Origin of the sequence: Arundinibacter roseus (assembly GCF_004348825.1) — a bacterium.
Lineage (GTDB): Bacteria > Bacteroidota > Bacteroidia > Cytophagales > Spirosomataceae > Arundinibacter > Arundinibacter roseus.
In genome coordinates this window covers 1-57,671 of sequence record NZ_SMJU01000015.1, presented here as the reverse complement: position 1 = coordinate 57,671, position 57,671 = coordinate 1, and the positions used below count along the sequence as shown (strand labels likewise).

The following is a 57,671-nucleotide window of genomic DNA, read 5'->3' as shown; positions in this document are numbered from 1 at the left end:
TTGATTAAAGGTAAAACCCTGCTGCGCGAAGGAAAAACCCGGGAAGGCATTGATTATCTGAACAAAGCTATTGATAAAGACCTAAAAAACGCCGAGGCTTTCAACACCCGCGGGGTGGCCTATTTTGAGCTAAAAGAATATCCAAATGCTTTGCTCGACTATGCACAGGCGATTCAGCTCAAACCCGATTTTTATCAGCCTTATTTTAACCGTGCGCTGCTTTATACTACCCAAAATCAATTGGATTCTGCTCTTATCGACTACAATCGGGTGGCCCAACTCGCTCCTGACACGGCCGATGTGTACCTCAATCGCGGTCAGGTTTTGGCCCTGATGGAACAAATCCCGCAGGCAATTCAGGATTTTGAAAAAGCCACACAGCTCGACGAAGACAATGTACAGGCCTGGTATAATTTGGGCAATACGTATTTCCGTGAAAAATCGTACGAAAAAGCAGTCGTAGCTTTCAAAAAAGCAACCCGCTACGATCCGTCTTTTGGGAAGGCGTACTACGGGTTGGGGTTGGCTCAGCTGGAAAGTGGCGAGCAGGATTTGGCATGTTTGAGTTTGAAGCAGGCACAGAAATTAGGATTTGCCGAAGCCAAAATTGCCATTGATCAGTATTGCGCCGCGCAGCGGGCTCAATAATCCGATTGATAACTTTTTTGAACAATATGGATAAAAATAGTGGCTTATCCACCTTACCCTGTGTATATTTGGTACGTAGCTTTTTTCGGAAAACTACCGGTCTTTGTCCTTTAAGTCAATGACTCACTTTTTGAACCAATCGAACTATGAAAAAAACTACGCTACTCTTATCCCTTGCCCTGGCTACTTTTACTTATTGCGCTCAGGCTCAGGACTCTTGCCCTACAACCGTCACACTCACCGCGCCGCTGTCAGGCGGGACACTTGTGGAGCAGGCAAGCGAGCACCTGACAGCCTCCAACGTGATTCAGTCGGGCAATGTAGCCTATCGGGCCGGAGAGTCCGTAACGCTTAGTGCAGGGTTTGAAGTAAAGCCCGGTACCGTTTTTGACGCTTCCATTGCGGCATGTGCGCCCGTAGAGTTGTCTCTGATTACCTGGGAAGAAAATGTTTTCAGCCTGGGAGCCTATCCAAATCCATTTGCTCAAAATACCTTAATCGAATATACAATTCCCGAAACGGCTTCGGTAAGTATTAGTATTCTGGACCTGCGCGGAACGGTCATTTCACGACTGCTGACCAACGAGCCGCAAAGCGGTGGAACGCACAAAATCACTTTTGAGTCTGAAACACTCCCCAATGGAGTGTATCTGTGTACGTTGGACACGCCAAATGGTCGTAAAACGCACAAGATTGTGAAGCAAAATTGATTAGATAACAGGTCCATAAAAAAACAGGGAGCAAAAGATTCAATTTCTTTGCTCCCTGTTTTTTGTAGCCGCTATCAGTAATTTGGCCCTGGAATTTTCTTTGTTCTGCAAAAGTTTTACCTGTTAAGCCTTGTAATTTTTACTGCAAATGAAATTTGTATCGCTACTTTTCGGACTACTCTTCCTGCTTTTCTCCTACTTTCAGTTCAATGATCCTGACCCCGAAATCTGGATATCCATCTATTCGGCAGCTGCACTTGCCTGCTACATGGCCCACAAACGGCTGTGGCCTTACTGGATATTTTATGGTTTGGCTGTGGCTTTTCTGATTGGTACTTTTCTTGTTTGGCCACCCGAATTTGAAGGAATCTTTTTTGGTGATTTAGGGATGCGAAGTCTCAATATTGAATTGGCACGCGAGTCGCTTGGGTTGGGTATTTGTGCAGTGGCGATGGGCTTGCTGGGATGGCTTAGCTCTCGTCCAGAGTAAATTTCCATTCAATCTCCTTGATGTCAAACTCCCGAATCGCTCCCTCTTCTGTCAGAACCTGTAACTGTCCATACGGCGTAATTCCTACGACTGTTCCGGAAAAAAGAATACCGTTGGCAGCAAAAGTTCGCTTCTGACCAAAACCCAGCAGTCGCGTTTTGTACCGCTCACGAATAACCTCAAAATGGCCATTTCTGAGTTGTAAATACGATTGTTCCAAATGTTGTAGCAACAAGGGCAGCTCGGTTTTCAAGTCAAAAAATTGCCTGGTTTCCCGAAAAAGAGACGTAGCCCGTGGGACAGAAAATTGGCGTTGGTTGATATTCAGGCCAATTCCCGCGATTGCGTGTGACAGGCGCGCGCCCTGGATCGAATTTTCAATTAAAATACCTCCGACTTTCGAATCCTGAATGTATAAATCATTGGGCCATTTGATCTGGGCATGGGCACATTTGTCAGACAGAAAACCCAAAACACCTAATGCAACCGCCTGACTAAGAAGAAATTGTTGATCTATGGCCAAAAAAGCAGGACAGAATACTACCGAAAACGTAAAATTTGCGCCCTGCTCGGTAATCCATCGGGAACCACGTTGTCCACGCCCGGCAGTTTGCTCGCTGGTGATGACAACGGAACCCTCCGGCAACTTTTCAGCACGCACTAATTCAGCCGCTATGTCGTTGGTAGAATGACAAGATGGCAGATAAACAATCTTTTTACCTATAAACAAGGTTTTAGCGCAAGAGTCGTACACTTTTTTTGATTTATTTTTTACTTTTATCAATGCCAAACTGTGCCATGAACAGTTTGGACTTTCACCGGTAAACAAAACGCATGAAACAACGCAAAAATAAAGAAGTATCTTCACAAGACCTCTGCCAGCTTGTAACGAAAGGAATGATCGAAAAGAAAGGGCAGGAAATTGCAATTCTTGACCTTCGCAAAGTAAAAAATGCCGTAGCGGACTACTTCATCATCTGTTCGGGTACATCAGATACCCAAATCGACGCTATCGCTGATTCCATTGAACATGAGGTACACAAGGCAATTCAGGAAAACCCCTGGCATAAAGAAGGAAAAACGAACCGCGAATGGATTTTAATTGACTATGTCGACGTTGTAGTCCATGTATTCAAAAAAGATCGTCGCAAATACTATGACCTGGAAGAGCTCTGGGGAGATGCAGAACTGACTTTAATTGAAGAGTCGGTTGCTTAAAATATTCCTGTGAACATTACTCACGCGGAATATGTTTTTATAACAAATTTCTACTAATGCCCTATTATAATGTCTGATAACGATAACAAAAGAAATCCATTGAATCCCAAAAGCCCGCAACGTGGCTATCAGGGCTGGATCATCGCTGCCTTGATCGCCACGATACTGGGAATTACATACCTCAATCGGTCTTCTACACTTCGGGAGACTACCCAAAAGCGATTTGAGAAAATGGTAACCGACAGCGAAGTGGCACGGGTTACGATTGTGAACGACAAATCGGTGGAGGTAACACTGAAACCGGAGGCCCTTAAAAAAGATAAGTATCAGGTTTTATCCAAAGACAATAATTATTTCAGCGGAGAAGCAGGACCACACTATCAGTTTCAGGTAACATCTGCCGAAACCTTCAAGAAAGATCTTGAACAAATGCAGGAGGGAGTCGCCGATGGAGATAAAATTGAATATAAAATTGACACCCGAAACGACTGGACGGGCTTTATCGGCACGTGGGGCTTTTTCATAGTCATGATTCTGGTGATGTACTTCCTGCTGGGCCGAATGTCAGGAGGTGTAGGGCCCGGTGGGCAAATCTTCAACATTGGCCGTTCGAGAGCTACGCTGTTTGATGCCGAAAATAAGGTAAAAATTACCTTTAACGACGTTGCCGGACTCGATGAAGCCAAAGAGGAGATTAAGGAAATTGTGGATTATCTTAAAAGTCCCGATAAGTTTAAAAAATTAGGTGCAAAAATCCCCAAAGGAGCTTTGCTGGTAGGCCCTCCCGGTACGGGTAAAACCCTGCTGGCCAAGGCCGTAGCGGGCGAAGCAGGCGTACCGTTTTTCTCTTTGTCAGGTTCTGATTTTGTAGAAATGTTTGTAGGCGTAGGCGCAGCCCGGGTTCGTGACCTTTTCAAGCAAGCCAAAGAAAAAGCTCCCTGTATCATCTTTATTGATGAAATTGACGCCGTAGGTCGTTCACGTGGACGTGGCGGTATGCCCGGCTCAAACGACGAGCGTGAGAATACGTTAAACTCGCTGCTTGTTGAAATGGATGGCTTTGCTACGGACTCAGGTATTATTATCGTAGCCGCAACTAACCGTCCGGATGTACTGGATTCGGCGTTGCTTCGTCCCGGCCGTTTTGACCGTCAGATTTCTGTTGATAAGCCGGACGTAATTGGCCGTGAAGCGATTTTCAAAGTACACCTGAAACCCATCAAGATCTCTCAGGACGTAGATATTCAGAAATTAGCTGCCCAAACGCCTGGTTTTGCCGGTGCCGAAATTGCCAACGTTTGCAACGAAGCAGCGCTTATCGCTGCCCGTCGCGACCGTGACGAGGTGACAATGCAGGATTTTCAGGATGCGATGGATCGGGTAATTGGTGGTTTGGAAAAGAAAAACAAACTGATTTCGCCCGAAGAAAAGCAGATTGTAGCCTACCACGAAGCCGGCCACGCCGTAGCCGGATGGTACCTCGAACACGCAGATCCGTTGGTAAAAGTAACGATTGTACCTCGTGGAGTGGCAGCATTGGGTTATGCGCAGTATTTGCCGCGTGAGCAGTATCTCTACCGTACCGAGCAGCTTTTCGACGAAATGTGTATGACGTTGGGTGGACGGGCTGCCGAAGATGTAGTGTTTGGCAAAATCTCTACCGGAGCTCTTAGCGACCTCGAACGAGTTACCAAACTGGCATACAGCATGGTGACGATGTACGGAATGAATGATAAAATTGGAAACATTTCGTTTTATGATTCCAAGCAATCGGATTATTCATTTACCAAACCTTACTCTGACGCAACTGCCGAGAAAATTGACCACGAAGTTCGATTGTTAGTCGATAAAGCGTATCAGCATGTGATGACACTTCTCCGCGACAAGCGGACTGAGTTGGAAACGATTGCGCAGGAGTTATTGGAAAAAGAGATTTTATTCCAAAGTGACCTGGATCGTTTGATTGGAAAAAGACCTTACGAGAAGGAAACGAACTATCAGGCATACGTAAACCGCCGCTCGCGGGAAGAAGCCGCAATTCATGAAGAAGTAGTGAAGCAGGCATTGGAAGAAAAAGCCAAAGCAAGCGATGTAATTACCGAAGCAGAAAGCCCGGCAGAAGAATCAAAGGCCTGATTTTCAGGAATTAATTAATAAAAACGGACGGTACATATAAAATGTATCGTCCGTTTTGTTTTTTGGCAGAATATACTTTTGCGAAACAGGAAACTTTGCCTACGATTTACCTGCGTACCAGCGTGATTTATGCAGCAGAAGTTTCAGCTCACTCATATACCGAAGATGAGCTTTGGCAACCTCCCATTGATCAGCTGTATGTTCACGAATCGTTATGGCTTGTTTCAGGTACATCCAGGTAGAATTTTTAGGATCGGGGGGCATTTCCTCCCAATTTTTCAAAATGGTAGCTTTCAGCGAAACTGCCTCAACCTCAGGCCATGCGTCACTCCACGGCATGCCAAGCGCTTTTAAAAGGCCCAAACTTTGCCGTACCAGTTTCCAAAGGCCTTTTTTCTCCGCCAATCGTTTCACAAGCGGCCAATTGGTTGCAGCACCGTAACGCTTCATATAGGCAGCCAAATCGGCCACGTATTTTAGTTTTGCCCAATTCTCTTTTCCCCCATGATGCATGATAAGCAGCAACAGTTGATACTCGTTGGTGAAACAGCGTACGGACTCGCTCTGAATCATCATTTGTACTTTATACTCACTCCATTCTTTGGATGGAAACGAAAAACACAAACGAGGATAAGCCACCTGCCAATGGACTTCCAGCATCATACTTGATGCCGCCCCTACCCTTTTTTCCATGGGAATGTGGTAGTCCGTTCGAAAAAAAGCGTCCCGAATCGACGTTTGATTAGTTAAAAGATATTCCCGATACGGGTCGGGCGCATACCCCACCGATCGAAATAAGTCGAGGCAACGGTTTACATCATCTTTTGCTACCAGCAAATCTATATCCCCAAATTCACGTCGACTTTGTTGGCCATAGAGCCACTCGGCCCACACGCAGCCTTTATAGGCATAGGCCGAAATCTGATTTTTTTTAAGAATAGTCAGTAAACTGAGTGTTTCACGCGTATTGACCAAATTGGATAGTGTAAGCTGAAAGACCTCTTGTTTTAACTCACCAACCCACGAAGCAGAAAAATGCTGAACAGCCGCAAAAACCTGCGGACGCACCTGATGCCAGCGTGCCAGCGCCAAAAGCCGTTCTCCCCGAACGTCCGTCCAGGTTTCTTCTGCCAGTGGTACCCCCAAACAGGCCGATTGAATCAGCGCTAGTTCTGCGGAAGGCAATGCAGGGTGGATAAATGTTTCCATCAGGATATTTGAATACAGCTTTCAGCCCAATTTTGGAGCGCTTTAAAATCTGCCGGACGACGTTTTCGCCAAATAGAAGCCGCCGCTGCGCACCACATACTTTGCAAAAAATGTTGGTGCAAAACTTTCCCTTCCAGCAAATGTGTAGCCAACGGAAAATGCCGAACCAGTTCAATCGGTACTTCGGTGGGTTTGACTTGCTGTAAAGCAGGTTTATTGCGGGCTTTATGAATAAAATAAACCTGCGCCAACGGAACAGGTTGGGTCGGAAAATTGTGTTGAGGATTAAATGAAAACTTATTAATTCCTTCGCTTACCGGCTGCAAATCCGTTTTTTCAAAAGAAAGGCCTTCCACCGTATTTTCCCAGATTTTCAACTGAGGATAGGCCGGAAGAATAAAGGGTTCTTTCTTTTCATTAAACCATATAGCCGTTAAATCATCACTTAACAGCGGCGCTCCGGCCTGCACAAAAGCCGTTGCCGTGGTTGATTTTCCCGCACCCGGCACCCCCATAAAACAGTAAGCACCCGCTCCTACCTGCACCGCACTTGCATGCAGCAGCAACAATCCGCGTTGCAAGAGAATACACCCCAAAGCTTCACTAACCGTAAACAGGCTAAGGACGGACGCATCTTCGGTGTAGCTATCTACAAAAAGTGTATGACCGCCAACGGCTTTGTATGCGGCAATACCTTTCCAGGACATGAAAATTGTATCACTGCCCGCGGAGCCACTCCGAGCCCTTACGCCACGCCGGTGAATGGGCGTTTGCTTTAAGGTCGGTAACGTAAGACTTGTCAGGCAAATTCGAATGTCTTCCGGCTGTCCGGTTTCGGTAGCCGGATTCAGTTCGGGCAAACTGATGTCGGATCGGATGAGGAGGTTGAAGGCGAAGTATAGCGGCATGAATCCTGATTTTCAAGCAAATATAAAGTTGGGCTGTATTTAATTATTTAATGGTTTGTCCGGGACGAAGAATTTTCAAGTGGAAAAGAATTGTCAAATACTCTTTTTTAAACTCTACTCCCAGCGCATTGAGGGTTTGATCAACTGCATCAACCGTATATTTTGTGTCGAGTTTTGTTAAAAAATGATAGACCAACCCCGGCACAACGAAAGTACCCTGAGTGGTTTTGAGTTCTACTTCACCAATAGCCAATTTTTCGATCGTTACTTCGTCACTCAGAACCAGCCAATCGGGAATTTCGGGAGTCAAAAACTGTTGCTGACGAGCCAGCAACTGCTGCCATCGAACGGCGCCTTTAACCCCTAGCAAACCACTCAGCTGCGTTTGATCCAGATCACGAACAAGTTCGAATGCTTTTACATAAAATACTTCTTCTTTACCTGCCCAACTTCCCCACAACCGCTTATACTCCACAGCATTTACCTCACCAACGGCGCTGTCGAGTCCTAAATTTTGAGTACTCAAACGTTCGGCTGAAATGGTATCTGCCGGAAAATTCATGAACACTAGTACATAACGTGCCAGGGCATCTTCAATATCCGTTAGATACACCGACAAAGAATTCCAGAAAGCCGTGCCGGTTTCGCCGCCAACGGATTTACAGAAAGACGTTGAGCAGCCGTGTTCGCGGTAGTCCCACACGGTGCAGGCTCCCTGATCGTAAAATGGACACCGCAGCGTATCTACCTCCGCTTTGGTCCATTCGTTTCCTTTGGCCGGCGACTTATCAGTACGAATTGCGGTATTCAGCAGGTCGTAGCGCAGCGGTGTCACCAAACCTGTGGGTGTAACGCCGTGCCCCGCCTGAATCAGCGCTCGCAGACGTTGTTTGCCTTCCTGCAATTCCGGGCGGGAATCACTTAATATACCACCAATAAAATAGTTAGGAAGCTGAGGATAATAGGTACAGCACTTGGTATCAAGAAACGGGCTGTCGGGTTTTTGACAAAGCACACAGTTTTCGCAGGTAGCAAAGCTTTCGGTTGGAGCTTCCAGCGAAGCTAGTTCTGGAAATAGCGTATGATAGAGCGAAGGAAGCTTACTGTGCAGCGAAGGCATGTAGTGGGTTTCTAAAATGTATAAAGTAAAGTGTCCGACAGGTAGGTTTTATTGCCAAACCCAAATGGGTTTATACGTTGTATTTTCTGGCCACTCTCCAATGATAATTTTGCCGTTTTTCTCAACCCACGCATGTGCTTCAAAACCAGCAGAAGCCTGAATTTGCACGCCGATGTGTAAAGGTAGTTGGTCCTCTTTTCTAAGCAAAAATTTGAGGCTAAGCGCCTGTGGCAAACAGAGTAACGAAAACGGCAGCCAATGTGCCGCTGTTCGTACGGCCCAAATCCGGTCCGAAATATACGCCTGCGTGTACTGTTGTTTGTGGGCAGGATTGGTCAATTTTCCATAGATACGCCTGAATGTTCGGAAAGGAAGTATCACCAAAAATAATTTAATACCTATTAGTACGCTCGCCGCCTGCATGAGCGCAAGGTAGCGGGCGAGCGGCAAACTTCCTGCCTTTTTGATATGTAAAACCCAGGGTATCAAATCAGAATTAAACGACTTCAATTAGTTTTTCTTCCATAAGCTCAGCAAGTAGAGCTTCCATATCAGCCTCACAGGTTTCCTGATCTACCTCATATTCAGCCATTACCAGGGTGCACAACTCCTCAAACGAATGTGAGGTATTTTCCAGGGCACTCCACACGAGCGCACCTACCTCTCCCAATCCATAGTAAACCCCTTTGTCATGATTCAGAATCACTACTTCACCCCCCAGATTAGACGATACCTGATCGGAGGTTAACCTGTACTGCGTTTGTTTGGCTTCGCTATTCATATGTAATAAAGATTACGTATCCGGTGTAGTCAATTTTTTTTAACTACTGCAAAAATAAGAAATATACCTGCGTTTTTGCTACCCGGATACGCTTTAAAGGAAAATGGCTTGCCTAAATATCAAATGTAATGCCCTGCGCCAGCGGTAGCGTTCGGCCATAGTTGAGCGTGTTGGTTTGGCGACGCATGTAGGCTTTCCAGGCATCGGAGCCAGACTCGCGCCCTCCGCCGGTTTCTTTTTCGCCACCAAAAGCGCCTCCGATTTCGGCGCCGGAAGTACCGATGTTCACATTCGCAATGCCGCAATCGCTGCCCGCCGCCGATAAAAATTGCTCGGCCTCGCGCATGTTTAAGGTAAAAATAGCCGAAGAAAGTCCTTGTGGAACGCCATTTTGAAGGTCAATAGCTTCTTCCAGCGTTTCGTAGCGGATCAGGTATAAAATCGGTGCAAAGGTTTCGCGCTGCACGATCTCCCACTGATTTTCGGCTTCGGCAATGCAAGGCCGCACATAACAGCCTGACTCATAGTCCGCTCCTGAAAGCACCTCCGGCTCTACTACAAAACTACCTCCCTGCTTACGAATCGCTTCTACGCTTGCCAGATAACCGCCCACAGCATCCTGATCAATGAGTGGCCCCACGTGTACGCCAGTTTCGAGCGGATTGCCAATTCGGAGCTGAGCATAGGCTTTTTGCAGTCGCTCCTTCATTTCATCATACATTGCGGTGTGGACAATCAGTCGGCGGGTACTTGTGCAGCGTTGTCCGGCAGTACCTACGGCACCAAAAACTATGGCCGGAATGGCAACGGCCAAATCGGCTTCCGGTGTTATGATAATAGCGTTGTTTCCTCCTAATTCAAGAAGACTGCGTCCCAATCGGCGCCCAACGGCTTCGGCCACGGCTTTGCCCATGCGGGTACTTCCCGTTGCCGATAGCAGATCAACGCGAGGGTCGTTTGCCATCCATTCTCCCACGCTGCGCCCGCCGCTAATCAGGCAGGAAACGCCTTCGGGTACCTCGTTCCTGGCAAAAACCGCTTGTATCAGTTGCTGACAGGCAATACCCGTCAGAGGAGTTTTTTCGGAAGGTTTCCACACGCACACATCGCCGCACACCCAGGCAATCATCGCGTTCCAGGACCAAACTGCTACCGGAAAATTAAAGGCCGAAATAATGCCAACGACTCCAAGCGGATGCCACTGCTCGTACATGCGATGCGCCGGGCGCTCGCTGTGCATCGTCAGGCCGTACAGCTGCCGGGACAGTCCCACCGCAAAATCACAGATGTCGATCATTTCCTGAACTTCACCCAGCCCTTCGGGCAGGCTTTTGCCCATTTCGTAACTGACCAGTTGGCCCAATTCCTGTTTGCCTTCCCGGAGCGCATCGCCAATCTGCCGGACAATTTCGCCCCGTCGGGGTGCGGGCACAAGCCGCCATTCCCGAAAGGCAAGCCGGGCGGTTTCGAGTACCTGATCATAATCTTTGCGGGTAGTTTCTGTGGTAGTGCCAATAGATTTTCCATCCACCGGAGAAAAAGATTCGATCTCCTCGCCGGTACTAGTCCACTGCTGCTGACCGGTACTAACACCAGCATTTTTAGGTTTTATAGAAAGCTTTTGTAAGAACGTTTGCATGTTTTGAATAAATGGGTTTTACCAATAATCTATTAATTACCAGTATTTTAAATAAATATAATCTTGAATAAATTTTAAAAAAACTACACAGTCTCGTCAAAGAACGCTCCATTTGTCGTGTTCAGAAAAGCATCAAGCGCAATGTCTTCCTGCCGGACAAACCCTTTTTGTGGCAGCGTCCCATCCGCTACCATTTCGACCACTGCGGCAATTGACGCAGCGGTCGTCCAGGAGATAGCCCGCCAATGCTGACCGTCGATAGTAATCGGATGATAGGCCCGGTAAAACTCTTCACGTTCCAGTATTTCTCCTTTCCAGCCTTCAACTACGGCATATACGTACACCACATCTTCCTGTACCGGAGGTTTTGCCTCCGTCAGAATGCGTTCGATTAGCTCCCGATCATTTTTCAGGATTAATTCATAAAGCATAAAACGCATCAGTTTGGCATGACCGGGGTAGCGTATCGTCTTGTAGTTGAGCGTATCAACTCGTCCATCATAGGTTTCGCACATCGTGCCCAGGCCGCCGGAAGTAGTAAACGCTTCAAATTCCTGTCCTTCAATATTGATCACCTCAATGCCATCAAGCGAAGAAACCGTTTTACGTACTCCGTTATGAATAACCTCGGCATCGTTGATGTATTCATTAATGACGCCCGCCGGGGACCAGGTAAACGAGTAGCCCAACAGGCCGTTTGGATAGCGTGGCAAGGCACCCACCCGCAGTTCAATATCGCGTAGGCGGGTAAAGTTCTTCGCCAGATCGGCCCCGACAATCCCGATAAATCCCGGTGCCAGTCCACATTGCGGAGCCATTACGCCCCGACTATCTTTCGCCATTTCACGAATCGCAACCGTCGTGGGGACGTCCTCGGTAAGGTCAAAGTAATGTATGCCCAACTCATAGGCCGTTTGGGCAATAGGTAAGTTCAAATTATAAGGCATGCAGGACACCACTGCGTCAAAGCCCGTCAGATGAGTTTTTAAATCGGCGTGATTAGTAACATCCGCTTTTTTACATAGAAAAGGCAGTTCTACGGCCGGAGCAGCTTTGTCGAGGCCGACAACTTCAAAGCGGTTGCTGAGCAGAGTTCCTACCAAAGAACCTACTTTACCCATGCCAATGACCAGGATTTTCTTTATTTCGTTAGTTTTCATAGGGAATTGCCGAATTAGAAAAATATATGGATTAAACGAAGCAAATGCCTCATTAAACAATTAAAAAATAAGTATACGCACAAGCCAGGTTTATATCTTAAAAAGACAAAACCACGGAAACACGCACTAAGAAAAAGAAGTGGAAAACTAAGGCGCTACATGCCCGGCACATGGGAAGACATGCTGCGCAGAAAGGCAAATCGGGCCCGCTGTATGTTGAGCAAGGGGTTCAACTAGAAGTCTGAACTGTTGATTTACACAAATATAAACCCCCTGTCGGCCAAATGCAAGGACGTGTGTACAAAGCCTTCGTTATGATTTTATGAACCAATTAAATCAAAATCTCTTTGTAAAGAAGAAATATTGCAGGGTGCGGCCTCGTACCTTTGCGTGAATAAACTTACTTTTTCATGACCAAGCCCCTTGTTTCCCTGTTCATTACGCCGCCTTTCACCCAGCTCAACACGCCCTACCCGGCTACGGCTTACCTGAAAGGTTTTTTGAATACGGTTGGTATTGCATCGCATCAGGCAGATCTTGGCATTGAAGTCATCCTGCGGCTATTTTCAAAGGCTGGTTTACAGCAGCTTTTTGAGGAACTGGAAGCGTCGGACTGTGAGCTTTCGGACAATAGCTTTCGGATTTATAGTTTGAAAGAAGAGTACATTAGGACGATTGACCCGGTTATTTCATTTTTACAAAATAGAAATCCAACGCTTGCGCACAGCATTTGCGACCGCAGCTATTTGCCCGAAGCCGCCCGTTTTCAGACACTCGAAGAACTGGATTGGGCGTTTGGAACGATGGGTATTCATGATAAAGCACGGCATTTGTGTACGTTGTATCTCGAAGACATCGGCGATTTAATTCAGGAGGCTGTCGATCCGCATTTTGGGTTTAGCCGCTACGCCGAGCGGTTGGGCCGCACCGCCACACATTTTGACGAATTGTATCAGGAACTTCATGCGCCCGAAACTCTGCTTTCACGGTATTTATTGGATATTCTGGATGAAAAAATCAGGCATTTGGAACCTACATTGGTGGGACTTTCGGTGCCTTTTCCGGGAAATTTGTACGGAGCTCTGAAATGCGGGCAATTTATAAAAAAACACTATCCGCATATTGCAGTGGTGATGGGCGGCGGTTTTGCCAATACCGAACTTCGGAGCCTGAAAGACCCACGGGTTTTTGAATTTCTCGATTATATCTGCCTGGACGACGGCGAAGCTCCGCTGCTTTCGCTACTCGACTACCTGCGGGGTACCCGGGAACGTAGTCAGTTGAAACGTACCTATTGCCTTGTAAATGGGGAGGTTGTATATATTAACGGCGCCAAAGAACGCGACGTCGCTCAACGTGATGTAGGAACGCCCGACTACCGCGAACTCCGGCTACACGACTACCTTTCGGTGATTGAAATCGTGAATCCGATGCATCGGTTGTGGAGCGACGGCCGCTGGAACAAGCTCACGCTCGCCCACGGTTGCTATTGGGGAAAATGTTCGTTTTGTGACATTTCGCTGGACTACATCAAGCGCTACGAACCCGTGACAGCGGCGTTGATTTGTGATCGGATTGAAGAAATCATTCAGCAAACGGGGCAGAATGGTTTTCATTTTGTCGATGAAGCCGCGCCGCCCGCGCTCATGCGTGACGTGGCACTGGAAATACTGCGGCGGCGGCTGACGGTGGTTTGGTGGACCAACATTCGGTTTGAAAAAAACTTTACGCCCGACTTATGCCTTTTGCTCAAAGCCTCCGGCTGTATTGCCGTATCAGGCGGGCTGGAAGTAGCCTCCGACCGCCTGCTCGAACGTATGAAAAAAGGCGTGACCGTGGCGCAGGTGGCGCGTGTGGCCGATGCTTTCACACAGGCCGGCATCATGGTTCATGCGTACCTGATGTACGGTTTTCCTACTCAAACCGCGCAGGAAACGATTGATTCGCTGGAAATGGTGCGGCAATTGTTTGAACTTGGCATCGTGCAGTCGGGCTTTTGGCATCGCTTTGCCATGACGGCCCACAGCCCGGTGGGTCTTTTACCCGCCGAGTTTGACGTGCAGCGCATCGGCCCGGTAGCTGGAGCTTTTGCCGACAACGACCTTTTTCATGACGATCCGCTCGGAACAGACCACGATCAGTTTGCAGAAGGCTTGCGCAAATCGCTCTTCAATTACATGCATGGCGTGTGTTTTGAATTTCCGCTTTCCCAATGGTTTGAGCATAAAGTTCCGGCCACGTCGATTCCCCCGCACTACATAGAGAAAGCGCTCGCCGAACCCACGCCTGCCCCACGGCCAAATGCGCAGGTCGTGTGGTTGGGAAATATGCCAACCATTGATTTTTTTGAAGAAAAACAGGGAAAGAAAACGCAGGCTATGGCCGAGCTCGTCTTTTACAGCAAGAAGGACGAATGGGCCATTCATACGTCCGTCACTTTGGGAACATGGCTGGCAGAAATTCTTCCCCGCCTGCATGTGTCCACCTCGGAAATTTTCCCGCTGGAAACAATGAAAACAGCCTACAATGCCGCCGATTTGGGTAGTTTTGAAGCATTTGCTACTTCTGATATCTGGAAAACCTTGCAGAATCACGGTTTGCTTATCGTCTGAGAAAAGCCGTTTTCCTGAACTATTGATTGACAGAAGGCTTCAACCGATGACACATTTTTGGGCTACATATAAAAGCACCTTACTGTATGCATTTTTGCTGTCAGTTTTACTTTTTGTGTTAAAATGGCTGGAATTTCGTCTGCTAATCATTCATCACGCCACGGAGCTTTACATGGGAGTTGTGGCGTTGTTTTTCACAGCTTTGGGTATTTGGCTGGCTCTGAAACTAACCTTACCAAAACAGCATTCTGCACGTACCGAAGCAACGACTACAATACCAAATTTTCATGAAACTGAAACGACTCATTCGCTCAGCAAACGCGAACTGGAAGTACTCAATTTAATGGCCGAAGGACTGAGCAATCAGGAAATTGCAGCGCGCTTGTTTGTCTCCCTCAACACGATCAAAACCCACTCGTCCCGTGTCTTTGAAAAACTGGACGTAAAACGCCGAACGCAGGCAATTGAAAAGGCCCGCCGGCTGAGAATCATCTCTTAGCGGCTTGTCATTCTTTGGTATGAATGTAGGTTTTTCATACAAAATCACCTGAAAGTATGACTCATTTCAGACGATTTCCTTCCACTTTTGCCCACAGTTTTATCAATAAAAAAACACTACACTGTATGAAACGAATCATTTTGATTTTTGGGACAATTGCCGGGTTACTCGTGAGCGCTTTTATGGTTTGGTCCATTTCTACCTGCTACCAAAGCGACAATTTTGAGGGAAACGTTTTTCTGGGCTACGCCTCCATGATTCTGGCTTTTGCCTTTATTTTTGTCGGCGTAAAAAACTACCGGGATTCTATCAGCGACGGCACGCTCTCTTTCAAAAAAGCCTTTCTGATTGGCCTGTACATCACACTCGTTGCGTCTACAATTTATGTAGTAATCTGGCTTGTTGATTACTATTTTTTTATCCCTGATTTTATGGATCGCTACACGGATTATGTGCTCAAAGAAGCAGGCACAAGCGGTGCAACTGCTACGGAATTGGCCAAACAGAAAGCCGACATGGAAACGTACAAAAGCATGTACCAAAACCCCCTGTTTGTTATTTTATTCACCTATGCCGAAATACTCCCCGTTGGCCTCATTGTTTCCCTGATTAGTGCTTTGATTCTAAAAAGGAAAACGGTTCCTGTTGGCTGATGGAATGCGTTTTTACTAGAAATTTGGGGCAAACTTCTACCGTAGTTGGTAGAAAACACCAACTACGGTAGCAAAACAACATAAGTAAAATTACCCAAATTAGAGAGCCAAAAGAGAATCTAAATGATTACCAGTCACTAATTCCGACGGACGTTTGGCGTTTGAATTAATTATTTTTCCATTTTTATCGATCAGAATATATCTGGGAATTCCACTAAATTTATACAGATTGGTGATCATACTTGAATCTGCTACAAACTCAGAATTTTGGATACCGTGCAGGCCTTTAATTTGTAATTCTTCTTTCAAAAATTTCTTCCATTTCTCTGTGTCTTCGTCTATTGATACGTAAAGAAATTTCAAACCCGATTGATTTGAATATTTTTTCGATAACTTTTTAGAATATTCCAATTCATCCAAACATGGTCCACACCACGTTGCCCATACATCAATGTACACAAGATTCCCTTTAAGGCTGGAAACATTGAATGCTTTTCCACTTGGATCATGCATTTCTATGTCCTTCATTGGCATCCCGCTTTTTAACTGAAAGAGTTCAGGAAGTATATAAGTCAAATCATTTAAGTATTTTGATTCGGGATAATCTTTCTGAAACGAACTGGTAAGCTTTGAACCCAACTCATAAGCTATGTCATCATCATGCAACATTTTCGATACAAGCATAGCTAGTAGTATTTCCCGATAATCGTTCAATTTTGGATCTTTAAATATCGCTTTTTTAATGTATTCATACTCTTCCATTTTTATACCATTCTCGTAGTGATAGGACAGAATATTAAATAATAATGGTCGTAACCTCATGTTCATGTACCACAAATAATTTGGATACTTTACATACTTAGATTGTATGCTAAAATTTTCAAATGCATTAGATAAAGTTGAGTCTAAAACCACAATCTTCTCCTCGTTGTTTATCTTATTGAGATCGACTTTCGTATTAAAATCCATGCGTTGAGTGATTTCAAAAAGGGCAAAATAGTCAATTAGCATTTGCCTATAATGGTCTGAAATAGAATTGTCTCTTTCGATCTGCTTTTTTAATTCTATGCCAATGATTGCAAGGCTATCCAGATACACCTGTTGTTTTAAAGGAGATGCAGATATATATTTCGCATAATTTGAGTTTACATATTCCTGTCCCTCTATTGCATTTAAATTAATTTTATGATAGTATGAATTAATGATTTTCAAATCACCATCATACTGAGGAAGTCCATTCGCAATCGTAAGATCAATAGATGACCCGGGTTCCAGGTATAGGGTTGTGAAGAATTCATATTCGCCAACTACCAATAATGCATGAAGGGTATCCTTATGGAAAAATTCAATTCTTGCACGCCCCAGGGAATCCAGCAGAGTCGTATGAATTTCTTTGGGGCTAAGAGGCAAACCTCGTGTTATTTTTAAAGATACCTCCATTCCAGGATATTCACGGGAAGAGATATTTATTTGAGTTTTATCCTCTTCCAAGGAAGAAACGCAACCTGAAACAAAAAGAATAGAAATGATTGAGCAGAAAATTGAAAGGAGTGATTTCATATGCTTTTTACTTGAAAATATGGAATTAGTCTAGTGGGATTTCTTTTAATTATCACTCTCATCTGCCGTCTGCCTCAGTTGGTGAACCATCAACAACGGCAGTATTCCTACTTACAGCTTAGTAATTAATCATATAAAATACTTGAATTAATGAAATAGTCAAACATAGATTCAGATCTTAAAATTGTTAACCTTAGATCACTTTTAAAAATAGCATTATCAATTTTAAATTTTTTGTACATGCAGGCATCATGTAAATCAGAAGTTGATATGTTATTGATAGAAACCACTTGATCATCTAACCTAATCCCCATTTCTTCAACCTTGCTTCCTACCACCAAGCTGGTAACTTTAACTGATCCATTCTTCCATCCTAACGTAACATTAGGTATTTTGTAAAGCTTACTTATTTCTGTCTTGTTTTTAGACACATATAATTTATTATTAGACACATCAATAATTACCTCTTCAAATCCTGACAAAAAACCGCTTCCAATTAAAGTTTTATTATTAGAAAATACAAAAACCTCACGATCCAGCATTTGTTCGCCTGCTTTCAAATTATGAGGCCTATAAAAATGTAGAGTATCCGAAACAGAAGAGCTTAGCCCCCCTGTGAACAATAACTTGCTTTTCAAAAAACTATCTATCTCGAATTTATTTTTCAAGGAATTGTTTAAAGCTACATAGTCAGGAAATCCGGTGTCAAAAAGGGCATTTATTGTTTTATTATTTGACTTCAATTCTATAAAATTATATTTCTTCCAATCGTTTGCAATTTTTATTTGATCAAAGTTGCTAATGGAGGCATTTAGAGTGGAAGATATTGATAGTAGCTTACTCTTAAAATTTATCCGAAATACTGCATCTCTCATTAAGTTGAGTCCAAACAGACCTTTTATTTCATTGCAACCAAAAATATCTGATTTTGAGGAGATTGCTCCAACATTAAAAAATGTTCTTTCTCCAATCTTCAATTTATTAATTGAAGTTAGCACGGCTTTACTCTCAGAAGAATTCACGTCTACTGCTGTCAAATCCCTTAATATTGGCAGGTTCAAATTCCTTGCCAGATCAAGGTCAATGGTAGTCATGGCCCCTGTATCAAAAATGAATTTGTAATGGGTAGTATCTTTTTCATTAATTTGTAATTTCAAAACAATCCAACCATCAATTATTTCGAATGGGATGGTAGTAGTTTCGTCCCCGGAGGTGTTCAAGAAAAACCATTCTTTATAATAGTGTTTCGATATAATCTTAGATACTAAGCTTTGCTCTGTTTTGCAAGATGCTATTAAGAATATACTTAAAGCTATTAAATATAGGACTTTTGGTTTTTGACATGTAAGAGTCCCATGACTTTTTTGCATTTTTAGTCGTTAAAGCTGAAATGAAAAATAATCCGTGAAAATCTAAAATAAAACTTTCACGGATTGCTACAATAAGATTGTCCACTTGTATAGATTTATTTCTGCCGTTGTTGAAGAAACAACAACGACAGAAAACTCGACCAACAACACGTCCACTTCCAATAGCCCTAAGGCAGCAGCACGACTTGCCCGGTTCGTACGGACTCATCGCAGGCAAAAGCTACGCGCAGGCTGTTGACTGCATCCTGCAAATGATCCGTCAGGTCCAAATCTTCCTGAATTGACCGAAGAAAATAGCGTTGCTCCCGATTGCATAGCTCCTGATGATCAGGCTCGTCGGTTAGATTAATCCATTCATCCTGATACACAAACTCATCATTTTCATTCAAATCGGCCTTATGCACCCGCAACGATTCGGTTTTGGTGTGCGAGTCAACGTTATCTGACTTCCCGGCTCCACCGGCTTCTTTGGCAACGATAGACACACAGCCTTTGGGGCCAATCACGTCTTTTACAAAAAAGGCTGTTTCGCTCATCATCGGTCCCCAACCTGCCTCATACCAACCGACCGAGCCGTCTTCAAAGCGAATTTGCAATTGTCCGTAATTATAGTTCGTCGCCGGAATATCGTCCGTTAGCCGTGCGCCAATCGCCGAAACCTGCACGGGCTTTGAGCGAGTCATTTGGCACATCACGTCAATGTAATGCACGCCACAATCCACAATCGGGCTCAGGCTTTTCATCAGGTTCCGGTGCACGGTCCACATTTGGCCGTGGCTCTGCTGATTGAGATTCATCCGCATCACGAGCGGCTTGCCCATGTCCTGCGCAATCTCCACAAACTTTTCCCACGAAGGATGATGCCGCAAAATGTAGCCCACAACCACTTTTTTACCCGCTATTCGGGCAGCTTCTACCACACGCTCGGATCCTTCAACGGTATCAGCCAATGGTTTTTCGATAAATACATGACAGCCTTGTTCGAGGGCCATGATGGCGAAGGTTTCGTGGGTATCAGGGTAGGTTGAAATGCAGACGGCATCCGGCTGCGTGACGGCAAGGGCCTCGGCGTAATCGGAGAAAAGCGCATAACCTCCGCCTAATTTTTCATTGAGTACTTCCTTGCTTTTTCCAGTGGATACAATCCCGCAAATTTCAAATCCTTCCAGCATTTGATAGGCCTGCGCATGCGAAGCGCCCATATTTCCACAACCTACAACCAGTACTTTTACATTTGTTGTCAATGGGTTCATTATTTTGGGTTTAAGAATTTAAGTAATTGATTATTAATTTATTCATGTGTTGTTGGTAAAAAAACCAACAACGGCACCAAATTAACTATAAAATTTCAGGATTATGAATTATGCAGCAACAGGAAACAAGATACGCTTGCCATATGTATTTGGCAATAGCCACCGGGATTTTGGGTAATTGAAAAGACCGAAAAAAATCAAAAAAAGGCTGATCCCGTCTCTCAATTTGAGACAACAGATCAGCCTTTTTTACTCACAAATTTATTATCTCTGATATAAAAGCGATACGGAAGTTCAGCACCCTGTGTGATGCCAATGCGGGTGGTAGTTACGGTGTCAAACGTTGAAATTACCGGAGTAGTAATGTAAATCGCAGGCTCTTCCAGCGAAAGCCCGTTGTGCTCGGGCCGTATGCCCATGGCTTGCACGAGCTTGCCAGGGCCGCTGCACAAATCGCGCTCACCAAAGAATTTCTGGGCTCCCGGCAGTAACGATTTTGGATGCAGCGTTCGTCGCAAAGCCATCAGATCCTGCCCGCGGGTCGGCTGCAAAGCCCGAATTAAAACCGCCTCGCCCTGATCTTCCGGCCCGCCAACGACGTTTACACAATAGTATAATCCATAAATCAAATAGACGTACAGCGTTCCCGGCGGGCCAAACATTGCGGCATTTCGGGCGGTTTTTTTGCGGTAGGCATGGCAGGCCGGATCGCCCCAGAGGTAGGCTTCCGTTTCGACAATAATTCCGGCCGTAATCCCTTCCCCGCTTTCGTGTACGAGCTCACAGCCAAGTAATAGTTGCGAAAGTGCCAGGGTAGAATGTTGTCTGTAAAATGTTGCGCTGTGCCGACCCTGCATTCCTTAGATCACATTCATGGTTTGCTCTTTAATCTTTTCGAGTTCATCTTTCATCTGCACCACGAGCCGCTGCACACCGGCATCGTTGGCTTTGGAACCGATGGTATTTATTTCCCTGCCAATTTCCTGGGCTATAAAATTAAGTTTCTTGCCGTTGCTATCGGTCGAAGCGAGCGTTTCTTCAAAGTAGTTCAGGTGGTTGGCCAACCGAACTTTCTCTTCCGAAATATCATATTTCTCTATGTAGTAAATCAATTCCTGCTCAAAACGGTTTGGATCAAAATTATCGTCCGACAAAAGGTCACGAACCTGCTTTTCGAGTCGTTCACGCACTGCCGGAATGCGCAGCACATCCTGCTCCTGCACCTGCGTGAGCAGGCCCCGAATCGAGGCGATGTATTCCATCAGTTTGGCTGCTGTCAGTTGGCCTTCCTGCTGCCGAAACGTGTCACATTTACGAATCGCTTCCAGCACAGCTTGTTTGAGCAAAGCGCCTTCCTGATCCCGCCGCTCTTCATTGGCAACGTCCGTATTGTAGGCATTTGGCATTTGCAGCGAAAGTCGGAGCAATTCGGTTGGATCGGCCGTAAAGCCCAATTCTTCGGCTGTTTTGCTCAAATCACGAAAATAGGCGCTAACCAGCGAGCGATTGACCACCGAAGCCGCGGCGGTAGTTCCGACGGGCTGTACCGTCAGCGAGAGCTCTACCTTGCCTCGTTCCAGCGATTGGGTAATTTGATTTCTAATCTCAATTTCACGTTCAGAGTACTGCCGGGGAATCCGGCAAAAAATATCCAGAAACTTAGAATTTAGTGTTTTTATTTCGACAGTAACCGTAAGCGAATCGGATTCAACGTGGGCTATACCATAGCCGGTCATGGATTTGAGCATTCCGTATGTTTTGTAAAAGGGTATAGAAAATAATTTTTAATAAAATCGCACCTAAATTTCCTTCCAAAGGAACTCAGGAGTTACGATTCGGGCGTTGGGCTTTTCCGGGCGCCTGACTTTCAGAAGCCTGTGGAGTCGATACGAGTGCGTTTTTGACAATTTCGGCTGTATCCAGCCGATAGCGCGCTACATCGCAGGCCAGGTAAATCGCTTCCAGCATGGAACCCGGTTCGGCGCTATTTTTGCCGGCAATGTCGTAAGCTGTTCCGTGGTCGGGCGAGGTGCGTACGGCCGACAAGCCCGCCGTAAAGTTAACACCTGAATTAAAGGCAATGGTTTTGAACGGGATCAATCCCTGATCGTGATACATGGCCAAAACGGCATCGTAGTGTCGGTAGGTAGAGGCTGCAAAAAATCCGTCAGCCGGAAATGGCCCGATTACCAATTCACCTTTTTCCCTGAATTTTAATAAAACCGGGCTGATAATGTCCTGTTCCTCCGTGCCCAGCAAACCGTTTTCTCCGGCATGCGGATTTAGTCCCAAAACCGCCAAACGGGGTTTGACAATCCCGAAATCTGAGCGAAGTGAGTGGAGAATCTGACTTATTTTGGCGGTTAATTTTTCGGGAGTCAGTTGCGCCCGAACCTGATCCAGCGGAATGTGGCCCGTCAGTACTCCTACCCGAAAGTCACCGGCGACCATAAACATCAGCGCTTCTTTGACGCCGAAAGCCTGAGCCAGGTATTCGGTATGACCCGGAAATTTAAAGTCTTCACTCTGCATCGTATCCTTATTGATCGGCGCTGTCACGAGGGCGTTAATACGGCCTGCTTTCAGATCGTCCGTAGCTCGCTTGAGCGCTGCAAAGGCTGCTTTTCCGGCAGCGGGAGTTATTTTCCCCGGTTCCAGTTCCGTTTGCTGATCGTTCCAGCAGGTAATCACGTTGGTAGACTTCGGGTTGGCCTGTTCTACTTTCTGAATGGCCTGCAGGTTCCATTCTTTCATGTTCAGCATCTGACGATACTTATTTAACACACGCAAAGAACCGTAGATCACTGGTGTACATTGACGAGATAATTGATTGCTCTCCAATGCTTTAAGTATTACTTCCGGTCCTATGCCGTTGTAATCTCCCATACTAATGCCAACAATAGGCTTATAACTTTGTAACTCACTCATGGAAAATTTAGTCTGAAATAGTCAATACTGGTACAAAAAGCCAGCCGTTGATTCTACAATTTAGCATCGCTATCTGCATGCTTTTCTCTAAAAACTACCGACTTTTGTACATAGTTAACGTGCAAGTTACGAAAAATCCACCGCTCCCATGAAAATACTGATTGCAGACGAAATGCACCCTTCGCTTTTTCCCTTGCTGGAATCGCACGGATGGGCCTATGACTTTAAACCGGGATTTCGACGCACCGATATACTCGCCTATCTATCAGGCTATGATGGGTTGATTATCCGAAGCAAGACCCGCATTGACGAAGAATTGTTGACGCAGGCGCAGCGGCTGCGCTTCATTGCCCGCGCCGGAGCCGGTCTCGACCTGATCGACGTGCCGCTCACGGAGCGTATGAATATTACGCTTTTCCATGCCGGCGAAGGAAACCGCGACGCCGTAGCGGAGCATACGTTGGGCATGATTTTGATGCTTTTTAACAACCTGAACAAAGCCGATCGGGAAGTCCGAAAAGCGATTTGGGACCGCGAAGGAAACCGGGGCGTAGAGCTCATGAACAAAACGGTGGGCATTGTGGGCTACGGCAACAACGGCAGCGCTACGGCCCGCCGCCTGCGGGGTTTTGGGTGTAAAGTGTTGGCGTATGATAAGTACCGTTCCAATTTTGGAGATGAATGGGTTCAGGAAGCTACGTTGTCTCAGATTCAGGCGGAAGCCGATGTGCTGAGTTTACATATTCCGCTGACAGATCAGACGCGTTTGCTTGTAAACGATTCTTTCATCGCCAATTTTCAAAAGCCGTTTTATCTCATCAACGTGTCGCGGGGCGAAGTTGTAAGTTTGAGAGACGTTGTAAACGGCATGAAATCAGGGAAAATTCTGGGCGCTTGCCTGGATGTTCTTGAAAACGAAAAACTCAGCCAACTCACCAATCCACAGCAGGAAGCCTTTGACTATCTGCGCACCTCAGACCGGGTAGTGCTGACACCGCACATTGCGGGATGGTCACACGAAAGTTATGTACGAATCAATGAGGTTTTGGTGAATCAGATTTCGGCGTGGCTTCAAACAGCAGCTGTCTGACATTACCGCCAGGAAAACTAAAAAAAATGCTGGATCAAGGCTAAAATTAGACCTTGGATCCAGCATTTTTCATTTGTAAAATATTCCTTTAAAAATCAGTTTCGCATCCTCAGCAATTTATCATAATTGATAATTGTAATGAGACTTCCTTTCATTTCTACGAGTGCTTCTTCTTTGAAGTCAGACAACGTTCTGATTACTGTTTCGGTGGCTGTTCCCACGAGCGAAGCAATATCTTCACGGGTAATTGCCATCGAAAAAGGCTTGGTTTTATCGGCCTGATAGCGCGTCGCAAGCATGATGAGTGCTTCGGCGACCCGTTTCCGAACGGAGTTGTAGGCAAGTTGCAGCAGGCGTTCTTCCCGTTCCTTGATTTCATTGGAAAGCATTTTGATAAACTTCCCGGAAACTTCCCTACTTCCCTGCAAAAGAGTAAAAAAATCCTCTTTGGGTATCACCGCCACTTCCGATTCTTCGAGGGCTACGGCTGTGTCTTGATAGGGCGTGCCCTGCAAAAGGTCCACGTAGCCAAAGAAATCGCCTTTTTTATATAAATCCGTAATGAATTCCTTGCCGTATTCATTGGCGCGATAGGCTTTGACTTTACCTTCCAGCAAAAAGAAAATGCCGGTCGGATAACTGCCTTCGGTATAAACGGTTTCTTTTTTACGAAATGACTTAACCTTCTTTTCCTGCGTCAGTTTGTTGAGCGCATCCACCGAGCGGGCTTCCTGAATAAACTGATCGAGCCCTTCACCTGTGCGATTAAACTCTGCTTTCAGTCGTTCGCTTTTTTTCAGGCGAACTTCCACGGCACTCAATAGTTCTACGTCGTCGTAGGGCTTGGTCAGATAATCGTCCGCACCCATTGTCATGCCTTTGCGGTAATCGTTTTTTTCGGCCTTGGCAGTCAAAAATATGAAGGGAATATTGGACGTTTCTTCCTCTTTACTCAACAGATGCAGCACACCGTAGCCGTCGAGTTCGGGCATCATGATGTCACAAATGATGAGATCGGGATTGAGCGAATGCGCCATTTTCACCCCTTCTTTTCCGTTCGTAGCGGTCACCACATCGTAGTTCGCCAATTCCAGGATTTCCGCTGTATTCTCCCGCATTTCGGGATTATCTTCAATTAGTAAAATCTTCTTCGTATTCATTGGTTCGGATAGGTAAAGCTAGGCGACAACCTCGGCGTGATTGGGCAGAAAAATGAAAAAAGTGGTTCCTTTTCCGGTAATACTTTCAAACGAAATATCCCCCTGCATCAGGTCGATGTATTTTTTAACGATATTCAGGCCAAGGCCCGTTCCCTGTGCATTACCGGCATTGTGAGCCCGAAAGAACCGGTCAAAGATGTACGGCTGATCGCTTTCCGGAATCCCGATTCCCTGATCCTGAATTTCAAAATGAACTCCTTTTTCATCCACTCGGGTACGCAGAAAAATCGTGGTGTGGCAGTCAGAATACTTAATGGCATTGGACAAAAGATTGATCAGCACATTGCGCAGCAGGTGCTTGTCAAGCCACGCTTCGGCTCCACCGCTGTGTTGATATTCAATTTTTTGTCCTTCTTTGCACACACCCTTAATTTCGTCCATCAGGTCCAGGCAGGAAGACGGCATATCGAGTTGTACGGGGACACTCTGCATGCGTCCTTCTTCCAGTTTTCCGATAGACAAAAAATCGTTGAGGATCTCCGTCAGGTTATTTACCGCTGATTTGATGCGTTGTACATGTTTGAACCGTTTATCATTTTCTTCGGTCAAAACATAGCGGCCAATCAACGAAGCAGAGGACAAAATTGTAGCCAAAGGTGTACGAAATTCGTGCGATGCAATGGTTACAAATTTACTCTTCATATCATTCAATTCACGTTCTTTTTCCAGGGCTCTGACCACCTCTTCCTGTGAAGTTTCGAGTTTTCGCAACGCTTCGCCAAGCTCTTGTGTACGCTGAGTTACGCGCATTTCCAGCTCCGTATTTAGCTTTTGAATCTCAATATTGGCTTCTTTAATGTCATTTTCCTGCTTTTTTCGGGCGGTAATATCCACCACAAAAGCCACCACAAAATCGCCTTCACTCGTAGAAAAAGGGCTCAGACTTACCTCAACCGGAAACTCGCTTCCATCGCTTCGGCGGGCAAAAAGATCCCGATTATTGCCCATACCCCGCGCGCGGGGTTCATGCATATAATTAATTCGTTGATGCACATGCTGCCGGGCATGCCGGATCGGAATCAGGATTTCTATCTTATTTCCGACCAATTCATCGTCATCATAGCCAAAAAGGTCTTTTGCCGTTGGATTCACCATGGCAATCGTTCCATGATCATCGACCACGATAATGCCTTCTGTGGCATGTTTGAAGAGTGCATTCAACATCTCGATATGCCGCTTCATTTCTTCTGTATGTTTAATAAATAGCTCTAACATACCAAAGTAAGGGAGTATTTTGTAAGGAACAATTTTCGAGATGAATTACCTGTAATTTTTCTTCAGACCGTTTGGCTAAAAAGGTTGGTTTGCGGTACGTTTTCCCACAAACGGGCGTCAAAGGCCATGCACACGTTTCGGACAAAATTACGTCCACTTTCAGTTACACGTAAATGGTAAGGTTCAATGATTACGAGCCCATCTTTTTCCATTTCTTCCAGCCGGGCAAGTCCTTGATAAAAGGCCTGCGAAACCTCCTGTGTATGCGACCAGGTGGTCTCAAAATTACACATCAGGTGCTGAATATGCCGACGCAAAATAAGATCTTCACGGTTGAGCACGTGCCCTCTGAAAAAAGGCAACTCACGCAGGGCCAGGCGTTTGTAGTACGCCTCTACTCCTTTTTCATTCTGAACGTAGCCCCACCACGCGTCGCTGATCGCCGAAACACCCAGGCCAATGAGCAGGGACGTTTGGGTATCGGTATAGCCCATAAAATTCCGATGCAGGCGTTTTTCTTCAAATGCTTTAAATAATCCGTCGGTTTTGAGGGCAAAATGATCCATGCCGAGGTTTTCGTAACCGGCCATTTCGAGCGCTCCCCGGCAGGTTTCGTAGATCGCCAGTTTTTTCATGGAGTCGGGCAAATCTTCTTCGGTAAAGCGTCGCTGACCGGGTTTGATCCAGGGCACATGCGCATAGCTGTAAAAGGCAATGCGGTCGGGCCGAAGCTGAATCACTTTATAAATGGTTTGCGTCATGGAGCATACTTTCTGCTGGGGCAGGCCGTACACCACGTCATAATTGACGGAAGTATAACCAATTTCACGAGCCTTTTCGGTCAGGTGTTTTACCTGATCGTAGGTTTGATGCCGATTAATTATTTCGAGCACAATCGGGTTAAAATCCTGAACGCCAATACTGATTCGTCTGAAACCAACTTCGTACAGAGCCATGAGGTGCTCGTCGGTCGTATTGCCGGGGTGTGCTTCAAAGCCAAATTCGGCCTGCTCATGAATTTCGCAGCCTTCGAGCAACCGGCTAATCATGGATTTCAGGTTTTCGGGGCTAAAAAAAGTGGGCGTTCCGCCTCCCAGGTGTAGCTCCCGAATCCGGGGTTTTTCTGAACCCAACACCGCTTTATATAACTCCCATTCTTTCAAAACCGCCTCCATGTAAGGTTGTTCTACGGCATGATTGACCGTGATCCGGGTATTACAGCCGCAGTACGTACATAGGCTTTCACAAAATGGAATATGGATATACAGGCTGATTCCCTGCATTTTATTAGTTACCGAAAATGTATCGTTCACCAGTTCGCCCCATTGCTCAGGCGAAGGAGGGGTTGATTGCCAGTACGGCACCGTTGGATAGCTTGTGTAGCGCGGTCCCGGCACGTTATATTTTTGTAACAATTGGTGATCCATAGGAAGCATAAGGTTAAGTGAGTAAGGGTCAGTATCTGCCCGTCCTCACGACAGTTGCAGAATCCAAAACTACGGGGAGTTTTGGCTGGAAAACATGACAATTGTCAGGAAAATAGGTGATTTGGGGGCCACAGGGGCACTATCGGGAAGAACCACTGCTGTGGCAAACGGGAATTTCGGTCGTTGAGCCATTCGACGGAAGCGCCGTTGGCAGCTGAATGGCGAGGCCACGAACCACGAGCCATATGCCGGCAATCGCCATAAATACCGGGGTCATCCGGCGAAAGCGACTGCGTAGCGAGGGGGTAAACCATTGCTTAAAAAACCCAACGGCCATCATGGCAGGTAAAGTACCCATGCCAAAGGTAAACATGTAAAGTGCGCCGTTGAATGCGCTGCCCATTGCTACTGAACTTACAACGGCAAGGTAAACCATGCCGCAGGGCAACAGGCCGTTGAGCATGCCGAGGGCAATCCAGCCTGACAGACTCCGGCGGTGCAGCATGCCCGCCATTTGGGCTTTCACCTGCCCCACCATTCGCTGCCAAAAGGCAGGAACGTGCAGGTAGGCATCAAGCTTGGAGGGCCAAAGAACGTACAGCAACATAAATATACCGGCCGCAATGGACAAATAACGCAGGTAGCCCACCCACACCAATGCCCCGCTGAGCGCGCCAATGAGCGTACCCAACAAAGCATAAGTCGCGGCCCGTCCTGTGTTATAAGAAAACAAAGCGGCAAGCTGCATGAAACGGCTGCCTTTGTGTACCGGCAGCGCCATGGCAATAGGCCCACACATGCCTACGCAGTGAAAGCTACTCATCAAACCCAGCGTAAAGGCCAGCAATAGCATCGCGCTCATAACGATTTTGGGGTTAGCACCCCTTTTTTAGTTTTATTTCTGAATGGTAATTACCCCTTCATTCCAGTAGCTTATCTCGCCATTTTTCCAATCCAGTTTTATCAGATAACGACCTTCCTGAACTTTATCAAGCGGAATAATCTGCTGATTTTGGGCATCGGCATTTATACCAAAGAGCACATCCTTTCGCGGATCTGACGGGCAATAAAGCGCAATAGTTCCGCTAAGGGTTTGAGATTGAAAATTCTCCGGAAATTGTATCGAAATAGTCTTGTCGTTTACTTGCCAGCTGATCGGCTGAGACAGGTCCTGACTACGCTGAATCTTTTCCATTTTTCCCTGAAAACGCAGTTCCTGATCATAATAATCTTCCGAAACCAGATCCACGCGTTGATTCATACTCATGGTTACGAGGGTCAGGATTCCGATCACAAACCCGATATACAATAGAGCAATTCCTGCTCCCCAATTCATTTTTTTCATTTTTTTACCTGTTAAAGTATCATTCAATACGTCTCCATTACTCTACCATTGGGGTGCCATAAACGTTGTTTCGAACGTTTCGAGCGTTTCCTCTCCGTATTTTATAGCAAACTTCACATTCGTTTTCCGGCCTTCAAGGGCAGTTTTGGGAATGGTAACAAATACGGTCCCCTGCGACATCCCGGCGGCATCAAGCCGAAGGTCGGGTACACCCGCAAACCGAAGTGTGCCTTTGGGCGACTCTATCGACATGACGGGGGTTATTTCGTGGTTGGTTTTATTAAAAATCTTGAAGGTATAGAGGTTGCTGATTGTCCCGTCCGGATTTTCAATAAAGCTCGAACCCGGCGCGCGAAGAAGCGTCGTTTCGGTATCGGTTCTGGTAATGACGAGATAGCCTAAAACCGTCCAAAGCAAGGTCAGGACCACGATGTAGCCCACCGTACGTGTAGTAATCAGTTTCTTGATTCCGTTAGCAATCGCATTTTCTGAGGTATAGCGAATCAACCCCCGATCCATGCCTACTTTATCCATAATAGTATCGCAGGCATCAATACAGGCAGTACAGTTGACACATTCCATTTGGGTACCATTTCGAATGTCGATTCCGGTGGGGCAGACGGCCACGCACTGAAAACAGCTGATGCAATCGCCGGCGGTTCTGTCCTGCCCTTTTCTCAATTTTTCGCGGGGTTCTCCGCGCTTGTAATCGTAGGCAACGACTATGGAGTTTTTATCAAGCAAAACGCCCTGTAAACGTCCATAGGGGCACACAACTGTACAGGCCTGATCGCGAAGCCAGGCAAAGTTGAAGTAGAAAATAAGGGTAAAAATCACCACGCCCGAGAACAAACCGACGTGCTCGGAAATGGGTTCGGTAATTATTTTTTTGAGCTCATCTACCCCAATGCCGTAAGCGATCAGCAGGTTGCCAATCAGAAATGAAACAAAGAGAAAGATGGACCATTTCAATACTTTTTTGCTAATCTTTTGGGTAGTCCAGGGGGCTTTATCAAGAGATTTTTGTTGTGCCCGGTCGCCTTCAATAGCGTATTCGATTTTACGAAAAACCATTTCCATAAATACCGTTTGCGGACAGGCCCACCCGCACCACAAACGACCAAAAATGGTAGTAAAAAGGACGATAAAGACCATAAAGGACAACATCGTGAGACCAAAGAGCCAATAGTCCTGCGGCCCGATGAAAAGTCCGAATATGATAAATTTCCTTTCCAGAATATTGAAGAGAAACAAAGGCTGCCCATTGAGTTTCAGAAAAGGTCCCGCAAACAAAATTCCAAGCGCAATAACAGAAAACCAAACGCGGCGATCGTGCCAGGCTCCCGATGGTTTTTGAGGATAAAACCAGTTACGGTTTCCATCATCATCTACTGCATTGAAATGGTCGCGAAACGATTCGTCACTATCAAAGGGGTCAGCAAGAGTACTCATAGCATTTTGGAATTGACTATTGTTGTAACAGGCAGTGGCGGACTCGAAGGCCCGCCACTGTTGTTAGTATTTTTATTAATTGAGGGCCACAGGTTCAGTTTCAGCCGGGGCTGCTGCGGGGGCTGCTTCCTGTAAGGTACCTTCGGCGGCCTTTGGACTTGCGGGTTTGGTGCCCTGCAACTGTACCTTGATATAGCTTGACACTTTTTGCATGTCGAGTGGTTTCAGCTGTTTTTCCCAGGAAATCATTCCTTTTTCGGGAACACCGTACTTCACGGTTTTGAACACATCTTTCACATCTCCCCCATGAATCCAGTAGTCGTCCGTCAGGTTTGGACCCACGCCACCACCGCCATCAGCGGCGTGGCAGGCGGCACATTTTTCCTGAAAAATCACACCACCTTCTTTCAGCATGCCTTCATCTTCGAGCAGTGTGACGGTATTTTCGTCAATACTTGCCCCCATTTTTTCAATAAATGCCTGCTTTTGAACCTCAGCTACGGCCAGTTCTTTTTCAAGCTCTGCCTCCTGCAAATCGCCCCAACCTGTGGTGTGATAGTACAATACGTAGCCAATGGCAATGACAACCGTGCCCACAAACAGGAACTGCAGCCACGGTGGCATCCGGTTGTCGAGTTCGTGAATACCGTCATAATCATGTCCTTTGATGATGATCTTTTCTTCTTCGCTGAGCGGCGTAGCAAACCCGCTGAAATAGCTCCACCAGTTGGAGCTAAACATCGGTGCAGATTCGTTACTTACAGCCTCAGGTTGCGACTTGGCAGTTAGTTTTCGTAAAATAGAAACCACTTGCAGCAGCACTACCACCAAAATCACGATCATGCAGGCCAGTACAAAAAGGACAGTGTACAACATGGCATCAGTAGTAGACGTTGGCGTTGCGGCAGCGTCCTGAGCAAAGGCCGCTGGTACTACCAGCAACCCCAGCACAGTCAGGATACTTTTTTTGACGAGGCTATCGTCCAGCGGAATCGCTTTTAGCTTATCAACTGTTTTGCGGTCCATACGCATCACATACACGATCAGCGTTACGAAAAAGGCAAAGAATATTACCAGGGAAATCAACGGATAGATGCTAATGCCGGCAATGGTTTCGAGATAATTTTTGAATTTCATTGGAATAAGAATTTGAGGGTCAAAGTCCTGATTGTAAGGCTACTCCTTTGTCGGTTTTTATATCAGTCCCAAGGCGTTGCAGGTAGGCAATCAAAGCAATGATTTCTTTATCAGACGTTGTTTTGATACCACTTTGCTTTAAGCTTTCCGTAATTTGGTCTGCTTGTTTCATCAGATCCCGGTTAGCTTCCTGATCATATCCTTCTTCGTACGGTACACCCAGCGTAATCATCGCTCTGATTTTGGCAGCCGTCGTGGTCGTATCCAGCGTTGCATCCAGCATAAAGGCATAGGGAGGCATGATAGAGCCCGGCGACATACTCGTAGGATCTTCCATGTGGTTGTAGTGCCACGAGTCAGGATACTTGGCTCCTACGCGGTGCAAATCCGGACCGGTACGCTTGGAACCCCACTGGAACGGGTGGTCGTACACAAACTCTCCCGCCTTGGAATATTCGCCATAGCGCTCAATTTCCGAGCGGAACGGGCGCACCATTTGCGAGTGACATACGTAACAGCCTTCCCGAACATAAATATCACGTCCCTGCAATTCAAGCGGTGTGTAAGGCTTCACGCTCGCAATCGTGGGTACATTAGATTCAATCATGAACGTCGGTACAATTTCTATAATACCGCCAATTGCTACCGCCACGAGTGCTGCCACAGTAAGGACCAAAGGCTTACGCTCCATGATTCGGCTGTGCCAGTATTCTTTTTCAGGAACATTCCAGATAGAAGCCAATGAGGGGGCTTTGGCGGTTTCTTCTCCTACCAAATGACCTTTTTTGGCGGTTACGTAGAGGTTATAAATCATGGTAGCAAAACCAATCAGGTAAAGCACACCACCAATACCACGCAAGACATAAAGCGGAATCAGCTGCGTAACGGTTTCGAGGAAGTTAGGATATTTTAAGAGACCTTCTTCGGTAAATTCTTTCCACATGGAGCTCTGTGTCCAGCCTGCCCAGTACATTGGCACGGCATAAAACAGAATCCCTAGCGTACCAATCCAGAAGTGGAAGTTGGCCAGTTTCTGCGAGTGCAGCGGCTGATTGTACAGGCGTGGAATAAGCCAGTAGAATATACCAAAAGTCAGAAAGCCGTTCCATCCCAATGCACCCACGTGTACGTGAGCTACGGTCCAGTCGGTAAAGTGGCTAATTGCGTTTACGTTTTTGAGTGAAAGCATCGGGCCTTCAAACGTCGCCATCCCGTAAGCAGTAATCGCTACTACCATAAATTTGAGTACAACATCTTCGCGCACTTTGTCCCAGGCACCCCGCAGCGTAAACAAGCCGTTGATCATACCACCCCAGGATGGTGCAATCAGCATAATTGAGAAAACGGTTCCGAGTGTTTGGGCCCAGTCAGGCAGAGAGTTATAGAGCAAGTGGTGAGGACCGGCCCAGATATACAAAAAGATCAACGCCCAAAAGTGAACGATTGACAATCGGTAGGAATAAATAGGACGATTGGCCGCTTTGGGAAGGAAGTAGTACATCAAACCCAAATAAGGTGTGGTCAAAAAGAACGCCACCGCGTTGTGTCCATACCACCACTGCACGAGCGCATCCTGTACGCCTGCGTACAACGAGTAACTTTTGAAAAGTGAAATGGGAAGTGCCAGGCTATTAACCACGTGCAGCATTGCCACGGTGATAAACGAAGCCAGGTAAAACCAAATCGCTGCATAGATATGCTGCGTACGACGGTTGAGCAGAGTCATGATCAGGTTGATCATAGCAGCCACCCACACCACGGCAATGGCAATATCAAAAGGCCATTCCAGTTCGGCGTATTCTTTGGAAGACGTAAAACCCAGGGGAAGCGTGATAGCTGCACCCAAAATAATGAGCTGCCAACCCCAGAAATTGAAGTTGCTCAGCGCTTTGCTCCACATAGGGGCTTTCAGGATGCGGGGTACAGAATAGTACAATCCCGTAAAGAAGCCATTGCCTACAAATGCAAAAATGACGGCATTTGTGTGAAGAGGGCGGAGCCTGCCAAAGGTCGTGTAGGAAAGATCAAAATTGAGGAAAGGGTACGCCAGCTGAAAAGCGATCAATACCCCCACCAGCATTCCGATCAGACCATACAGGACGGTAGCGATGGCGAAGTTCCGCACGATCCGGTTGTCATACTGAAATTCATCCAGTGCGCCCGGGGCGGTATCCGTGTTTAGAACGTTGACCATAATAAAGGAAAAAGTTGGTTAAAGTGAAGAGTGGTTTTTATTGAAAGGGAATTTTAAAAGTTTCATGATTTTTTGGCGGGGGGTGGAGAAGGCTCGGGGGTATCGTCGAACAGGATACGGACAGAAGGTGTGTAATCGTCGTCGAACTGCCCGTCGCGTACGGACCACACAAAAGCGGCCAGAAACCCGACTGCGGCCAGTAAACTAAAACCGATTAGAATAAATAATGCACTCATGTTGAAGCGTTTGCTAAAAGGTGACTGTCCCGAACTGGTGTACTTGTTTTCAGCATCAAAACTACCGCCCGGCCTAGCGGCAAACGATGAGGGGAAACCGGTCACAAAACTGACATTGGTCAGTTTCGGGTAATGTTGGTTGGTGAAGAAGAAGAATCAGACGGGTAAAGTCTTCCCTGTATGAAGAGAGTTCAGGCCTGCTTTTTACAGCCTGCGCTGTGTATTACGTATTTAAAAATCAGAACTGCACCAAAAAATGCTACTATATTTGCCTTAGAACCCTAACCCCTGTTTCACACAGTTCTGCCCATGCTTTCATTAGTTGCCAACGCTACCCGGCACCTCAACCGTCAGGCAGTCATTAGCCACGGCCAAACCTTTTCATATCAACAATTGATGCAGGCCTCCGGCCAATTTGCCGATCAGCTGCTGGGCCAAACATCCGATTTACAGGAAATGCGCGTGGCCTATATGATAGAGCCCGGCTTTGATTACGTATTTGTACAATGGGGCATTTGGCGGGCCGGAGGCATTGCCGTTCCGCTAAGTATCAGCTATCCGCTGCCTTCTTTGCAATACGTGCTGGAAGATACCGGCGCCGAAATCGTGGTAGCAAGTGGCGAATACGCGGCACTTTTGGCTCCTCTTGCGGCCCAAAAAGGCTTACGTTTTATTTCATTGGATCAAAAACCCACTCAGGATTTTTCTGAGAAAACCCTCCCCGAACTTGCGCCTCAGCGTCGGGCTATGATTCTGTATACAAGCGGAACAACCAGCCAACCCAAAGGCGTAGTAACTACTCATGGAGCGCTTAATGCGCAGATTAGTACGCTGGTAGAAGCCTGGCAATGGACCAATTCAGATCATATTCTTTGTGTGTTGCCGCTGCATCATGTGCACGGCATCATCAATGTCGTTTCGTGTGCGCTTTGGGCTGGTGCTACGGTAGAATTTCTCCCGGCATTTTCGGCAGAAGCTGTATTTGAGGCATTTCAAAAAGGATCAATCAATGTTTTTATGGCTGTTCCGACGATCTACTTCAAGCTCATTACGTACTATGAACATTTGTCGGCAGAGCAGCAGCAGGAGATTTCTGCGGTTCTTTCCCGCTTTCGGCTGATGGTCTCGGGCTCGGCAGCCTTACCGGTTTCGGTGTTGGAAAAATGGCAAACCATCAGCGGTCATACCCTGCTGGAACGCTACGGCATGACCGAAATCGGCATGGGTATCAGCAATCCTTACCAGGGCAAGCGCCGCGCCGGATACATCGGTCAGCCGCTGCCGGGGGTAAAAGTCAGGCTTGTAGACGAGCAGGATCAGGTATTGCAGCAGGGAAACCCGGGTGAAATTCAGGTTAAAGGTCCAACTCTTTTTCTTGAATACTGGAACAAACCCGACGCTACCCGCGAGGCTTTTACCGAAGATCGCTGGTTCAAAACGGGCGATATTGCCATTGTAGAAGATGGCTACTATCGCATTTTGGGGCGCGATTCGATTGATATTATCAAATCGGGCGGATATAAAATTTCTGCCCTGGAAATAGAAGAAGTGTTGCGTGCTCATCCCGACATCACCGATTGCAGCGTACTTGGCATTCCCGACGAAGAGTGGGGCGAGCTGGTGGCTGCGGTCCTTGTGGTGGAGCATCCGCATGATCTGGATCTTTCAACGCTCAAGAACTGGCTACGCGAAAAACTGCCGGCCTACAAAATACCCCGCTCTTACAAAATCCTGGCAGAACTACCCCGAAATGCCATGGGTAAAGTGACCAAAAATGAGTTGAAAAAACTTTTCTAATTCGCCCTCATTCATGATTATATACGGCGTTGCCCTTTTGGCCTTTTGCTACACAGTCGGTCAGCTACTGGGCGACTATCTCGGGAACCTCCTTGGCGTACAAGCCAACGTTGGCGGTGTAGGATTTGCCATGTTGTTTCTGGTTGTCCTCAGCGACTGGCTTCGCAAAAAAGGCGCACTCACGCTCCACACCGAAAACGGCATTCAGTTCTGGAATCACATGTACATTCCGATTATTGTGGCGATGGCCGCTACTCAAAATGTCAAACTAGCCGTTTCCAGCGGATTCATAGCCCTTGCCGCAGGTTTTATTCCCGTAGTATTGGGTATGGCAGCCCTCCCCCTTCTCACCCGCCTGGCCAAAAAAACCCAGTAACTAATCCATGGAAACGCTAACTGCTTTTGTCCTGAAAAACGGATTGATTGTTGCCTTTTTGGTGGTAGGGGTATTGATGTTTGTAGCAAGCATCTTTTCTACACACCTGACCCGCAAAAAAATACCGGGCTCTGCCTTAGCGATCCTCATCGGGCTTATATTGGCCTACCTTGGCGGGCACTACACCGGCGGGACCAAAGGTATTGCAGACATCCCATTTTTTGCCGGTTTTGGGCTTTTGGGCGGTTCTATGTTCCGCGATTTTGCCGTGCTTGCCACTGCCATGGGCGCGAGCCTGCTCGTGATGCGCAGTACCGGTTGGGCGGGAGTACTTTCTCTTTTTTTGGGAATTTTCCTTTCCTTTTTCAGCGGGGTAGCGGTTGGTCTGTTTTTTGGATACACCGATGCCGTCAGCCTTACCACTCTTGGAGCCGGAGCTTGTACATACATTGTAGGTCCCGTTACGGGAGGAGCAATTGGTGCCAGTTCGGATGTTATTGCCCTCAGCATTGCCGCCGGAGTGGTCAAAACCCTGGTTGTTACCGTCGGAACGCCATTCCTTGCACCGCATATCGGCCTGCGTTCGCCACATGCCGCCATGATTTTTGGCGGGCTCATGGGCACCACAAGCGGAGTAACTGCCGGACTCGCTGCCACTGATCCGGTGCTCGTACCTTATGGCGCACTTACGGCCACTTTTTATACAGGACTTGGCTGTTTGCTTTGCCCTTCAATCTTGTATTTATTTTTGCAATTATTCTTTTGAGAAAAAATAAATCTTTCATCTGCCCCAAAATAAAGATCACCCGCTCAGACTTGCGTCCGGGCGGGTGATTCATTTTCATGGCTTTTCCTCCTCACTCCAACTTTTCCTTATGGCATCAACACCGAATCAATCGAATGTACGACGCCGTTGGTGGCCTGAATATCTGCCGCCGTTACGGTTGACATTCCACCTTTGGTGTCTTCGAGCATTACTTTTCCGTCTTTCATGCGCACGGTCAATGACGCTCCGTTTACCGTTTTGATTACCTGTCCATCCTTCAAAGCAGAGGACAAAACAGCTCCCTGCACCACGTGGTACAACAGAATTCCTGAGAGAGTCTTCTTGTTTTCGGGCTTCAACAAGGTTGCTACGGTTCCTTCGGGAAGTTTGTCAAACGCGGCATTGTCGGGCGCAAACACCGTAAACGGACCGGCAGCGGAAGCTTGGTCTGCCAATCCGGCTGCTTTCAATGCGGCGAGCAAAGTAGTGTGGTTTTCAGAAAGTCCGGCGCTGCCTGCCAAATCTTTTCCCGTTGGCGTTTGTGCACGTGCCTGAACCATAACTCCGAAGATCATGACGGCGATTAAACTGATTTTTGTCAAAAATGATGCCTTGTTCATACGTTTGTTTGTTTGATGTTTACTTGATTTTCAGTTTGTTGATTATCGTTATGAACGGGTTGTTTATTTTTTTGTTTAATCTTTTTTAAAAAACTTTACACAAAACAAAATTCCACGTTGGTTAATCCTCAACCATTAAGTCCCCTTTTCTGAAAAAACAAGAGTATTATCCTGACTTTACCCATCTCGCTTCCATTTTACGCTCAAAATCTTTTCAGTTTGGCTAGTTATGCGATACATTTGTAGTAGTATTTCTACCTAAACTTGCACAATACATGGAAACCCCTACCATGATTCCGAATAATGCGCATCAGGATATTCCCGGCAATCCTTCCACCGCTACGAGTAGTAAACTAAGTCTAAACGATCGCTCAAACGGGCAGCCGCTGCGGGTTCTGAGTGAAGAAGACTGGACATTCTGGATTCAAAATGGGTATATCGTTGTAAAAAATGCGGTTTCACGGCAGCAGGCGCTGGAAACAGCGGCGTTTTTGTGGGAGTTCGAAGAAAAAGATCCGGCTAATCCGGATACATGGTATACCGCGCCACGGGCCGAAATGCAGATGAAAGAACTTGCCGGAACGGGCATGGTAGAGGTCTACAACAATCAGCATCTGTGGAATAACCGGCAAATGCAGCGCGTCTATGATGCTTTTGTAGATATTTGGGGAACCGAAAAATTGTGGGTGACTATTGACCGCGCCAACCTGAATTTTCCGATCAGGCCGGGCTTCGACTACAAAGGTTTTATACATTGGGACTATGATCCCGAAACCAAGCCCCAAAACGTACAGGGAGTGTTGGCCCTCGCCGACCAAACCGACGAAAACATGGGAGGTTTTCAGTGCATACCGGAACTGTATCGTACCTACAATACCTGGAAATTGACTCAACCCGCCGACCGACACCGCTTTCAGCCTGACATCACCGATTTTGAAGAAAAGCTCGTGAAAGTCAAACTCGAAGCCGGTGATTTACTGATTTTCAATAGCCTACAACCTCACGGCATTCGACCAAATTATTCCAAAGATAAAGTCCGAATTGCGCAGTACATTTCGATGATGCCCGCCGAAGAAGACAACGAACAGCTTCGGCAGTGGCGAGTTACTTCCTGGAAAAACAGGATTGCGCCACAAGGCTACGCCTTCCCCGGCGACCCGCGCCAACTGGAACAAACCCGCTACCCTACCGCGGAGTTAAGTGAATTGGGCAGGAAATTACTAGGATTGGAAAAATGGTGAATGAAAATAAGTTAATAAACCAAAACAGCCGGACCCTCGCGAGTCCGGCTGTTTTCGTTATTGGATGTGTTTCAAAAAATCAGCTGTCACTTTTCATAAACTCTTCCTGGCTGCGAAGAGAAACGACTGGGGCTTTGGATTTTTTTAATTGTCCGTTTACTTTTTCCACAACCTCTCCTACCGCTTTTTCTGCGTTTTCCAGTTCCTTTTCCAGGCCGGTCAGGCGGTCGAGCTGCGCATTTGTAGGTCTGCCAAGGTAGCCGGAAACCTCACTGTACAAATCGGCTATTTTTTCACGAAGCTGCGGTTCGGCAGTACTTACGTAGTTATCACCTGTGGTAACAACCATTTTTTCCTTCAACGCAAGAAGTTGTTTTTGAACAGGTTCCAGCCCTTTACCCAACTTACTATTGGTCTTAATTTTTGTCGAAATACTGTCCCGAAGGGCATCTGCCCGATCGACCACGTAGGCCAGCTGCTCGGTCATATTGTATAGCTTCATGGTAGTTGAATATTGCAGGGCCCGATCCTCAGCCGTGTAGAGCGAGCGGGGGTCAGAGGCCAGCGCAACGGTGCTTTCGTAGGTCTTGGCACCTTTGGTAAGCACAACTTTGTAGGTGCCCGCCGGAAGTGTAGGCGTAGCAAATCCACCAGATGAGAAGGTTTTTCCTTTGGCGATTTTCGGCATTTTGTACTGATAATTCCAGGTCACGATGTTGATCCCTTTGGCTTTACCGGGCACCATATCGGCTACACGTTTTCCATCTTTATCAAATATCTCCATGTTCATTTTACCAAAGGTGTGACGACTTTTGAGATAGTAAATAATCTGCGCCACGCGGGTTGGATTTTCACCCACAAACTCACCCGTGTCGCCACCTTCTACAAAGGGACTATCCTCACGCACAATCGTTGGTTTTCTTTCGAAAAAGTGTACATCCTTCGCTATGACTTCTTTGGTTACCTGCCGTAGCGGGCTTACATCATCCAAAATAAGGATTCCCCGGCCGTGAGTAGCCATCACGAGGTCGTTGGTGGCAGGATGAATGGCCAGATAATGCACCGCCACCGGGGGCATATTGTTGGTAAACTGCGACCAGTTTTGGCCCCCGTCTACGGTAATGTACAGGCCCATTTCGGTGCCGAGAAACAGCAGGTCAGGATTTTCAACATCCTCCTTAATATGCCGCACAAACGTTTTTACGTCACTCGTCACGACAGATTTCCAGGATTTGCCAAGATCCGTGGTTTTAAAAACATAGGGTTTCATATCATTTTGGGCGTGGCCGTCAAACACTACATAGCACGAATTTTTATCAAAGCGGCTGGGCTCCACCTGATACGCCCAGGTATTTTTGGGGAGCCCTTCAATCGCCCCTACCACGTTGGTCCAGGTTTTGCCTCCGTCAGTGGTTACCTGCACATTGCCGTCGTCGGTACCTACCCAGATAATATTCTCGTCCAGAGGCGATTCGTTGACGCTAAAAATGGTGCAATGATTTTCGGCCCCGGAATTATCCATTGACAGCCCGCCTGAGTTTTGCTGCATTTGCTTGGCCGGATCGTTGGTCGTCAGGTCTGGTGAAATCTTTGTCCAGGTTTCGCCACGATCTTCGGAACGGTGCAAAAATTGGCTGCCTACATACAGGCGATCGGGCTTGTGCGGGCTTATGTTTAGCGCTGCATTCCAGTTAAACCGCAGCTTGGGTTCGTTGGCTTCGGGATAAGGCTTAATGATTTTCATCTGTTTTAGTTCCGTATCATAGCGCCAGATGTACTCGGCTCCCTGCATTTCCGAATAGATGATGTTAGCCTGCGTCGGGTGTCTGTATACCCGAAAACCATCGCCCGCTCCTACTGAAAACCAGTCGCGGTTTTCAATGCCTCCCGGACTTTCCGAAGGTCCATACCACGAACCATTATCCTGCAAACCGCCATAAATTTTATAGGGCGTGGCGTTGTCGAGGCTTACCTGATAAAATTGAGAAATCGGCAGATTTTTCACCATTTCCAGCACACTGCCACCATTCCAGGAGCGATACAAGCCGCCATCGGTAGCTACGTACATGCGATCTGAGTCTTTAATATCAAACCATATATCATGAATATCCGCATGCATATTTCCCAGTGCTTTGAACGTCTTGCCTCCATCACGGCTGATGGAGCCACTGAGTCCGGCTTTGCACAGCACGTCCGGGTTGCGGGGATCAACCACGATTCTTGAAAAGTAAAAAGGCCGAACCGTGAGCTCAAAATCACCGTTGGTTCGCTCCCACGATTCTCCGGCGTTGTCTGAGCGGTACAGCCCTTTGGTAGCATCCTTGTCGGACTCAATCACGGCATACAGGCGATTGGGCTGTGAAGGGGCAACGGCCAGGGCAATGCGGCCCAGCTGCCCGGTCGGAAAGCCCGTGTGAATTTTATTCCAGGTTTTGCCACCGTCGGTCGACTTAAATAGTCCCGATTTTTCGCCTCCCGAGCTGAACGAATAGGCCGTCCGCCGGTGCTCCCACATGGCGGCGTACACAATCTCCGGATTTTGCGGATCCAGCGTAACTTCCGAGCAGCCGGTATTTTCGTCGATGTACAGGATTTTCTCCCAGGTTTTTCCACCATCGGTCGTTTTGTACAGGCCTCTGTCGGCACCAGGCCCCCACAGCGGGCCCATTGCTGCGGCATAGACAATATCCGGGCTTTTGGGATTTACCTGAATGGAAGCAATACGCTCCGTTTTTTCAAGGCCCATGCGGTTCCAGCTTTGGCCGCCGTCGGTCGATTTAAAAAGTCCATCGCCTATGGTGACGCTGTTGCGCGTCCAGCATTCGCCCGTACCAACCCATAGCACCTGATCGGGCCGGGTGGGATCTATGGCCAGGGAACCAATGGACTGATTATGTTTATCAAAAATGGGCTTGAAAGTTACTCCACCATCCACCGTTTTCCAGACGCCCCCGCCAGCGGCACCGATGTATACGATACGGGCGTCGGTAGGATGGCCTTCAATGTCGGAGATCCGCCCGCTCATAAGCGCGGGGCCAATGTGGCGCGCCCGAAGCGAACCAAACAGTTCGTCGCCTTTAAGCGGAATGGCCTCCTGAGCATGCGCAAGCAAGCCTGGCAGCAAGACTGCCAGGAAAAATGTAAATTTTTTCATCATGTATGGGGGTCAAAAGAATGGGAAAGAGCTTTTCCGGTTTTTCCCCGGCAAGAAAAAAAAACCGGAAAAGAAGTACTTTTTAGTTGCCTTCTGGAAAAGCAAAGGACTTAGCATCAATGGTACCGTTGGTTTCCACTTTTTCAATCTGAATGGATTCGCCAGTCTGTCCGTTGTATTTGGTAGTCAGCGAATACGGGAACATAAAGCCATCGGCGTCCTGATAATCACTCATGACATTTTCTACCGAAGCGCCTTTCATTTGCCCGCTTTTGAGCGTACTGCGGGTCATGATCGGAACATAATTCTCGGTGTCAAAAAAGTAGTAACTAACGTTTTCCTCTTCTTTGCCTTCCACTTTCACGGGCTTTTTGGTCAGCTTTACTTTGAAAGTCTCGGTGCCTTCCACTGTTTCTTTTCCTTCGAGGGCTACGGCGTAGCCTTTTTCCTTGTAATTCAGAAAAGCATCAGGAAAATCGCTCGTTTCCTGCTTCATGTTCGCACTTGCCTCGGCATCCATTTTCTCTGCTTTTTGGGTCATGAAGTTGGTGCTCCATCCTTCATTGCCATCAAACGCCATTTGGGTAATTTCTTTACCCTGAAAATTGATGGTCACTTTTTGCAGTCCTTCCGCCGTTTGTACAATCTCAACCGGAATCTCCATTCCCTGTACTTTTACTTTTCCACTCATTTTAACACTTTTCAGGCTAGCCCATTTTTCACGGCCTCCGGTGTTTTCAAAATACTTGTCGAGAATCTCGTCCGCTGTTTGCGCCTGAACCGAGAGTGTCATAAGCAGCAACGCCGCTACTAGTTTCATCCTTTTCATAAAATAAGCTGTTCAGAATTGATTGATAACCAAATATAAAAGCTTTACGAAAACTATGCCTATACGAATTGACCGAAGGTGCCTTTTCTATATACAAACAACGATTCCTGCGTGACGAATGGGAAATTGTGGTGTGCCAAAACCTTAGCTATACCTCCTAAACCAAAAAAAGCTGCACCCCGCCTTTCGAACAAACGAAAGGCGAAAGTACAGCCGGGAGGAGGACGGTATTAGACTAGTTAGGGAGGATTTATAATGCAGTCTATTTTTTTATTGGGCAGGTTGAAAATCCAAAAAGCGTGTAAAGCGGGCAAAAACTCACAAAGCTTGTCAGAATAAAAATACCGCTCAGGATCAGGGCAATACTTCCCAATGCACCTGTCAGAATCCCGGCGTAATACAGAATGATGGCTATCATTGCTACTAAAACCCGCAACAGTCGATCGTTGGTACCCATATTTTTTGTCATGATTCAAAGAAGTTTAGGTTAAGAAAGTGTAAAAAACGGGATCAGTGCATCCATTTTTTGGCCGCCTGATTGGTCGTGAGGGTAGTAAAGAGGACGATAGAAATAGAACTGATCGGCATGAGAATCGCCGCAACTACGGGCGACAACTGTCCGGTGATGGCAAAGGATATTCCTACAAGGTTATAGAGTAAAGATAAAGCAAAACTCGATTTTATGATGCGCTGCCCGGCCTGCGCCAACCGAATGTAGTTGGGCAGTAGCGGCAATTTTTCACCCTGCAAAATGGCGTCACAAGCCGGAGAAAACGTGTTGATGTCGTCCGACACGGCCAATCCTACATCACTTTGCTGCAAGGCTCCGGCATCGTTCAGGCCGTCGCCAACCATCAATACGGTTTTGTGTTTTTGTTGCAAATCGTCTACGAAAGCCAGTTTTTGTTCCGGTTTCCGCTGAAAAAGCAGTTGGTCGGCTGTACCAAAAACGGAGCCCAAAAACACCTGATCGGTGGGTTGATCGCCGGAAAGCAGGTAGGTTCCGAACCCTTCTTTTTGCAGGGTCTTTACGCTATCCGTCAGGCCGGGTCGGTAGCGGGGTTTTACGTCAAAATAGCCGCGCGACTCCCCGTTAAATGCGACATACACTCTCGGATTTCTGGTGCCGGGTTCCAATTCTTCTACGGGCACGGCCCCTCCTTCCATGACCCACGCTTTTGACCCCATCCGAACCACCTGCCGTCCCCACACCGCCCGCAGGCCGGCGCCTTCCTGTTCTTCAAATTGGGTAAAGGCTTTGCGACTCGTAGAGGACTCCGCCAATGACTTGACAATCAGACGGCTCAGCGAGTGCGACGATTGCCCGGCGAGGGTTTTGATGATTAGTTTTTCGTCGGTCGAAAGTGTAGAACCTATAAACTGTACCTCTGCTTCGTTGGAAAGCGTCATCGTTCCGGTTTTATCAAAAACCACAGTATCAATTTTGGAGAGGCGTTCAATGGCAAAGGCATTTTTAATATAAAAACCATGTTTACCAAAAAGGCTCAGAAGATTGCCATTGGTAAATGTGGTGGACAACAGCAGCGCACAGGGGCACGCAACCAACAGCAACGTAGTGGAGGCATTAAAGGCCGTTTCCCAGGAACCCATGTAGGCCCACACCAAAAACGTAACGGCAGCCAACACAAGTACAACCGACGAAAAGTAGCGATTGATCCGCGATGCCAACGTAGTATTCTGATCTTCTTTTTGATGCGTAAATGCGTCGTTGTTCCAGAGTTGAGTCAGGTAGCTTTGCGAAACCCGCCGCACCACTTCCATTTCTACAGCCGGACCGCACTGACGGCCACCGGCGTACAGTACATCGCCTTTGCGACGCTCCACCGCATCGGCCTCACCCGATACAAAACTATAATCAATCAAAGCTATCGGGCTGAGCAGGGTGGCGTCAGCCGGAATCAACTCCCGGTTTCGGATCAGAATGTGGTCGCCGGGGCGGAGGTCATTGACCGGCAACCGGGTTTCGACACCCTCTTTCATCACCGCCACCGCAATCGGAAAGTACGATTTGTAGTCGCGGTCGAACGCAATACCTGCGTAGGTTTTATCCTGAAAATAGCGCCCCAACAGCATAAAGAACACCGCTCCGGCCAACGAATCGAAATAGCCGGGGCCCGTTTGGGAAAAAACCTGGTAGAGGCTCGTCAGAAAAACCGACAACAGCGCCAAAGCAATCGGTGCATCAATATTGAGGTAGCGGCCGCGCAGGGCTTTCCAGGCGGACACAAAAAATTCGGAAGCACTATAAAAAATAACCGGTAACGAAAGGGCGACATTCAGCCCGGTAAACAACCAACGCAGCTGCTGATCTTCCTGACTTTGCCCGAGGTCAAAATATTCGGGCAAACTCAGCATCATGATATTGCCGAAAGTAAAGCCCGCAATACCCATTTTGTAAAGCCGCGTGCGGTTCCACTTATTGACCTGCTTTCCTTCTACGTCATTCAGACTAATGTAGGGCTCGTAGCCGATGCGCGACATCAATTCGGCGAGTTCGCTGAGCTTGATGCGGTCGGGATGAAAGGTAATCCGAACGGTTTTTTCAGGAAAATTAACAACCGAACTTCCTACCGCAGGATGTAGGCGGTGGAGTTGTTCGAGCAGCCAAATGCACGAACTGCAATGCATTTTTGGCACGAGCCAGTTGACCCGGGCCTGCTTGCCATCTGTAAATTCCAGGAGTTTGGAGCGTACATCGTCCAGATTCAGGTGATCAAATTTGCCCTGATAAAAATCATCCGATGGCGAGTTTCCCTGCGAATCTCCGAGGCGGTAGTACTGACATAAGTCATTCTCTTTCAGCAAGTCATAGACTGTCTTACATCCTTCGCAACAAAAATCATGGTCATCGTGGCGGTGGTGTTCTTCCTGGCAACTTTCCCCGCAGTGATAGCAGGCGGCCGGCTGAACCGGTGGATGAATGGCAAGAGCAGGTTCGTTTTTTCCCATGAATTCTGACTGACGCTGAACAGTTTTCTTAATTCCCTCTGATCATGTACTGCATGATTCAGGGGGTGTTTCAAATGTTTGTCAAAATTCCGCAATTATGTCAGTACCCTGCATGATGCCCCCGTGGCTCAGAAAGTGACTTTGGTCATAAATCAGGATGTTGGCAACAATTTGCAATCTTTGAACAAAATCCGTTGACGTCAATTATGGAGGAAAGAACTTATGGAAGAAAAGGGTGATTTCGTTTATACTTAAAAATAGGGCCTAAATATAGATTTAGACACCACTAAAACTTTTTTACGCTTACTATTTCTAGTATTCATTGTATTTTCCGTAAAAAATTAACCTCAACTACAACCTATGCTCGTCATTACTACTTCCAACGTTGAAGGAAAAAAAATCACTAAGTACATTGGGATCGTGAACGGAGAAGCGATCATTGGCGCCAACATTGTCAAAGACTTTTTTGCCGGGGTGCGCGATGTCGTGGGCGGCCGGGCCGGTGCGTACGAACAGGGCCTGCGGGAAGCCAAGAGTATTGCGATACGCGAAATGATTGATCAGGCACAGCGGCTTGGAGCAAATGCCATCATTGGTGTAGATCTTGATTATCAAGCCATTGGCAGCAACGGCTCGATGCTTATGGTCAGTGCAAACGGCACCGCCGTTGTGGTTGAATAGGCAGGTCTGACTTCTGAAAGTCAGACCCGTTCTGATGTTTTGGAGGTATTAGTGCAGGAAACGGATGTTGTCGAAGGAATAGGAAACTGTCACGAAAAAAATCCGTGATTCAATTCCCTGATAGGGTTTAACGCCGTTTTGCTGGAAGTCCGGATTCAGAAAATTGGAAAGATAGTACTGCGCTTTTACGCCAAATCCACCCTTTTTCTGAAATCCAACAAATACCGAAGGCATCACCTGCGTAGAGCGGTTGCTGAACCATTCGTTGAACTTATCTACTTTATCGCCATCGATAAAGAGTTTTTCTTTGTAATTAAGAGCAAAAGCAGCTTCCACACCTCCGTACCCGAAGGCGTTATCCAGTTTCCCGAATTTGATTCCCAACGGCACACCCACTGCATACACTCGCTGTTTTAACTTAACATCGTTGTCGTAACGGGTAATCATCCCAACGTTTGACAGATTGACTCCGGAAAAGAAGCCCACAAAAGGCGAAGCGTCGATGTTCAGGTTGGTACCCACGTTAAAGAACAACGTATAGCGGGGTACGGCCTGTACAGACTCGCCGCCTTGCCGGACGGACGCAAAGGACAGAATGCCGCCGTTGGCCCCGCCCGAAAAATAGACTTTATTGGTAGAATCACTTTCGGAAGCAAAGGCATGCAGCGTGAAGGTAGTCAGCAGAGCAATCAGGATGTTTTTCATGGCTATTAAATGATTAGAAAGGTTAATTATTTTTTGTAAGAACGTTTGCCGGATAGATGAAAAAACACCTCTCAATGGTTGCACGGCTACTTTTTAATTTTTTCTAATACTATTTAAACCCCTCACGATCAGGTATAAAAAAAAGCGAAATAAATTTCGCCTTTCCTGAAACATGCATTTATTATATTCAAAAAACCGCCTTCGCTATTTGATACACATTGTCTGATTTTCCCATCGTATAAAAATGCAGCACCGGCACACCAAACGCAATCAGCTCCTTACATTGCTGAATGCTCCAATCGATTCCAACCTGCCGGACATCAGCGTCGGAAGCGCATTTTTCGGCTTCCTGCACAAGTTCCGGTGGCATTTCCAAATGGAAAATCCGGGGCAAGATGGACAACTGTTTGCGCGTTGAAAGGGGTTTTAAACCCGGGATAATCGGCACCGTAATGCCCGCGGCCCGGCAGCGCTCCACAAACTGAAAATATTTCTGATTGTCAAAAAACATCTGTGTGACGATGTAATCCGCACCGGCATCAACCTTCTTTTTCAAATATCCAAAGTCGATGTCAAACGTATCGGCCTCAAAGTGTTTTTCGGGATAGCCCGCCACTCCAATGCAAAAATCCGTATGCGATGCCTCCGTTTCTTCATGCAGCAATTTGCCGTGATTCATGGCAACAACCTGCGAAATGAGGTCCGAAGCATAGGCGTGCCCACCGTCTTTGGCTTTAAATACACCCGCCGATTTTTCGGGATCTCCTCTCAAAACCAGCACATTATCAATTCCTAAATAGTGCAGGTCAAAGAGCATATCCTCGGTTTCGTCTTTGGTAAATCCACCGCAAATTACGTGCGGCACGGCATCTACCCGAAAGCGCTCCATGAGTCGTGCGCATATACCCACTGTTCCGGGCCGCTTGCGCACCGGAATTCGCTGAATTTTTCCGTCGGGGTGTACTTTATCAATAACTTCTTCCCGATGATAGGTTACGTCCACAAAAGGAGGTTTAAATTCCATCAGCGGTTCGATGGAGTCCAGCAATTGATTGATGTTTTGTCCTTTCAGTGGCGGAATTATTTCAATAGAGAAAAGAGTTTGGTCGCCTGCCTGCGCAATGTGCTCGGTTACTTTGGTCATGTTCTGTCAATACGTAACATTATTTTTCGGCACAAATTAAGGCAATATTGAGGGATAGTCTGGCAAAATGAGCCATTTTTCTCCACCGGATTTTGTGGAACTTTTGGCTATTTTAACAAATTTTATCTATAAAAAACCAAACTATACAGATAAATAATCTATCCATAAGGCAGAATAGTAGATGAAGAATTGAAGTAAAAAAAGATTTTTTATCTCTACGTTAGCGGGAAGAAATTATTTGCCGCTGCTGCTGATTACCTGAATTTCTTTGAGCTTCACAGGTTGGCAACGCCATTTTTCATTAGGATAAATTTCTTTAACCTCGGCCGTAATCACGACACGAAGGCCATCTTTAGCGGCTGAAATTGGCAGGTTGCAGGGACAAAGCGGTGTCAGATTGGAGTCCAGTACAATATCCGTCCACACATCCGTGCCGTTTTTGGTGATTTTCACGGTCCCAGCTTCATTGGTAAGCATTGCCTGCGTTTTGCGGGAGTCGTAGGCGCATGCTGAATCGATTTCCGGTTCCAGAATCTCCCCGGAATCTGAGCAGCCCCAAAGGGCGAAAATACTTAGTATAGCAATTCGACTGAGTTTCATGGCAGATTACTTTTCAGCAAAGATATAGCAGGTATTGCAAAACCGGAATAGCTATTGAGCAGGCGCACAATCCTTTTGTTTTGTACGTTGCAAACGACTCACATCAAAGCCTTTGGCGGTAGCGATTTGTGTTAGTTCTGCAAAGGTTTTTTCGGACATCTCAGGTACCCTGCTCAGCAGCCAAAGATATTTCCGATCGGGCGTACCCACCAGGGCATGCGAGTAGTCATCGGCCAGGGCAATGATGTAATAATCGCCTTTGAATGGCCAAAGAAACTGCACAGCAAGCTCGGCTTTGGTCTGCTCATTCTGGACAAAAGCACGGGCCGTGGATTTTTGCCATTTCCCTTTTTTCGTATCAAAGCATTGATTCAGCACTGAAATCGTTCCGTCCTCATTGAGTTTGTATTCCGCCGAAGTACAGGTACAGTTTTTCTGAAAACGAGCCGGAAATGACGCTACCTCGTACCATTTCCCCAAATATCGGGCCAGATCAACCTCCTGAACCGTTTCCAGCGAACGACTTGTACGGCAGGCAGATACCATGTAAGCTACGCCGCCAATTGTAGCCCCCAGCCACAGGAGACGCCACATGAACTCAAATTTTTCGTCTTTACTCATCATCATTTTTTTGTGGTTTATCCTGCGAAAGATTGACCTTTTTGACGGGCACATCCTGTTTCGTTTCATTGTACCCCCGATGCGTATTGGCGTTATGTGACTCGAACTCCTCAGAAATTTCATCATCCAGCTGTTCGGCCGGTTTCTGTGAATTATCTACATGTTTATTTTCATTGGCAGGCTTTGAGCCAACCGGGCTGCCGGGTGCCACATTTTCTTCATTTTCATCCGAATCGTTCATCTTTGCAGTTGGTTAAACACGACAAAAAGCGTCGTGCCTGGGTGACTTTCTACACTACATATCCATGATTCAAATTACAGTCCAGCCTTCAAATGGTTATTTCTGGGCAATAATTTCTACACATATTAACTATTTGAGTAAAAAAAATAGTCTACCGCATAACAGTAGACTATTCGATGTAAACCCTCCTCTATCTGTGATTTCATAAATGCTCTTTTAAAAAAAAGTCGCATTATTACACTTTACACAGTTGTCAATAGCTTGACATATTGAATTCCTTAAATCCCTATACCAGCAACATGTAATCACACGTTCAAAATCACCCAATCATTTAATTATCAGGCATTTAGTTTTTTATTAATTTGAAAAAATAATTTTTAGATAAAAAATTCAAGAAAATTCCGGCAAATAATTCCCCACTTTTGTGGGTAAAAGTTTATAAATTTCCCCACTTGCTACATCGGTCGGATCATTTCAATATGTTCGATCCCGTCTTCAAGGTACATGTCCCCTGATTGCACAAAACCAAAAGATTCATAAAACGTACGGAGGTACAGCTGCGCACCAATTTGGATTGGCTGCGAACCAAAGAGCCGTTCGCATTCCTCCAAAGAACGGCTCATCAGCATACGCCCCAGGCCCGTACGACGTGCCTGAGGCGACGTAACCACCCGACCAATGGAAGGAAATGGGAAGGAAATACCGGGTGGCACAAGCCGGGTATATGCCTGAATACCCGGACCGAGTGCAGGTACATAGCCCATCAGATGGTAACACGCCTGATCTTTATCATCCATATCAAGAAACGGACAATTCTGCTCGACGACAAAAACCTCGCTTCGAAGCTGTAAAAGACCGTAAAGTTCATTGGTGGTGAGTTCGGCAAATGATTTTAGAAGCCATGTGGATTGCATAGGAAATGGTAGCGTTTGATAGTCAGATTTTTTTGGTACAGTTAGGTTGGGTTTTGTAGTTTTGCGAATGTATTACAGAAATTAGAATTAGTACAACTATAATCCGTATGGGAAGAGCATTTGAATATAGAAAGGCACGCATGTTTAAGCGGTGGGACCACATGGCCAAAACCTTCACCCGCATTGGGAAGGACATTACGCTTGCGGTAAAAAATGGGGGTTCTGATCCGCAACTGAATTCACGATTGAGGGTTTTGATGCAGAACGCCCGCGCGGCTAACATGCCCAAGGACACGATTGACCGGGCCATTAAACGCGCAACCGCCAAAGATCAGGACGACTACAAAGAAATGGTATATGAAGGCTACGGCCCTCACGGCGTGGCGATTTTGGTCGAAAGCACTACCGACAACCCTACGAGAACTGTGGCCAATGTACGCAGCTATTTTAATAAGCTGGGCGGCAGTTTGGGAACAATGGGAATGCTGGATTTTATTTTTGACCGGAAGTGTATTTTTAAACTTGCCAATACCGGACAGGATATTGAAGAAATGGAGCTGGAATTGATCGATTTTGGGGCAGAAGAAGTTTTTCTGGACGAAGAAAAAAATCAGATCAATATCTACGGTGAGTTTACATCTTTCGGTGTTTTACAGGCAGAACTGGAAGAAAAAGGATACGAAATTGTGGAAGCTGATTTTGAACGAATTCCCAACGACACCAAAGTGCTGAGCGAAGAAGAAGTTGCGGAAGTAGAAAAACTCATTGAACGAATCGAAGAAGATGACGACGTTCAGCGGGTATACCATAATATGGGGTAAAAAGTAGCCGTTAGCTTTTAGGTCATTAGCGGAACGCCGCCCGGCCATTAGCTTTTTTTATAATGCTGATAGTTAACCAATTAGGCTATTAATTGATGGTCATTTAATGAAAAACAATTCTGCTTAATTACTAACTTGTTGCCTCTTAAAATCCATGTAACGATCTATATACTAGTGATTTAACTTATGAATTTATTTGTTTATTCTGCAAGATTTTTATTCTAAAATAAACAAATCTTGCAGAATAATGCTATCCAAACCCAAACAAACCCAGCAGTTGAATTTCCTTTTACCTGGTCTAAAAGAGCAGCTATCCAGCAAACATCCTCTGTATATCCTGGCAAATCAGGTAGACTGGTCTTTTTTTGATCAACACTTCAGGAAGCATTCCTGAGAAGATTTTGGACGGCCGGCTTTACCAATTCGGTTGATGGTTGCTTTATTGATTTTAAAACATTTTCGCAACCGGATCGGTACGGAAGGTATTGAACTGATTTTGAAGGAAAGCATTCGCATCAACGGGAAAGACGCAAAGGAAGATAAAGCCAGTATTGATACAACGGTTCAGGAGAAGAACATTTCTTATCCAACCGACAATAAACTACACCGAAAAATCATAAAAAAATGTGTGGCAATAGCTGAAAAGGAAGGCATTGTACTTCGTCAAAGTTACAGCAGGACACTAAAAAAGCTCGGGGTTGATCAAAGATTCCGTACTCATCCAAAGAACGGTAAAAAAGCAAAAAGAGCCGATCGGAAAGTCAAAACGATTGCCGGGGAGTAACCAGGGTTGGTCAAACAATGATCCATAGCCCGAAGACCTTTAACAAGAAAATAAGTCGTTACAAGCAGACGAAATTAAGAAAAGGATTTTCAAGAAGAGCAGCCATTGAACCTGTAATTGGCCATTTGAAAGCCAATTACAGGTTATCATGAAATTTTTATAAAGGCATAAAAGGAGATACAATCAATGTCTTTGTTAGCAGCCGCTGCAATGAATTTCAAAAGAATGATCAACATTTGGAAGAGGTTTTTTGTCGCTATTTTTCAAAGTATGGATCAACTTGCTTGCCGCGAAAGATATCAACAACACTTTTTGAAAGCACTTTTTAAGGCTTGACTAGTTAAAATTAATCTAATCTAAAATTAGTCTTAACTTATTTTAAATACGTATAAGTTTCTGCTTTAATTCACTTTCAGTATTTTTCTATTTACCATTTCCTTTCCTGCTTTCATTCGTACCAAATAAATCCCCGTGGAAAGGCTACTTACAGGCATTTCCAAGGTATTTACACCATATTCAGCTTTAAATTGTGTTTTGTTTCTAACCTGACCATTCATCTCTACTAGTTCGATCTGTACAACATCATCTTTCCGGATAGAGAAGTAGTTAATTTTCAAAAGATTCACCACAGGGTTGGGGTAGGTTATAAGCTGCATTTCCTTGTTAAACTCCTGGAAAGTTGGAGCTGTCATTTGTGCATCAACCTTGTTGGCCAGTTCAGTCAATAGTTTTGACATGTCAATTGGCGCTGTAAACTGTTCAATGGGGGTAGCGTTTACTGATCTTGACTGACCTGAACGGGAATAAAAACTATTGCTAACGTTCAGTGCGTATTGTTGATCAGCAATAGTAATAAAGGGATCGCGGCTTTCAAGAATGTTCAAATCCTGCGGGGCTCCGCCTTTGCCCGAGAAGCTAAACAAAGCTACAGGTTCGTTTTGTCTAAACGAACCGTAATTGGTTTCAACAGGGGCTTTTCCGATCACATAATACTCGAAGCGCATATCGGCACCTGCCTTCTGAAATCCCTCTTCACTACCAAATCGGATTGGGTTTTTATCCCATGCCCCTCTTATATCACGGATATTTTCGATGTTAAATCCTTTTGGCACCCGTAAGGTGAGCTGCGCTGTCGCACCTTTTTCATCCGTCTCGGCATTATTCTCGTTTGGTGTGTTATAGTTGGGCACAACCCATGCGGTGTATGTATTGAGATCATCATCATAACTCAACATATACCGCACCGTCAGAGAAGAGCGTTCCTGGGCATACAATCTGAATAGTACGAGTGTGCACATAGCCAGCACTAGCGTTATCTTTTTACGTATCATAGTTGTACAGTGTTAGACTTTATTCCATATCTATTAATTGGGTTTGCTAATTAGCAAACCCAATTAATATGCTTTTTCTATTTTTTCTTCTTTACAACCGTTACCGGTACACAGATTTGTGGGGGGCAGCAGTTTCCATCCGCTTGAACAATCAATGGACAACAACCCGCAGCGGGGCAGGTTGCATTGCTTGTAGTGTAGGTGTAGGTTCCTGCTTGCGAGATTTGAAATGTATTTCCTTCTCCAACCTGTTGACCATCACGATACCATACCACATTCGTGTAGTTTGAAGGTACAGTTGCTTCTACCTTCTGTCCAGAACATAACAAAATAGGGACGGTTACACAGGCAACAGTCTCATTGTTGGTTAAATTATTATCCGTCTGATCAGCTTGTTTTAGTAAAGCATAATTAAAAGAGACGCCCTGTGTTATAACCCGTGCAGTTACTGTCAGAATAGCGCTATCTCCTGAGGCTATAACAGGAATATTCCAAAGTGGATTTGTGAAGCTGCCTTGGGCAGACACTCCGCTAATTAATTCCAGGCCTGTGCCAACGCTATCCTTGACAATAATGTTAGTTGCGGCATTCGGCCCGGCGTTATGAACTACCACCCGATAAGTAAGGATTTCGCCTAATGTTCTGCTTTGTGAGCCTGTGAGTATTTTTACAATTGAGAGATCCGCATTTCCAGAGCCAGTAATTGGTAAAATAAATGCTGTTGCCTGACTACACGCCTTGGGAACCTCCGAATCACAGACTTCGTAAATAAATTCATCAGGACCAGTAAAACCTGCGTTAGGTGTATAGGTAAAAGTTCCGTTAGAATTCAGCACTACGGTGCCATTTGAGGGACCTGATATAGGAATTGTGTTAAGAACTAAAACACCCCCCTCTGGATCGGCATCATTTATTAATACATTTCCAGTTGCAGGTCCTGTTGGGTTTCTAAATACAAGATCATCATTTGCTATGGGAGGTAAGTTTTGTGCGACAGGTTCATAAACCTTAATATCAACCACAGCCTGGCTGCATAAAACGGGTGATCCGTTGTCGCAAGCCTGATAAATAAATTGATCATTTCCTACGTAGCCGCTGGTTGGGGTATAAGTATAGGTTCCATTTGAGTTTAACGTAAGGGTTCCATGCGAGGGGCCTGTCACAAGGCTTGCCGTTAGTGTTTGTCCTGCATCAAACTCTTTATCGTTAGTAAGTACATTACCATTTGCGGGCGTGTTTTTGGGAGTTAAAATATTATCTCCCAAAGCTACCGGAGCATTATTAACTCCAATTACAGGATCTACCACGATAATCGTTACAATTGCGGTGTCGCATACGCTAGGTGTACTACTGTCACAGACCCGATAGACAAATGAGTCTGTTCCAACAAAATTATTGGCAGGTGTATAGGTATAGTTTCCTGTACTTGTGAGAGTAACACTTCCATTTGTGGGCTGCGTAAGGGGTGTTGTGGTCACTACAAGTGGAGCAGTACCCGTATTGAGGATATCATTTTTTAAGATATTATCACTTACCGCTGTGTTTTTCTGGGTGATGTTATTATCATTAAAAGCAAAAATACTAGGCTGGACAGGTGTTGCACATTGAGCTGCCAGGCCAAATATATTAACAAATTGCTCTACTGGAACAACATTGCCACCAGCCGGTTGCCCGGAACGGGAATAGAAACTATTGGCTACATTGAGTGAGTAGGTGTCATCCGCTGCATCGATAAAAGGATCCTCCGGAGCAAGGGGCTGAATAGGGCCAAAGCAACCATTTCCTGTAAAGCTAAACAGGGCGACTGGTGTTCCACTGACAAAAGTGCCATAATCAGTTTCAGAAGGAGTTTTACCTACCACATAATAATTTAGTTCGGGATTCAGCCCTGTCCAGGTTTGGCCAGCGTTTCCAGGACCGAGCTTTATAAATCCATCTTCTGTGGGTTTGGCCCAGGTTCCCCTAATGTCAGTAATTTGTGTAATGACGAAATCTTTAGGTACCACGAGCGTAAATTGCGCTGTTGCTCCTTTTTCCGTGCTCCCAGTGTTGAAAGAGCTTGGCAGGGAATAGTCCGGAATAACCCAGGCAGTGTAGATTTGTGTTGTTGAATTGTAAGTGACCTGATACTTGACGGTATTGGTGGAGACCTGCGCCTTGGTATAGGAAAAAAGACCTAACATGGACCATATGATACCTAACAGAAAGACTTTTATTGGCTTTTTCATCGTTCATTTGTTTAAATAAATAGCACTTCAAAACGCAAGGCTTAGGTCGGAACACCTGCGTGTCCCGACCTGCCTTATGTGTGTTAGGGAGTCTGTTCTTTAATCTTAAAAAATGGTTGTTTCAGGGTATTCCCTTCGTGATTTTTCTGAACATTTTGATAGATGAACTCTACATCATTGCCCGTTCCCTGGAAGATCGTCTCTCCGTTCATATTAATATCTCCATTGTAGTATCCTTTCAGATTAAAGAAAGGACTTTTAAAGAGGGCATTGGCCGGAGAGTTGATTACCTGTTGATAGATCACGTTGACGTCGTTATCAGGCCCCTGAAAGATTACCTCACGCATGCTGTCAAGCGTATTTAGGTACAACGCATTGCCTGCCCATAACGCCACTCCCTGTTGAACAGGGACCTGCGGTATGTTTACGGCACTTGCTGCATTGAGGTTAAAGGTTGGAGTAGCCGCCTTCCGGAAATCTACAACTGTTGTTGCAGTACTCAGGGCAATTGGTGATGCCGACATAACACCTAAATGATTACGGTGTCTAACTACAACATAATAACTACCCGGTACGGCTGAGTCAAACGTGATTGCCGATAGGCCATCTACCTCTACAATGTCCCCGTCTCTCTGAACAAGGGCAGAGCGGCTGTCAAGCACAAGTGTAGAGTCCAACGCACTCCGAAGCTCAACAAAGACCCAGTCTACAATTGAATTATTAGTAGAAGTGGTAGATGCATTTACTACGGTAATGTTGGCCACATTGGCGCTTGTAATCCCAATCAGTCCCATGTCAGGATAAGGACTTGTGGTCGGGATCAGGTTTTTGAGTCGCAGATCGTCCCGCATAAGGGTATCTGGCAGGAATACACCAAATAGTGCACCTTGTAGATAGACCTTTGGCAATAGAGCTACTTTACCAGCTACCGGTGTCACGGTAATAAATACCGTTGCCGTATCGCACAGCGAGGGCGTGCCGTTGTCACAAACCGTATAGGTAAACACATCACTGCCGATAAAGTCAGCCGCCGGCGTGTAAACATAGCTGCCGTCAGCATTTACGGTGAGCGTTCCGTTGGCAGGATTGGTCAATCCGGCAAACGTCAACGCATCTCCGTCGGGGTCGCTGTCGTTGGCGGCTACTGTTCCGGTCACGGGCGTGTTGACGGTGGTAGTATTGGCGTCGTCAACGGCTATCGGGGCCTGATTAGCAGCCGGGTCCACCGGAGCCGGAAGTACCTGCACGATCACCTGTGCGCTGTCGCAAAGAGATGGCGTGCCCGTATCACAGACCCGGTAGGTGAGCGTATCGGTACCTACAAAACCTGGATCAGGCGTGTACAGAATGGTACCGTCGGCATTAACCGAGGCCGTACCGTTGGCCGGTGCCTGCACGACCGTGGGGTTCTGCAACGCATCCCCGTCAGGGTCCACGTCGTTAGCCAATACGTTTACGCTGAGCGGTGTGCCCTCCGTCGTCTGGGTGTTGTCGTTCAGCGCGAGTGGCGAATCGTTGGCCGGAGTCGGATTCGGCTGTACGGTCACGGCCACGCAGGCGGTATCGCTGGCGATGCCGTCGGAAGCCGCGTAGCAGAACACATCCTCTCCCACAAAGCCTGGATCAGGCGTGTAGGTG

52 protein-coding genes and 1 pseudogene are annotated in these 57,671 nt (G+C 46.3%); 16 read left to right on the top strand and 37 right to left on the bottom strand.

What is annotated here, in order from left to right; genetic code table 11:
* The 3 genes from EZE20_RS19980 (at position 1) to EZE20_RS19970 (ending at position 1,848) form a co-directional block, all read left to right on the top strand.
* Positions 1–648, top strand: a complete 648-nt coding sequence (locus tag EZE20_RS19980; RefSeq protein ID WP_228713909.1) for a tetratricopeptide repeat protein — start codon at positions 1–3, stop codon at positions 646–648.
* A gap of 146 nt (positions 649–794) precedes the next feature.
* Positions 795–1,358 (top strand): T9SS type A sorting domain-containing protein, encoded by a 564-nt coding sequence (locus EZE20_RS19975; protein WP_132121039.1) that lies wholly within the window; start codon positions 795–797, stop codon positions 1,356–1,358.
* A gap of 148 nt (positions 1,359–1,506) precedes the next feature.
* Entirely contained in the window at positions 1,507–1,848 is a 342-nt protein-coding gene (locus tag EZE20_RS19970; RefSeq protein ID WP_132121037.1) for a transmembrane 220 family protein, read from the top strand.
* Here EZE20_RS19970 and EZE20_RS19965 read toward each other — a convergent pair.
* On the bottom strand, positions 1,829–2,602 hold the full coding sequence (locus EZE20_RS19965; protein ID WP_165933537.1) for a biotin--[acetyl-CoA-carboxylase] ligase: 774 nt from the start codon (positions 2,600–2,602) through the stop codon (positions 1,829–1,831). The two genes, EZE20_RS19970 and EZE20_RS19965, sit on opposite strands and share 20 nt — an antisense overlap.
* An 80-nt stretch (positions 2,603–2,682) precedes the next feature.
* On the opposite strand from EZE20_RS19965, the gene rsfS reads away from it, so the two are divergent.
* Positions 2,683–3,066, top strand: a complete 384-nt coding sequence (gene rsfS / locus EZE20_RS19960; RefSeq protein ID WP_132121033.1) for a ribosome silencing factor — start codon at positions 2,683–2,685, stop codon at positions 3,064–3,066.
* A gap of 69 nt (positions 3,067–3,135) precedes the next feature.
* The gene (gene ftsH / locus EZE20_RS19955) at positions 3,136–5,202 is read left to right on the top strand and encodes an ATP-dependent zinc metalloprotease FtsH (protein WP_132121031.1); all 2,067 of its coding nucleotides are present in this window, start codon (positions 3,136–3,138) and stop codon (positions 5,200–5,202) included.
* Positions 5,203–5,301: 99 nt separating this feature from the next.
* On the opposite strand, the gene EZE20_RS19950 is transcribed toward ftsH, so the two are convergent.
* The 7 genes from EZE20_RS19950 to EZE20_RS19920 all read right to left on the bottom strand — a co-directional run bounded on the left by EZE20_RS19950 (position 5,302) and on the right by EZE20_RS19920 (position 12,004).
* On the bottom strand, positions 5,302–6,411 hold the full coding sequence (locus tag EZE20_RS19950; protein ID WP_132121029.1) for a nucleotidyltransferase domain-containing protein: 1,110 nt from the start codon (positions 6,409–6,411) through the stop codon (positions 5,302–5,304).
* Positions 6,411–7,319 carry a phosphoenolpyruvate carboxykinase (ATP) gene (locus tag EZE20_RS19945; protein WP_132121027.1) on the bottom strand — a complete coding sequence of 303 codons (909 nt, stop codon included), beginning with the start codon at positions 7,317–7,319 and terminating at the stop codon, positions 6,411–6,413. Before EZE20_RS19945 ends, EZE20_RS19950 begins: the two co-directional genes overlap by 1 nt.
* Positions 7,320–7,362: 43 nt before the next feature.
* A complete protein-coding gene (locus tag EZE20_RS19940; protein WP_132121025.1) occupies positions 7,363–8,439 on the bottom strand; it encodes a hypothetical protein in 1,077 nt (358 codons plus the stop codon).
* A gap of 48 nt (positions 8,440–8,487) precedes the next feature.
* Positions 8,488–8,928 carry a lasso peptide biosynthesis B2 protein gene (locus EZE20_RS19935; protein ID WP_132121023.1) on the bottom strand — a complete coding sequence of 147 codons (441 nt, stop codon included), beginning with the start codon at positions 8,926–8,928 and terminating at the stop codon, positions 8,488–8,490.
* 7 nt (positions 8,929–8,935) lie between these two features.
* Positions 8,936–9,220, bottom strand: a complete 285-nt coding sequence (locus tag EZE20_RS19930; protein ID WP_132121021.1) for a PqqD family peptide modification chaperone — start codon at positions 9,218–9,220, stop codon at positions 8,936–8,938.
* Positions 9,221–9,332: 112 nt separating this feature from the next.
* On the bottom strand, positions 9,333–10,859 hold the full coding sequence (gene amaB, locus EZE20_RS19925) for an L-piperidine-6-carboxylate dehydrogenase (RefSeq protein ID WP_132121019.1): 1,527 nt from the start codon (positions 10,857–10,859) through the stop codon (positions 9,333–9,335).
* Positions 10,860–10,942: 83 nt separating this feature from the next.
* Positions 10,943–12,004, bottom strand: a complete 1,062-nt coding sequence (locus EZE20_RS19920) for a saccharopine dehydrogenase family protein (RefSeq protein ID WP_132121134.1) — start codon at positions 12,002–12,004, stop codon at positions 10,943–10,945.
* Between the two features lie 425 nt (positions 12,005–12,429).
* Between EZE20_RS19920 and EZE20_RS19915 the strand changes: the two genes are divergently transcribed.
* From EZE20_RS19915 to EZE20_RS19905, 3 genes are all read left to right on the top strand, one after another.
* Complete coding sequence (locus EZE20_RS19915; RefSeq protein WP_132121017.1) at positions 12,430–14,631, top strand: B12-binding domain-containing radical SAM protein; 2,202 nt, start codon at positions 12,430–12,432, stop codon at positions 14,629–14,631.
* A 46-nt stretch (positions 14,632–14,677) separates the two neighbouring features.
* The gene (locus tag EZE20_RS24560; RefSeq protein WP_132121015.1) at positions 14,678–15,130 is read left to right on the top strand and encodes a response regulator transcription factor; all 453 of its coding nucleotides are present in this window, start codon (positions 14,678–14,680) and stop codon (positions 15,128–15,130) included.
* A 125-nt stretch (positions 15,131–15,255) separates the two neighbouring features.
* Entirely contained in the window at positions 15,256–15,783 is a 528-nt protein-coding gene (locus tag EZE20_RS19905; protein ID WP_132121013.1) for a DUF4199 domain-containing protein, read from the top strand.
* Positions 15,784–15,882: 99 nt separating this feature from the next.
* Here EZE20_RS19905 and EZE20_RS19900 read toward each other — a convergent pair whose 3' ends face one another.
* The 6 genes from EZE20_RS19900 to pdxA form a co-directional block, all read right to left on the bottom strand.
* The gene (locus EZE20_RS19900; RefSeq protein ID WP_132121010.1) at positions 15,883–17,343 is read right to left on the bottom strand and encodes a TlpA family protein disulfide reductase; all 1,461 of its coding nucleotides are present in this window, start codon (positions 17,341–17,343) and stop codon (positions 15,883–15,885) included.
* A 125-nt stretch (positions 17,344–17,468) separates the two neighbouring features.
* Positions 17,469–18,713: an aspartyl protease family protein gene (locus EZE20_RS19895; RefSeq protein ID WP_132121008.1), complete on the bottom strand. Its 1,245-nt coding sequence runs from the start codon at positions 18,711–18,713 to the stop codon at positions 17,469–17,471.
* Positions 18,714–18,880: 167 nt separating this feature from the next.
* A complete protein-coding gene (locus tag EZE20_RS19890) occupies positions 18,881–19,966 on the bottom strand; it encodes a Gfo/Idh/MocA family protein (protein ID WP_132121006.1) in 1,086 nt (361 codons plus the stop codon).
* A gap of 239 nt (positions 19,967–20,205) precedes the next feature.
* Positions 20,206–20,823: a DNA-3-methyladenine glycosylase gene (locus tag EZE20_RS19885; RefSeq protein WP_132121004.1), complete on the bottom strand. Its 618-nt coding sequence runs from the start codon at positions 20,821–20,823 to the stop codon at positions 20,206–20,208.
* Positions 20,824–20,826: 3 nt separating this feature from the next.
* Complete coding sequence (locus tag EZE20_RS19880) at positions 20,827–21,714, bottom strand: YicC/YloC family endoribonuclease (RefSeq protein ID WP_132121002.1); 888 nt, start codon at positions 21,712–21,714, stop codon at positions 20,827–20,829.
* A 73-nt stretch (positions 21,715–21,787) separates the two neighbouring features.
* Positions 21,788–22,894, bottom strand: a complete 1,107-nt coding sequence (pdxA, locus tag EZE20_RS19875) for a 4-hydroxythreonine-4-phosphate dehydrogenase PdxA (protein ID WP_132121000.1) — start codon at positions 22,892–22,894, stop codon at positions 21,788–21,790.
* Between the two features lie 148 nt (positions 22,895–23,042).
* On the opposite strand from pdxA, the gene EZE20_RS19870 reads away from it, so the two are divergent.
* Positions 23,043–23,984 carry a 2-hydroxyacid dehydrogenase gene (locus EZE20_RS19870; protein ID WP_132120998.1) on the top strand — a complete coding sequence of 314 codons (942 nt, stop codon included), beginning with the start codon at positions 23,043–23,045 and terminating at the stop codon, positions 23,982–23,984.
* A gap of 95 nt (positions 23,985–24,079) precedes the next feature.
* Here EZE20_RS19870 and EZE20_RS19865 read toward each other — a convergent pair whose 3' ends face one another.
* From EZE20_RS19865 to ccoS, 9 genes are all read right to left on the bottom strand, one after another.
* Positions 24,080–25,144 (bottom strand): response regulator, encoded by a 1,065-nt coding sequence (locus EZE20_RS19865; protein WP_132120996.1) that lies wholly within the window; start codon positions 25,142–25,144, stop codon positions 24,080–24,082.
* 18 nt (positions 25,145–25,162) lie between these two features.
* On the bottom strand, positions 25,163–26,419 hold the full coding sequence (locus tag EZE20_RS19860; RefSeq protein ID WP_132120994.1) for a PAS domain-containing sensor histidine kinase: 1,257 nt from the start codon (positions 26,417–26,419) through the stop codon (positions 25,163–25,165).
* A gap of 62 nt (positions 26,420–26,481) precedes the next feature.
* Positions 26,482–27,846 (bottom strand): oxygen-independent coproporphyrinogen III oxidase, encoded by a 1,365-nt coding sequence (gene hemN, locus EZE20_RS19855; protein WP_132120992.1) that lies wholly within the window; start codon positions 27,844–27,846, stop codon positions 26,482–26,484.
* 139 nt (positions 27,847–27,985) lie between these two features.
* The gene (locus tag EZE20_RS19850) at positions 27,986–28,708 is read right to left on the bottom strand and encodes a sulfite exporter TauE/SafE family protein (RefSeq protein WP_228713908.1); all 723 of its coding nucleotides are present in this window, start codon (positions 28,706–28,708) and stop codon (positions 27,986–27,988) included.
* A gap of 33 nt (positions 28,709–28,741) precedes the next feature.
* The gene (locus tag EZE20_RS19845; RefSeq protein ID WP_132120990.1) at positions 28,742–29,191 is read right to left on the bottom strand and encodes a FixH family protein; all 450 of its coding nucleotides are present in this window, start codon (positions 29,189–29,191) and stop codon (positions 28,742–28,744) included.
* A gap of 42 nt (positions 29,192–29,233) precedes the next feature.
* The gene (ccoG, locus tag EZE20_RS19840) at positions 29,234–30,643 is read right to left on the bottom strand and encodes a cytochrome c oxidase accessory protein CcoG (RefSeq protein ID WP_132120988.1); all 1,410 of its coding nucleotides are present in this window, start codon (positions 30,641–30,643) and stop codon (positions 29,234–29,236) included.
* Positions 30,644–30,718: 75 nt separating this feature from the next.
* A complete protein-coding gene (locus EZE20_RS19835; protein WP_132120986.1) occupies positions 30,719–31,780 on the bottom strand; it encodes a cbb3-type cytochrome c oxidase N-terminal domain-containing protein in 1,062 nt (353 codons plus the stop codon).
* A gap of 19 nt (positions 31,781–31,799) precedes the next feature.
* Positions 31,800–33,974: a cytochrome-c oxidase, cbb3-type subunit I gene (ccoN, locus tag EZE20_RS19830; protein WP_132120984.1), complete on the bottom strand. Its 2,175-nt coding sequence runs from the start codon at positions 33,972–33,974 to the stop codon at positions 31,800–31,802.
* Positions 33,975–34,036: 62 nt separating this feature from the next.
* Complete coding sequence (gene ccoS, locus EZE20_RS19825; protein ID WP_132120982.1) at positions 34,037–34,210, bottom strand: cbb3-type cytochrome oxidase assembly protein CcoS; 174 nt, start codon at positions 34,208–34,210, stop codon at positions 34,037–34,039.
* A gap of 309 nt (positions 34,211–34,519) precedes the next feature.
* On the opposite strand from ccoS, the gene EZE20_RS19820 reads away from it, so the two are divergent.
* From EZE20_RS19820 to madM, 3 genes are read left to right on the top strand one after another with little or no spacing between them, the layout of a single operon-like run.
* Positions 34,520–36,007 carry an acyl-CoA synthetase gene (locus EZE20_RS19820; RefSeq protein WP_132120980.1) on the top strand — a complete coding sequence of 496 codons (1,488 nt, stop codon included), beginning with the start codon at positions 34,520–34,522 and terminating at the stop codon, positions 36,005–36,007.
* Positions 36,008–36,020: 13 nt separating this feature from the next.
* The gene (gene madL, locus EZE20_RS19815; RefSeq protein WP_132120978.1) at positions 36,021–36,383 is read left to right on the top strand and encodes a malonate transporter subunit MadL; all 363 of its coding nucleotides are present in this window, start codon (positions 36,021–36,023) and stop codon (positions 36,381–36,383) included.
* A gap of 7 nt (positions 36,384–36,390) precedes the next feature.
* On the top strand, positions 36,391–37,149 hold the full coding sequence (madM, locus tag EZE20_RS19810) for a malonate transporter subunit MadM (protein ID WP_132120976.1): 759 nt from the start codon (positions 36,391–36,393) through the stop codon (positions 37,147–37,149).
* Positions 37,150–37,256: 107 nt separating this feature from the next.
* Here madM and EZE20_RS19805 read toward each other — a convergent pair whose 3' ends face one another.
* Entirely contained in the window at positions 37,257–37,769 is a 513-nt protein-coding gene (locus EZE20_RS19805; RefSeq protein ID WP_132120974.1) for a fasciclin domain-containing protein, read from the bottom strand.
* A 275-nt stretch (positions 37,770–38,044) separates the two neighbouring features.
* On the opposite strand from EZE20_RS19805, the gene EZE20_RS19800 reads away from it, so the two are divergent.
* The gene (locus tag EZE20_RS19800) at positions 38,045–39,010 is read left to right on the top strand and encodes a phytanoyl-CoA dioxygenase family protein (RefSeq protein ID WP_132120972.1); all 966 of its coding nucleotides are present in this window, start codon (positions 38,045–38,047) and stop codon (positions 39,008–39,010) included.
* A gap of 79 nt (positions 39,011–39,089) precedes the next feature.
* Here the strand turns inward: EZE20_RS19800 and EZE20_RS19795 are convergent, their stop codons facing one another.
* From EZE20_RS19795 to EZE20_RS19780, 4 genes are all read right to left on the bottom strand, one after another.
* A complete protein-coding gene (locus EZE20_RS19795; protein ID WP_228713906.1) occupies positions 39,090–42,167 on the bottom strand; it encodes a WD40/YVTN/BNR-like repeat-containing protein in 3,078 nt (1,025 codons plus the stop codon).
* Positions 42,168–42,246: 79 nt separating this feature from the next.
* Positions 42,247–42,984 carry a DUF3108 domain-containing protein gene (locus tag EZE20_RS19790; protein WP_228713904.1) on the bottom strand — a complete coding sequence of 246 codons (738 nt, stop codon included), beginning with the start codon at positions 42,982–42,984 and terminating at the stop codon, positions 42,247–42,249.
* A gap of 271 nt (positions 42,985–43,255) precedes the next feature.
* Positions 43,256–43,462, bottom strand: a complete 207-nt coding sequence (locus EZE20_RS19785) for a YgaP family membrane protein (RefSeq protein ID WP_132120968.1) — start codon at positions 43,460–43,462, stop codon at positions 43,256–43,258.
* A gap of 41 nt (positions 43,463–43,503) precedes the next feature.
* Positions 43,504–45,963, bottom strand: a complete 2,460-nt coding sequence (locus EZE20_RS19780; protein ID WP_132120966.1) for a heavy metal translocating P-type ATPase — start codon at positions 45,961–45,963, stop codon at positions 43,504–43,506.
* A 360-nt stretch (positions 45,964–46,323) separates the two neighbouring features.
* On the opposite strand from EZE20_RS19780, the gene EZE20_RS19775 reads away from it, so the two are divergent.
* The gene (locus tag EZE20_RS19775; protein WP_132120964.1) at positions 46,324–46,644 is read left to right on the top strand and encodes a heavy metal-binding domain-containing protein; all 321 of its coding nucleotides are present in this window, start codon (positions 46,324–46,326) and stop codon (positions 46,642–46,644) included.
* Between the two features lie 48 nt (positions 46,645–46,692).
* Here EZE20_RS19775 and EZE20_RS19770 read toward each other — a convergent pair whose 3' ends face one another.
* The 6 genes from EZE20_RS19770 to EZE20_RS19745 all read right to left on the bottom strand — a co-directional run bounded on the left by EZE20_RS19770 (position 46,693) and on the right by EZE20_RS19745 (position 50,869).
* Complete coding sequence (locus EZE20_RS19770) at positions 46,693–47,349, bottom strand: hypothetical protein (protein WP_132120962.1); 657 nt, start codon at positions 47,347–47,349, stop codon at positions 46,693–46,695.
* 187 nt (positions 47,350–47,536) lie between these two features.
* Entirely contained in the window at positions 47,537–48,493 is a 957-nt protein-coding gene (gene metF, locus EZE20_RS19765) for a methylenetetrahydrofolate reductase [NAD(P)H] (protein ID WP_132120960.1), read from the bottom strand.
* 234 nt (positions 48,494–48,727) lie between these two features.
* Complete coding sequence (locus EZE20_RS19760; protein ID WP_132120958.1) at positions 48,728–49,093, bottom strand: hypothetical protein; 366 nt, start codon at positions 49,091–49,093, stop codon at positions 48,728–48,730.
* Positions 49,094–49,144: 51 nt separating this feature from the next.
* Positions 49,145–49,720, bottom strand: coding sequence for a lipocalin family protein (locus EZE20_RS19755; RefSeq protein WP_228713902.1), 576 nt, complete (start codon positions 49,718–49,720; stop codon positions 49,145–49,147).
* Positions 49,707–49,955 carry a hypothetical protein gene (locus EZE20_RS19750; protein ID WP_132120956.1) on the bottom strand — a complete coding sequence of 83 codons (249 nt, stop codon included), beginning with the start codon at positions 49,953–49,955 and terminating at the stop codon, positions 49,707–49,709. The genes EZE20_RS19755 and EZE20_RS19750 overlap by 14 nt, the downstream gene beginning before the upstream one ends.
* A 455-nt stretch (positions 49,956–50,410) precedes the next feature.
* Positions 50,411–50,869: a GNAT family N-acetyltransferase gene (locus EZE20_RS19745; RefSeq protein WP_132120954.1), complete on the bottom strand. Its 459-nt coding sequence runs from the start codon at positions 50,867–50,869 to the stop codon at positions 50,411–50,413.
* Between the two features lie 107 nt (positions 50,870–50,976).
* Between EZE20_RS19745 and EZE20_RS19740 the strand changes: the two genes are divergently transcribed.
* Positions 50,977–51,690: a YebC/PmpR family DNA-binding transcriptional regulator gene (locus EZE20_RS19740; RefSeq protein ID WP_132120952.1), complete on the top strand. Its 714-nt coding sequence runs from the start codon at positions 50,977–50,979 to the stop codon at positions 51,688–51,690.
* A gap of 247 nt (positions 51,691–51,937) precedes the next feature.
* Positions 51,938–52,810, top strand: a pseudogene (locus tag EZE20_RS24675) (transposase).
* Positions 52,811–52,875: 65 nt separating this feature from the next.
* Here EZE20_RS24675 and EZE20_RS19730 read toward each other — a convergent pair.
* The 3 genes from EZE20_RS19730 to EZE20_RS19720 all read right to left on the bottom strand — a co-directional run.
* Positions 52,876–53,805: a T9SS type A sorting domain-containing protein gene (locus tag EZE20_RS19730; protein WP_132120950.1), complete on the bottom strand. Its 930-nt coding sequence runs from the start codon at positions 53,803–53,805 to the stop codon at positions 52,876–52,878.
* 77 nt (positions 53,806–53,882) lie between these two features.
* Positions 53,883–56,033 carry an Ig-like domain-containing protein gene (locus tag EZE20_RS19725; RefSeq protein WP_132120948.1) on the bottom strand — a complete coding sequence of 717 codons (2,151 nt, stop codon included), beginning with the start codon at positions 56,031–56,033 and terminating at the stop codon, positions 53,883–53,885.
* A gap of 83 nt (positions 56,034–56,116) precedes the next feature.
* A partial coding sequence (locus EZE20_RS19720) for an Ig-like domain-containing protein (RefSeq protein WP_132120946.1) occupies positions 56,117–57,671 on the bottom strand: 1,555 nt, incomplete at its 5' end.

Excerpts from the sequence above, each read along its gene's own strand:
- EZE20_RS19975 (WP_132121039.1), top strand. The coding sequence starts at position 795 with ATGAAAAAAACTACGCTACTCTTATCCCTTGCCCTGGCTACTTTTACT.
- EZE20_RS19970 (WP_132121037.1), top strand. The coding sequence starts at position 1,507 with ATGAAATTTGTATCGCTACTTTTCGGACTACTCTTCCTGCTTTTCTCC.
- rsfS (WP_132121033.1), top strand. The coding sequence starts at position 2,683 with ATGAAACAACGCAAAAATAAAGAAGTATCTTCACAAGACCTCTGCCAG.
- ftsH (WP_132121031.1), top strand. The coding sequence starts at position 3,136 with ATGTCTGATAACGATAACAAAAGAAATCCATTGAATCCCAAAAGCCCG.
- EZE20_RS19950 (WP_132121029.1), bottom strand. The coding sequence starts at position 6,411 with ATGGAAACATTTATCCACCCTGCATTGCCTTCCGCAGAACTAGCGCTG.
- EZE20_RS19945 (WP_132121027.1), bottom strand. The coding sequence starts at position 7,319 with ATGCCGCTATACTTCGCCTTCAACCTCCTCATCCGATCCGACATCAGT.
- EZE20_RS19940 (WP_132121025.1), bottom strand. The coding sequence starts at position 8,439 with ATGCCTTCGCTGCACAGTAAGCTTCCTTCGCTCTATCATACGCTATTT.
- EZE20_RS19930 (WP_132121021.1), bottom strand. The coding sequence starts at position 9,220 with ATGAATAGCGAAGCCAAACAAACGCAGTACAGGTTAACCTCCGATCAG.
- amaB (WP_132121019.1), bottom strand. The coding sequence starts at position 10,859 with ATGCAAACGTTCTTACAAAAGCTTTCTATAAAACCTAAAAATGCTGGT.
- EZE20_RS19915 (WP_132121017.1), top strand. The coding sequence starts at position 12,430 with ATGACCAAGCCCCTTGTTTCCCTGTTCATTACGCCGCCTTTCACCCAG.
- EZE20_RS24560 (WP_132121015.1), top strand. The coding sequence starts at position 14,678 with ATGACACATTTTTGGGCTACATATAAAAGCACCTTACTGTATGCATTT.
- EZE20_RS19905 (WP_132121013.1), top strand. The coding sequence starts at position 15,256 with ATGAAACGAATCATTTTGATTTTTGGGACAATTGCCGGGTTACTCGTG.
- EZE20_RS19900 (WP_132121010.1), bottom strand. The coding sequence starts at position 17,343 with ATGAAATCACTCCTTTCAATTTTCTGCTCAATCATTTCTATTCTTTTT.
- EZE20_RS19895 (WP_132121008.1), bottom strand. The coding sequence starts at position 18,713 with ATGCAAAAAAGTCATGGGACTCTTACATGTCAAAAACCAAAAGTCCTA.
- EZE20_RS19890 (WP_132121006.1), bottom strand. The coding sequence starts at position 19,966 with ATGAACCCATTGACAACAAATGTAAAAGTACTGGTTGTAGGTTGTGGA.
- EZE20_RS19885 (WP_132121004.1), bottom strand. The coding sequence starts at position 20,823 with ATGCAGGGTCGGCACAGCGCAACATTTTACAGACAACATTCTACCCTG.
- EZE20_RS19880 (WP_132121002.1), bottom strand. The coding sequence starts at position 21,714 with ATGCTCAAATCCATGACCGGCTATGGTATAGCCCACGTTGAATCCGAT.
- pdxA (WP_132121000.1), bottom strand. The coding sequence starts at position 22,894 with ATGAGTGAGTTACAAAGTTATAAGCCTATTGTTGGCATTAGTATGGGA.
- EZE20_RS19870 (WP_132120998.1), top strand. The coding sequence starts at position 23,043 with ATGAAAATACTGATTGCAGACGAAATGCACCCTTCGCTTTTTCCCTTG.
- EZE20_RS19865 (WP_132120996.1), bottom strand. The coding sequence starts at position 25,144 with ATGAATACGAAGAAGATTTTACTAATTGAAGATAATCCCGAAATGCGG.
- EZE20_RS19860 (WP_132120994.1), bottom strand. The coding sequence starts at position 26,419 with ATGTTAGAGCTATTTATTAAACATACAGAAGAAATGAAGCGGCATATC.
- hemN (WP_132120992.1), bottom strand. The coding sequence starts at position 27,846 with ATGGATCACCAATTGTTACAAAAATATAACGTGCCGGGACCGCGCTAC.
- EZE20_RS19850 (WP_228713908.1), bottom strand. The coding sequence starts at position 28,708 with ATGAGCGCGATGCTATTGCTGGCCTTTACGCTGGGTTTGATGAGTAGC.
- EZE20_RS19845 (WP_132120990.1), bottom strand. The coding sequence starts at position 29,191 with ATGAAAAAAATGAATTGGGGAGCAGGAATTGCTCTATTGTATATCGGG.
- ccoG (WP_132120988.1), bottom strand. The coding sequence starts at position 30,643 with ATGAGTACTCTTGCTGACCCCTTTGATAGTGACGAATCGTTTCGCGAC.
- EZE20_RS19835 (WP_132120986.1), bottom strand. The coding sequence starts at position 31,780 with ATGAAATTCAAAAATTATCTCGAAACCATTGCCGGCATTAGCATCTAT.
- ccoN (WP_132120984.1), bottom strand. The coding sequence starts at position 33,974 with ATGGTCAACGTTCTAAACACGGATACCGCCCCGGGCGCACTGGATGAA.
- ccoS (WP_132120982.1), bottom strand. The coding sequence starts at position 34,210 with ATGAGTGCATTATTTATTCTAATCGGTTTTAGTTTACTGGCCGCAGTC.
- EZE20_RS19820 (WP_132120980.1), top strand. The coding sequence starts at position 34,520 with ATGCTTTCATTAGTTGCCAACGCTACCCGGCACCTCAACCGTCAGGCA.
- madL (WP_132120978.1), top strand. The coding sequence starts at position 36,021 with ATGATTATATACGGCGTTGCCCTTTTGGCCTTTTGCTACACAGTCGGT.
- madM (WP_132120976.1), top strand. The coding sequence starts at position 36,391 with ATGGAAACGCTAACTGCTTTTGTCCTGAAAAACGGATTGATTGTTGCC.
- EZE20_RS19805 (WP_132120974.1), bottom strand. The coding sequence starts at position 37,769 with ATGAACAAGGCATCATTTTTGACAAAAATCAGTTTAATCGCCGTCATG.
- EZE20_RS19800 (WP_132120972.1), top strand. The coding sequence starts at position 38,045 with ATGGAAACCCCTACCATGATTCCGAATAATGCGCATCAGGATATTCCC.
- EZE20_RS19795 (WP_228713906.1), bottom strand. The coding sequence starts at position 42,167 with ATGATGAAAAAATTTACATTTTTCCTGGCAGTCTTGCTGCCAGGCTTG.
- EZE20_RS19790 (WP_228713904.1), bottom strand. The coding sequence starts at position 42,984 with ATGAAACTAGTAGCGGCGTTGCTGCTTATGACACTCTCGGTTCAGGCG.
- EZE20_RS19785 (WP_132120968.1), bottom strand. The coding sequence starts at position 43,462 with ATGACAAAAAATATGGGTACCAACGATCGACTGTTGCGGGTTTTAGTA.
- EZE20_RS19780 (WP_132120966.1), bottom strand. The coding sequence starts at position 45,963 with ATGGGAAAAAACGAACCTGCTCTTGCCATTCATCCACCGGTTCAGCCG.
- EZE20_RS19775 (WP_132120964.1), top strand. The coding sequence starts at position 46,324 with ATGCTCGTCATTACTACTTCCAACGTTGAAGGAAAAAAAATCACTAAG.
- EZE20_RS19770 (WP_132120962.1), bottom strand. The coding sequence starts at position 47,349 with ATGAAAAACATCCTGATTGCTCTGCTGACTACCTTCACGCTGCATGCC.
- metF (WP_132120960.1), bottom strand. The coding sequence starts at position 48,493 with ATGACCAAAGTAACCGAGCACATTGCGCAGGCAGGCGACCAAACTCTT.
- EZE20_RS19760 (WP_132120958.1), bottom strand. The coding sequence starts at position 49,093 with ATGAAACTCAGTCGAATTGCTATACTAAGTATTTTCGCCCTTTGGGGC.
- EZE20_RS19755 (WP_228713902.1), bottom strand. The coding sequence starts at position 49,720 with ATGATGATGAGTAAAGACGAAAAATTTGAGTTCATGTGGCGTCTCCTG.
- EZE20_RS19750 (WP_132120956.1), bottom strand. The coding sequence starts at position 49,955 with ATGAACGATTCGGATGAAAATGAAGAAAATGTGGCACCCGGCAGCCCG.
- EZE20_RS19745 (WP_132120954.1), bottom strand. The coding sequence starts at position 50,869 with ATGCAATCCACATGGCTTCTAAAATCATTTGCCGAACTCACCACCAAT.
- EZE20_RS19740 (WP_132120952.1), top strand. The coding sequence starts at position 50,977 with ATGGGAAGAGCATTTGAATATAGAAAGGCACGCATGTTTAAGCGGTGG.
- EZE20_RS19730 (WP_132120950.1), bottom strand. The coding sequence starts at position 53,805 with ATGATACGTAAAAAGATAACGCTAGTGCTGGCTATGTGCACACTCGTA.
- EZE20_RS19725 (WP_132120948.1), bottom strand. The coding sequence starts at position 56,033 with ATGAAAAAGCCAATAAAAGTCTTTCTGTTAGGTATCATATGGTCCATG.